Consider the following 57,671-nt stretch of genomic DNA (forward strand, 5'->3'; position numbering starts at 1 on the left):
CCCCGCCCCTCTCCCACCTCATGGGAGAGGGGAGAAAATCAGTTATCTCAGCAGGTACGCCACCGCGGTTCCCGCAAACACGCAGGCACCGAGCCAGTTGTTATGCCGGAACGCCGCGAAGCACTTCATGCGGTCCCGCTCGCGGATCAGCGTGTAGTGATAGCCAGCCAGCACCGCTGCCGCGGCCAGACCCGCGAAGTACGGCCAGCCCAGGCCAATCAGCGTGCCCACCCAGGCCATCAGGCCCAGGAACGCGGCATAGCAGATCATGATCGCGGCCACGTCGAACCTGCCGAACGTGATCGCCGATGTCTTCATGCCGAGCAGCAGGTCGTCGTCGCGATCGACCATGGCGTAGGCGGTGTCATAGGCAATCGCCCAGAACACGTTGGCCAGCAGCATCAGCCACGCCACAAACGGCACCTGGTCCTGGATTGCCGCGAAGGCCATCGGGATGCCGAAGCCGAACGCAATGCCCAGGTAGGCCTGGGGAATCGCGAAGAACCGCTTGAAGAACGGGTACGTACCGGCCAGGATCACCGCCACCACGGCGAGCCACTTGGTCAGCCCGTTCAGCGGAAGAATCAGCGCAAAGGCAACCAGCGACAGCCCGCCGGCCAGCGCCAGGGCTTCCCAGCCGGCAATCAGCCCGGCGGTCAGCGGCCGCTCCTTCGTGCGCTTCACATGTTTGTCGAAGTCGCGGTCTGCCCAGTCGTTGATCGCGCAGCCTGCCGAGCGCATCAGGAACGTGCCGATGGAGAAGATCCAGAAGAGGCTCCATCCCGGCGCCCCCCCGGCGGCCATCCACATGGCCCAGAGCGTGGGCCACAGCAGCAGAAGCGTGCCGATAGGCTTGTCCATGCGAAGCAGACGCGCGTACAGCGCAAGACGGCTCGGTTGTGCGGGGGCGGTGGATGGATGGGACATGGCGGCGTACTTCTGGCAAGACTCAAGAAAAAACGCGCCGCGGCTGCATTGGCCGTGACGCGTTGTGCCGGTTGCCGCGAGGGCCGTGACAACCGGTGGCTGGCATGACGTGGCTCAGGCCAGCAGCGAGCGCAGCATCCACGCAGTCTTCTCGTGCGTCTGCATGCGCTGGGTCAGCAGGTCCGCCGACGGCTCGTCGCCAGCGGCATCGATCACCGGGAACAGCGAGCGCGCGGTGCGCACCACGGCTTCCTGGCCTTCCACGAGCTTGCGGATCATATCGTTGGCTTCGGGCACGCCCTCTTCCTCGGCGATCGAGGACAGCTTGGCGTATTCCTTGTACGTACCCGGGGCCGGATAGCCCAGGGCGCGGATACGCTCGGCAATTGCGTCCACGGCCAGCGCCAGTTCGTTGTACTGCGTCTCAAACATCAGATGCAGCGTATTGAACATCGGACCCGTCACGTTCCAGTGGAAATTATGGGTCTTGAGGTAAAGCGTGTACGTATCGGCCAGCAGCTTGCACAGGCCTTCCGCGATCTTCTTGCGGTCCTTGTCCGAGATACCGATGTTCACGCTCATCTCATTCTTTTTTGCCATGGTCTTTCAGCTCCATTTGTTCAAGCCACAAGGATCGCGCCCGAATGTGACGTGGGCGGACAGCGGCCATTATCGCACCACGAATAGCGCCAGGACTACGCCGCAAGGAAAGCAACGCCTCGCGCGGCGTCAAGGAACATCGCCATCGCGCCAAGCGCGACGATTGCCATGCCGATCTCCTTGCGTACCACCTTGCGGCGCAGGCGATTGGTGTCGCCACGCCCGGCGCTGCGGGCCTGCGTACGAAGGTGCCGAAACCCGGATACAAAAAGATTGACCATAGCCATGATGACGCTCCACTTGTCCTGCCCGGGCTCCCCCTGGAACCCGACCATGAAAGTGTATCAACAGACTATTGACATAGCCATTTGATAAATCTTACCTATCGAATAGCGAATGCCTATGCAGCGCGAAGGGGTATGCAGCGTCAGGCTGCCACGGCTTCCGGTGCCTTGGCGTCACTGATCTTGCGCACGCCGGGGAGTTCGCATGCCGCCACGGCATTGGCCAGCGCCTCCATGGCGGGCAGGCGCGTGAAGCTCTTGCGCCAGGCCAGCACCACGCGGCGATCCGGCACCGGGTCTGCAAACGGCACATAGGCCAGCATGTCGTTGCGGGGCTTGAGATCTGGCACGGAGGTACGCGGCAGCACGGTGATACCGACGCCGCTGGCCACCATGTGGCGGATCGTCTCGAGCGACGAGCCTTCGAACGTCTTCTGGATGCCATCCGCGGCCTGCGAGAAACGCGACAGCTCCGGGCATACGCCCAGCACGTGGTCACGGAAGCAGTGGCCGCTGCCAAGCAGCAGCATGGTCTGCTGCTTCAGTTCGTCCGGATCGACCTTGGTCTGCTGGGCAAGCTGATGCCCACGCGGCACGGCCACCACGAACGGCTCGTCGTAGAGCGGGCGCACGGTCAGGCCGGAATCGGCGAACGGCTCGGCCATGATGGCGCAGTCGATCTCGCCCTGCTTGAGCAGCTCGATCAGCTTGTTCGTGTAGTTCTCCTGCAGCATCAGCGGCATCTGCGGCACGGTCTCGATCATCTGCTTGACCAGCGCGGGCAGCAGGTACGGTCCGATCGTGTAAATCACGCCCACGCGCAGCGATCCGGCCAGAGGGTCCTTGCCCTGCTTGGCAATCTCGCGGATCGCCATGGTCTGTTCGAGCACGCGCTGGGCCTGCGCCACGATCTGCTCGCCGATGGCCGTCACCGACACCTCGGAGGTGCCGCGCTCGAAAATCTGCACGGTCAGCTCGTCCTCCAGCTTCTTGATGGCGACCGACAGGGTCGGCTGCGATACGAAGCACGCCTCGGCCGCCCGGCCGAAATGCCGCTCGCGCGCAACCGCGACGATGTACTTGAGTTCGGTGAGCGTCATGATTAATCAGGTTCGGTTAGGCGATAGATTTTAGCTTCGATTCCCGCGATTGTCAGATTGGACTCCGCAAAGTAATCCCTTCGCTACTTACGGACCATTCTGATCGGCCGAGATTGTCATCAAGCCTTCAAGAAGTGCTCCCGGCCACCCAGCCAGCGCAACAAATGTGCCTCTACCGCCTCCGGAAACTGCTCCAGCATCATCACGGCGGCCTCCTGTGCATAGTCGACGAGCCAGGCATCCGTGTTGAGATCGGCGAATCGCAGCATCGCCTCGCCCGACTGGCGTGCGCCCAGGAATTCTCCGGGGCCGCGGATCTGCAGGTCGCGCCGCGCGATCTCGAAGCCGTCGGTGGTTTCGCGCATCGTCGCCAGCCGCTCACGCGCCGTGGGCGACAGCGGCGCCTGGTACATCAGCAGGCAGACCGATTCGGCACTGCCCCGCCCCACACGGCCCCGCAACTGGTGAAGCTGCGCCAGTCCAAAGCGCTCGGCATGCTCGATGACCATCAGCGACGCATTGGGAACGTCCACGCCCACTTCGATGACTGTCGTGGCCACCAGTACCTGCAGGCGATTGGCGCTGAAATCGCCCATCACCGCGGCTTTTTCGGCCGGCGGCAGGCGACCGTGGACCAGGCCGACGCGCAGGTCGGGCAGCGCGGCAACCAGCGTCTCGTAGGTCTCCACCGCCGTCTGGAGCTGCAGCGCCTCGCTTTCCTCGATCAGCGGGCACACCCAGTAGACCTGCCGGCCCTCTGCGGCCGCATGGTGCACGCGTTCGATTACCTCGTCGCGGCGCGCGTCGTTGACCAGGCGCGTGACGATCGGCGTGCGGCCCGGCGGCAGTTCGTCGATCACGGACACGTCGAGATCGGCGTAGTAGGTCATCGCCAGCGTGCGCGGAATTGGCGTGGCCGACATCATGAGCTGGTGCGCCACTTTTTCGTCGATGGGGCGCGGCTGCCCGCCTTGCTGCCCGCCTGACTGCACCGTATCGCTGGCCTTGCCGCGCAGCGCCAGCCGCTGGGCCACGCCGAAGCGATGCTGCTCGTCGACCACGGCCAGCCCGAGCTTCGCGAAATGCACGGTGTCCTGGATCAGCGCATGGGTGCCGATCACCAGCTTCGCCTCGCCCGATTCGGCACGCGCCACGGCTTCGCGCTTTTCCTTCGCCTTCAGGCTGCCGGCCAGCCAGACCACGGGCACGCCAAGCGGCTCCAGCCACGCCGACAGTTTGCGGTAGTGCTGCTCCGCCAGGATTTCAGTCGGCGCCATCAATGCGGCCTGGTAGCCGGCGTCGATTGCCTGGCAAGCGGCCAGCGCGGCCACGATTGTCTTGCCGCTGCCCACATCGCCCTGCAGCAGACGGTGCATCGGGTGCGCGTGGGTCATGTCGGCGGCAATTTCTTCGACCACTCGCTGCTGCGCGTTTGTCAGGCGAAACGGCAGCGCGGCCAGGAATTTGGTGAGCAGCCCGCCCGCGCGGCGCGGCATTGACGGCGCGTTCTTCTCGCGTCGCGCCGCCTGCGAGCGGCGCAACGAAATCTGCTGGGCGAGCAGTTCGTCGAACTTGATGCGCACCCACGCCGGGTGCGATCGGTCGGCCAGCGCGGCCTCGCTCTCCTGCGGCGGCGGGTTATGCAGCAAACGCAGGCAGTCCGCCAGCGGCGCCAGCTTCAACTGCGCCAGCGGTCCGCGCAGCACGGCCTGCGGCAAGGTTTCAGGCATCGGCGTGCGCTGCATCGCCCCGCCAATCGCCTTGCGCAAGTACGCCTGCGAGATCCCTGCCGTGGCCGGGTACACGGGAGTAAGCCGATCGGGGAGCGGCTCTCCGGGCGTCACCGCGCGAACGGTCGGGTGGACCATCTCGGCGCCAAAGAACCCGCCGCGAATCTCGCCGCGCACGCGCAGGCGCACCCCTTCGGCCATCTGCTTGGTCTGGCTGCCGTAGAAATTGAGGAAGCGCAGCGTGAGTTCGCCGGTGTCGTCGGCCACCTTGACCACAAGTTGTCGGCGCGGCCGGAACGTCACCTCGTTCGAGATCACCTCGCCCTCGACCTGCGCCGGCAAGCCCATGCCCGCACGGCGGATAGCTTCGCCGATTGGCTCGAGCGTGGTTTCGTCCTCGTAGCGCAGCGGCAGGTGCAGCACCAGGTCAACGCTGCGTCGCAGGCCGAGCTTGGCCAGCCGGGCCGCGGCCGTGGACGGCTTGGCGTCGGCAGCCCTGGCAGGCTTCTTCGCGGCAGCGGCGGGTTCGTCGATCGGATCGGTGGCGGTGCCTGGCATCAGCGCTGGAATATGGGCGGTAACAGGGGCGCTCGGGCGAAGCCTGGCGCCCAAGCCTTACAATGTCGGATTCGCCGATTTTACCCATGCCGTACCGATCACTGCGGTGGCACGCCTTCTGGCATGCCGCCGCGCACGGTTTTGGCCGTTGCATCCAGCCATGTTGACCCTGTCAGATTTCGATTTTCCGCTGCCGCCAGAGCTGATCGCGCAGTCCGCCCTGCCCGACCGCAGCGCCAGCCGCCTGCTGGTGGTGGAGCGGGTCGCCCCGGAAGACACCACCGACGCGGTGCGGCTGGTCGACCGCGCTTTCAGCGACATCCTTGAATATCTGAAGCCGGACGACCTGCTCATATTCAATGACACGCGCGTGATCAAGGCCCGTTTCTTCGGCCACAAGCCCAGCGGCGGCCGCGTCGAGGTGCTGGTGGAACGGGTCGTCGATAGCCATACCGTGCTGGCGCAGGTACGCGCCTCCAAGACGCCGGCCGAAGGCAGCCTGCTTCATCTGGCCGACGATGCGTTCGCGGTAACCGTGGGCCCCCGCGTCGACCAGTTCTTCACGCTGCGTTTCCCGGAGCCCGCGCTCGACCTGATCGAGCGCTACGGCCGCCTGCCGCTGCCGCCCTATATCACGCACGACCCCGACGCCTACGACGAAACGCGCTACCAGACCGTCTATGCGCGGAATCCAGGCGCCGTGGCCGCACCGACCGCCGGCCTGCACTTTGACGATGCACTGTTCGCCCGGCTCGACGCCGCCGGCATCCGCCGCGCGTTCCTGACGCTCCACGTCGGCGCGGGTACGTTCCAGCCCGTGCGCACCGAGAACCTGTCCGAACACAAGATGCATTCGGAGTGGTATGCGGTTTCCCCCGAACTGGCCGCTGCCGTGCGCGAAACTCGCGCACGAGGTGGCCGCGTGATCGCGGTCGGCACCACGTCGCTGCGCGCGCTGGAATCGGCCGCGGCCGAAGACGGCACGCTGACGGCCGGCAGCGGCGACACCGACATCTTCATCACGCCCGGCTATGCGTTCCGCATCGTCGATGCGCTGATCACGAACTTTCACCTGCCCAAGTCCACGCTGCTGATGCTGGTTTCCGCTCTGGCCGGCGTGGAGGCGATCCGCACCGCCTACAGCCATGCCGTGGAAGCGCGCTACCGCTTCTTCAGCTATGGCGATGCCATGCTGCTGACCCGCCGCGACAACCGCGCAGCCCGCGACTGACCGCCTCCGAGAACACACCATGCTCAACTTCGAACTGCTGACCACCGATGGCAATGCCCGCCGCGGCCGCGTCACGCTGAACCATGGCGTCGTCGAGACGCCAATCTTCATGCCCGTGGGCACCTACGGGTCAGTCAAAGCCATGTCGCCGCTCGAACTCAACGAGATCGGCGCGCAGATCATCCTTGGCAACACGTTCCACCTGTGGCTGCGCCCGGGCCTCGACGTGGTCGACACCCATGCGGGCCTGCACAAGTTCATCGGCTGGGACAAGCCGATCCTGACCGATTCGGGCGGATTCCAGGTATTTTCGCTGGGTGAACTGCGCAAGATCACAGAGGAAGGCGTCACGTTCGCGTCACCGGTCAATGGCGACAAGCTGTTCCTGTCGCCCGAGATCTCGATGCAGATCCAGCGCACGCTGAATTCGGACATCGTCATGCAGTTCGACGAATGCACGCCCTATGAGATCGACGGCCGCCCCGCCACGCACGACGAGGCGGCGCGCTCGATGCGCATGAGCCTGCGCTGGGCAAAGCGCTCGCGCGACGAGTTCGACCATCTGGCCAACCCGAACGCGCTGTTCGGCATCGTGCAGGGCGGCATGTTCGAGGACCTGCGCGACGAATCGCTGGCGGGCCTGTCGGAACTGGACTTCCACGGCTACGCGATTGGCGGCCTGTCGGTCGGCGAGCCAAAGGAAGACATGATGCGCGTGCTCGAGCACGTCGGCCCGCGCCTGCCGGCCCACAAGCCGCACTACCTGATGGGCGTGGGCACGCCCGAGGACCTGGTGGCCGGCGTGGCGCACGGCGTGGACATGTTCGACTGCGTGATGCCGACCCGCAACGCGCGCAACGGCTGGCTGTTCACGCGCTTTGGCGACGTCAAGATCCGCAATGCCGCGCACCGCAACGACCCGCGCCCGCTGGACGAGCAATGTGGCTGCTACACCTGCCGCAACTTCTCGCGGGCCTATCTGCACCACCTGCACCGCGTGGGCGAGATCCTCGGCGCGCGCCTGAACACGATCCACAATCTCTATTACTACCTGGAACTGATGCGCGAAATGCGCACGGCCATCGAAGAACACCGCTTCGAGGCGTTCCGCCGCCAGTTCGCCGAAAACCGCGCACGCGGCACCCGGTAGTACTGGCAATGTTCTGAAAAGCAGACAGGCAGCCGAACTTTCCGCCGGCTGGCTGTCGAATACGTGCCCGCAACGGAGCTTGTGCGGGGCGTGTCTGCAACGTCCGTAAAGTACTTGCAAAGCACCCCGAACAAACCCGTAATTCGCCCTAGAATGCCAAGGCGGGACAACAACCGGGTGATAGAATGCCCGATTCCCTGAATGACCTTTGTGACGGAGAAGTAACGTGTTGATTTCGAACGCTTTTGCCCAGACTGCCGGCGCCGGCGGCGCAGCCGGTGGCCTGATGAGCTTCCTGCCGATCATCCTGATGTTCGCGGTGCTGTGGTTCATCATGATCCGCCCGCAGATGAAGCGGCAAAAGGAATCCAAGGCAATGCTGGAAGCGCTGTCCAAGAACGACGAAGTCGTGACGGCCGGCGGTATCCTGGGTCGCATCACCAAGGTCAACGAGAACTACGTGACCCTGGAAGTTGCTGAAGGCACCGAAATCACTGTGCAGAAGAGCGCCGTGACCAACGTGCTGCCGAAGGGCTCGCTGAAGTCGCTCTGATCCGGCTCCCTTCCCGCCTGAACCAGGCATGTACGCGGCGCCCGGCGCCTCCGAGCATGCCCTGCGCAGCCGCCTGAACCCGTATGAGGTCCCGACCGGGCCCCTGACCGGGTTGCCGGGCGGCTGTTTGCCAACCGGTCCGGCCGATCCGGCGTGCATTTCGCACGACTATCGGCCACGCCAACCGCAATGACTGGCCAAAGATGAATCGTTATCCGCTTTGGAAATACATCGTGATCCTGGTGGCCCTGGCCATCGGCATCATCTACACCCTGCCGAACTTCTTCGGTGAGGCACCCGCCGTCCAGGTATCGTCGGCCAAGGCCACGGTCAAGGTCGACCTGTCCATGCAGAAGCATGTCGAGGAGATCCTGGCACAGAACCAACTGCAGCCGGACGGCTTGTTCTATGACGTCTCCGGCCAGTCCGGCTCGGTCAAGGCGCGCTTCCGCACCACCGACGAGCAGCTCAAGGCCAAGGACGCGCTGTCTCGTGCGCTGAATCCCGACGCAAACGATCCGACGTACGTCGTGGCGCTGAACCTGTTGTCAGGTTCGCCGCGCTGGCTGACCGCGATGCATGCGCTGCCGATGTACCTGGGCCTGGACCTGCGCGGCGGCGTGCACTTCCTGCTCCAGGTGGACATGAAGGGCGCCGTCGACAAGAAGCTCGACAGCCTGGCCGGCGATGCACGCACGCTGCTGCGTGACAAGAACATCCGCCACGGCGGCATCGACCGCGACGGCGAGCGCCTGACCGTCCGCTTCACCAACGCCGACGACGCCGAACGCGCGCGCGCCATCCTGGCCGACAACCAGCGCGAACTGGCGTTCTCGATGGACGGCACGAACGTCGTGGGCACGTTCACGGATGCTGCCCGCAAGGCCGTGCAGGACGCGGCCGTCAAGCAGAACATCACCACGCTGCACAACCGTGTGAACGAACTCGGCGTGGCCGAGCCGGTGATCCAGCAGCAAGGTGCCGACCGTATCGTGGTGCAGCTGCCCGGCGTGCAGGACACCGCCAAGGCCAAGGACATCATCGGCCGCACGGCCACGCTCGAAGCGCGCCTGGCCGACCCCGACGCGCCGCGCAACCCGCGCCCGGGCGACCCCGTGCCGTTTGGCGACGAACTGTTCACACAAGGCAACGGCGCCCCGGTGATCCTGCGCAAGCAAGTGATCTTCACCGGCGACCGCATTGAAAGCGCGGCGGCCGGCTTCGACCACAACCAGCGCCCGTCGGTGAACATCAAGCTCGACGCACAGGGTGGCCGCGTGCTGCGCGATGTCTCGCGCGAGAACATCGGCAAGCCGATGGGCATCGTCCTGTTTGAAAAGGGCAAGGGCGAAGTGCTGACCGTGGCCACGATCCAGTCCGAGCTTGGTTCGAGCTTCCAGATCACCGGCTCGTACTCGACCGAAGCCGCCAACGACCTGGCCCTGCTGCTGCGCGCCGGCTCGCTGGCCGCGCCGATGGAGATCATCGAGGAACGCACGATTGGCCCGTCGCTCGGTGCGGACAACATCAAGAAGGGCTTTGACTCGGTGATGTACGGCTTCTGCGCGATCGCCGTCTTCATGATGCTGTATTACATGCTGTTCGGCATGTTCTCGGTGGGGGCGCTGGCTGTGAACCTGCTGCTGCTGGTGGCGGTGCTGTCGATGCTGCAGGCCACGCTGACGCTGCCTGGCATTGCCGCTATCGCACTGGTGCTGGGTATGGCCATCGACTCTAACGTGCTGATCAACGAGCGGATCCGCGAGGAACTGCGTGGGGGCGCATCGCCGCAGATGGCCATTGCCGTCGGCTTCGAACGCGCCTGGGCCACGATCCTTGACTCGAACGTGACCACGCTCATCGCCGGTCTGGCGCTGCTGGCCTTCGGCTCGGGCCCGGTGCGCGGCTTTGCCGTGGTGCACTGCCTGGGCATTCTGACCTCGATGTTCTCGGCGGTGTTCTTCAACCGCGGCCTGGTCAACCTCTGGTATGGCCGCAAGAAGAAGCTCCAGAGCGTGGCCATCGGCCAGATCTGGAAGCCGGACACTGACACCCCGGTCGCCAAGTAAGCCAGGACACATCAGGAATACATCATGGAATTTTTCCGCATCAAGCGCGACATTCCGTTCATGAAGCACGCGTTGGTCTTCAACGTGATCTCCTTCCTGACGTTTGCCGCTGCTGTTTTCTTCCTCTGGCACAAGGGCCTGCACCTGTCGATCGAATTCACCGGCGGTACGGTGATGGAGGTCAACTACCAGCAGGCTGCCGATCTCGAGAAGATCCGTGGCCAGGTCAGCAAGCTCGGCTATTCCGACGTACAGGTGCAGAACTTCGGCACCTCGCGCGACGTGATGATCCGCCTGCCGCTGCAGAAAGGCCCAGATGGCAAGCAGGTGACCTCGGCGCAGCAGAGCGAACAGGTCATGGGCGCGCTGACGGCGGCCACGCCTGACGTCAAGCTGCAGCGTGTGGAGTTCGTCGGCCCGCAGGTCGGCAAGGAACTGGCCACGGACGGCCTGCTGGCACTGCTGTGCGTGGTGATCGGCATCATGATCTACCTGTCTTTCCGCTTCGAGTGGAAATTCGCCGTCGCCGGTATCATCGCGAACCTGCACGACGTGGTGATCATCCTGGGCTTCTTCGCGTTCTTCCAGTGGGAGTTTTCGCTCTCCGTGCTGGCGGCAATCCTGGCAGTGCTGGGCTACTCCGTGAACGAGTCGGTGGTGATTTTCGACCGGATTCGCGAGGCGTTCCGCAAGTACCGCAAGATGACCACGCATGAGGTCATCGACCACGCGATTACCAGCACGATGTCACGGACCATCATCACCCACGGCTCGACCGAAATGATGGTGCTGTCGATGTTCTTCTTCGGCGGCCCGACGCTGCACTACTTCGCCCTGGCACTGACCGTGGGTATTCTGTTCGGCATCTACTCGTCGGTGTTCGTGGCTGCAGCGCTGGCGATGTGGCTGGGCGTGAAGCGCGAGGACCTGGTAAAGGGCGAGAAGAAAGGCGGCGACACGTCCGACCGCGACGACCCGAACTACGGCGCACAGGCTTGAAGCGCCACAGGCGGTTGAAATAAAGAAAGGCACCCTCGGGTGCCTTTCTTTTTTGCTCCCCCTCTCCCGCCGTGCGGGAGAGGGGAGAAATCCACCGCTATGCTTCGATCAGTTGCTCGATCCACACGGCCAGTCGGTCTGACGCAAACGAATCCGTACGCGCGCAGCCACGCGCCGTGATCGCGTCGCCTTCACGCTGAAGCTGCAGCGCACCGCCAGCTTCCTCAAGCCACAGCAGCGCCGCCAGCCACGCAGCGTGCTCGGCGGATACGGCTTCAGCCACGGGCCTGGACACAAATTCGCTGAGCGCGTCCGGCGCCGCCCATGTAATTACGTCGCCGTCACGCCGTACTGCGGCGCCGAGAACCTCCGCCAGCACCGCCGTCGCGTCTGCCGCACCGCGGCCGGTCATCCGCGACCGCAGGTCTGCCAGCTTCGTGCCAACCGCATGGCCGAACGCGCCGCTGCGCAGGCTCTCCGCACCGACCAGATCCGCATAATCCAGCCGCTGCCAGTCGGGTTCCGTGTTGTGCGCGCCCGCCAGCGATGTACCCGAGAGATAGGTATCCACCGGCTGGAAGCGCCCCGGCCCGATCAGGCTCGCGCACAGTGCGTGCACCATGCCGACGCGCGTGGCCACCGTCTGCTTCTGCAGCACCATGAGCTTCTCGCGCACAAGCTGGTCACGTTCCTTGCGCAGGCCGGACAGCTCCAGTGCCTGCTTCATCTCCATGCGCAGCGCGGTGATATCCCACGGCTTCTTGATATAGCGATGGATCTGCCCCTGGTTGACGGCTTCGACGGTCTGGTCGAGTTCCGAGTAGGCGGTCGTCAGGATGCGCACGATATGCGGAAAGCGTTCGCGCGCATAGCGCAGCAGTTCGTTGCCATACTCGCCCGGCATGCGCTGGTCGGACACCAGTACGGCCAGGCTGTCGCCGTGGGCATCGAGCAGTGCCTTGCCTTCTTCGACAGATCCGCCGGTCACCACCGGGGCCAGCTGGCCAATGGCCCGCTGGAAATACTTGACGGCCGTGGCCTCATCATCGACGAACAGAATTGCCGGGGGTGCCTGCGTAGTATTCGGTTCGCTCATCGATCACTCCTGTGCATACGATTCTTGAAATTGGGGAAATCGAGGGTAACGGTCGTGCCGGCGCCGGACGCGGACGCGATCCGGATGCCGCCACCAAAAGACTGCATGACGCGATTGCAGAAGATCATGCCCATCCCGCTGCCGCCTGCCGCGGCGTGCGTGGTGACGGGGTCGACGAGCAGCCGGTCCATGACTTCTGGCGGAATCCCGGGACCGTTGTCCACGATCCGGATCTCGGGCCGCTCGCCAGCCACCACGACGAAGCGCAGCGACGGGCTGGCAGTTTCTGCCAGCGCGCGCAGCGCATTGCTCATCACCGACGAAAGCACCAGCGCCACGCAGTTCGGCAGCGTCGGCACCGGAAAGTCGCCATGCAACTCGACTTGCACCCAGTTACGTTGGTTATCGGCAAATGGATAGCTATCCAGCAGGGATGCCACCAATGCCCCCGCACTGACTTCATTGCCAGGGCCCGGCTTGGGCGTGGCACCGCCCGCGCTGCTGCGCACGGACTGCAGGAACGACGACAGCACTGCCAGGCAATACTGCGCGTTGTCATGCATGGCGCCGGCCGCATGGCCGATCTCGGCGTTCCGCTGCGGGCTGTACTCGCCAGCCACGCGCGATTCAATGCCGTGCGCGAAATTGGCGATCGCTGCCAGCGGCGTGTTCAGTTCATGGGCCAGGAAGGCCAGTGTTTCGTCGATCGCCATCAGCCGCTGCTGCCGCACCGCGCGCTCGCGGTAGCGTTCGCCGGCCAGACGCAGCGCTTCGCGTACGTCCGCCACGGTGATCGGTTTTTCCAGAATCCGGAAGACCTCGCCGCTGTTGACGGTCTCCAGCAGCATGTCCTTGTCGGCGTAGGCGGTGACAAGGATCCGCACGATCTGCGGATGATCCTGAGCCACCTGGCGCAGCAGGTCTCCGCCGTCCCGTCCGGGCATGCGGAAATCCGTCACCAGCACCGATATCCTGGCGTGTTGCGCACGCAGGATCGCGACGGCTTCGTCGGCACTGCTGGCCGACAACACTTCATATTCGCTGCCGACAGCACGCGCGAAATACTTGCACGCCATCTCCTCGTCATCGACGTAGAGAATGGTCGAGCGCGTCTGGCTTGTATCAATCATGACTGCGTTACTCCGCGCGTGGCAGGTCAAAGCTGAAGGCGGCCCACTGGCCCACTTCGCTTTCGGCGTACAGCACGCCGCCATGACGCTCGATCACTGCATAGCTGATGGACAGGCCAAGACCCAGGCCCTGCCCCACTTCGCGCGTGGTGAAGAACGGTTCAAATACGCGGGCAAGGTGTTCCGCCGCGATACCCGGGCCGTTGTCTTTCACAGTGACATGCAGACGCTTGTTATCCCAGCGCACCGTGGTGTGAATCGCGGGATTCTGCGTGCCTGCCTTGCGCATCGCCAGCGCCGCGTTCGAGAAGAGGTTGATCAGCACGCCGATGATCGCCGCCTCGTCGCCAAGCACGAGAGTATCGTCGGGCATCTCGCGCGTTACCTTGACCCCGCGCAGTTCGTGCGCAGTCAGCCGCTGCGACGAGTCCAGCGCCTTCTCGAACAGGAACGGCGTGCCTTCCACTTCGGCGCCCGGCTTGCGATAGGCAAATGTCTTCAGGTCCGAGACGATATGCTGGATCCGCTGCATGCCCTGCTTGGCATCGACCAGGCACTCCTGGATGCCCGGCTCGGACTTTGCCGCAGGCTCCTCCATGGCTACTTCGATCGCCATCAGGCAGAAGTTGACCGGGTTGTTCACCTCGTGCAGCAGGCCGGCGGCCAGCGTACCGATGGCGGCCATCTTCTCCTGCTGCAACATCTGCCCCTTGATGTCGACGAGCTTTCGGTTGATGACCTCAAGCTCGACATTCTTGTCCGCCACCTCGGCCTTCAATCGGAACAGCATGAAGCGTGCGCGCTCGTTGAAGAACGTGTACACGCCGCTGGCCGCCGCCGCGAACAACAGGAACAGCGAGTTGACGATGAACGTACCGGCAGGCTCGATGCCGCCCGAATGCAGCAGGCAGGCCACGGCATAGAGCAGGTACGACAGGATGCCGAACACCAGGTTCTGCCAGAGCCCGAACGGCAGCGCGATGCCCGAGGCGAAGATCGCCAGGTTCAGCCCGACGTAGTATGGAGACTCCACGCCGTCAGTCCGCGAGATCATCCACGCGATCATGATCTGCGGCAGCAGCAGCCACGTCAGCGTCAGCCACGGCGCAAAGCGGCGCCCGGCCTGGCTATAGAGCGCAACCACCACGCCGGCAATCATCAGCGATACAACGATACGCGCCACGGCGAACGGAAGCTGCCACTGCGGATACTGGCCGTAGTCGAGCCCCACGCCCAGCAGCACCAGCACGATGGCCGTGTAGGCGCCACCCCGGCTGAATGCCAGGCGGAAGTCTGCCAACTCGGACTGGTATCCGGCATAGAGCTGGTTCGAACTCATGACCCGCGCAGGTTGCGTCGCCTGCTCGTCAACGGATACAGGCTTCGGCGAAGACATTGACGCCGGTTTCATCGACATAGAGTCGGTGGGCATGCGAGTTCTCCGGCAGCAGCGAAGCCATTCCGGCCTCGTCGCGATAGATCAGATACCACTCCAGAAGGTGCTCCATCCCGAACTTCTCGGGGTTGTCGGAGTGGACATTGGTAACAAGCAACTGGCCGCCCGGCTTCGTGCGCGACGCGAAATACGACAGCAGCCGCGAGCAGACCTTGTCAGACAGGTAATCGAACAGGCCCGCGCAGTAGACGGCATCGAATTCGCGCACGCTCGGATCGTCGGCGGTGATACGGCGCTTGAGCAGGTCATGCACGGACTGGTGCACCATCTCGACCGACGCCTTGTGCCCGGCCGCGGCCGCGGAACGCTCAATCGAGCCACGCGTGTAGTCGAGCGTTTCCGCGCTGAAGTCCACAAGCTGGAACGACAACAGTTCCGGATTGGCATACTCGCGCACGAAGCGCTGGATCTCGAACGCGGGACCGCACCCGACGTTGAGCACGCGGAACGGCCGGCCTTCCGCACGTGCGCGCTCGGCCTGGCGTGTCAGGAAATCGACCAGCAGGTCGATCCGGTTGCGGTGCGCCGTGGCCACGGCCGCCTTCAGGAACGCCGTGTTGACGATCTGAAAGTACGTGGTCGGGCCCTGCTGCGGATCACTGAGGATCTGGTTCACCATCTCGTAGTCGCCCGCATAGCCGAGTGGCTTCGTGAAGGTGCGATAGACGAACGGTGCGCGCAGCAGCAGCGGGTGCAGCGCAGCCTGCGCATAGGTGCGGTGCACCGGCGCCAGTTCCGGATCGACGCGCTGCGCCTCGTCTTCGAGCCAGACGAGGTAATTCTTCACCTTGCCCATCAACGGCGTGGCAAGCTCGTAGAAGACGTCCTCGCGCAGGCGCCCTTCGCGTTTCGGCAGCGATTCGGTCAGGTCCACCTGCTCGACCCAGCGCGAGACTTCCGACAGGAACGCGCGCATCTCGTTGACCACGATCTGGTAGTCACGGCGGATATTGAAACGCGTGTCCCAATCCTGCACGAACAACTCTGCCTCGCGCGCCACGGACTTCGGTGCGTCGTTGACGTCAGTCAGCTCGCGCCATTCGTCGATCAGCGTCAGGGACACTACTGCGGTCAGGCCGGTATTCACCAGGCTCATGACCACGGCCTTGCCCAGGTACGCGTTCTTCGCGCCCATGCGCACGCTCAGTTCGCTCAATACCTCGCTGACCTGAACGATGGAATAGGGATTGTAGATTTCCATCACCAGCGACTTGCGCTGGAGATTGATGATCGTGCCCCGCACCTGCTCGCCCTGCGAGTTGCGGAAGCTAACAACCGGATCGATTTGCGTTTTGGAGTACACGGTATCGCGCCAGGGGAATCCGAGAAACGCTGCGGACCGTGGCGCCCATGGGCACCGGCCGGGTACAGCTCAGGCAAGAGGTCTTGCGGCGGACAACCGAATCAGGGAATGCAGCCAATGCTCATATCGATGCGCGTGACCTTGTTGCGGAGGGCGGGCGCGTGCGCGTTCGGCGTATGCCGGCGCGGGCTCCGCCCCGGGGGTGGGACTGCGGCGGACCATTGTACTGTGGCATTCGGAGACCGTACAACAGTGCACTCGCTCTACGAAGTGGGGTATGCAAATCACAAAAAAAATGAGCCAGCGTATCTGCTGGCTCATTTTTGGCGGAATTGGCAATATCCCGCAGCTGGTGTTGCGAACTACGGTCGGTGCTCAGTCCGCCTTGACCGCTTCCACCTGGATCGCAAGCTTCACGTCCTGCTTGAAGCCGTACTTGGCACCGTAGTCGATGCCGAAGTCAGCCCGGTTGATCTGCGCCACGGCGTCCGCGCCGCAGGCTTCACGCTTGAGCATCGGATGCTGGATGCACTTGAACTCGCGGATCTCCAGCTTCACGGGCTTCGACACGCCATGCAGCGTCAGCACGCCATCGACTTCGGTCGGGGTATCGCCGTTGAACTTCGAGAACTTGCCCTTGTAGGTGGCATCCGGGAAGGCCTGCACGTCAAACATCTCGGGGCTCTTGGCATGCTCGTTGAGCTTGCTGTTGCCGAAGTCGATCGACGAAGCGTCGATCTTGATGTCCACGCTGCCCGACTTGGCGGCACGGTCCAGGGTCACCACGCCGCTCGACTTCTCGAACTTGCCGCGCCACTTCGACAGGCCGCCCATGTGGTCGGCCTCGAAGCTCGGGTACGTGTGGGTCGGGTCGATGTTGTACGTCGTCGCGTTGGCCATGGCCGCGCCAGCGGCAAACGTTGCGGAAACTGCCGCGGCGGCGGCGATCAGGGTGCGCATCTTCATATAAGGTCTCCCGTCAAAAGGTTGGAGAGGAAGGTCGGATAAAAACCGGCCAAGGAGGCTGTTTGGGTTGTTCAACCCTTCCTGGCCGGGGTTACGATATGGAACTTGATCTGCACGTCGTCGGCCACCACGGAAGTGTCCTTCCATTCGCCGTCGCCGATATTGAACGCGGTGCGCTTGATCGGCAGCACACCTTCGAACACCTGGCCGCCGGCATCCTGCTTGTAGGTGGCCGGCACCACCACGTCCACGGTCTTGCCCTTGATGGTCAACTTGCCTGTCACGTCAAACTTGCCCGCGGCGCCGGCCTTGATGCTGGTGGACTGGAACACGGCCTTCGGGAATTTGGAGGCATCGAACCAGTCGCGTCCCTTGACCTCCTTGGTCGTCTCGGCGTCACCAATCTCGAAGCTCGACACGTCGATTTCCACCTTGGCGGTCGATGTTGCCAGCTTGGATGGGTCGAAGTCGACCGTAGCATCGAACTTCTTGAACTTGCCTTCCATCGGCACGCCGATCTGACGTGCGGTAGCCGTGACCGAGCTCTTCGCGGCATCGATCTGGGCCCAGCCGATATTGGCTGCCAGGCCGGCCGCGGCCAGTGCGGCCGATACGAGCATCACGCCGGGGCGGGACATGCGTTTCATCTGTGACTCCAGTGCGAGTGGATGAATCAAGGGGTTAGCGGAGGAACGGGATCATGCGTCCGAGCGTGCCGTCGCGGTCGATGATCTGATGCTTGATCGCGGCGGCGGCATGGACGACGACGACCGTCGCCATCAGGTAATTCAGCCAGATATGGGCAAACTTCAGGATTGGCTTGAGCGTGTCGCTGGCCTCGATCAGCGGCGGCATCTTCCACAGGCCCAGGTACACCACGGGCACGCCCGCGGCCGAACTGTAGAGATAGCCGGTAATCGGCACGATCAGGATCAGCACGTACAGCAGATGGTGCGCGGCGGCGGCGGCCTTTGCCTGCCAGGCCGGCGTGCCGGGCGCCACGGTCGGCGCGGCATGCGTGGCGCGCCAGATCACGCGCAGCACGGCCACCACGAAGATCGTCACGCCGAGCCACTTGTGCCACGAAAACAGCTTGAGCTTGGTCGGCGTCAGGCCCGGGATGCCGGTCATGTAGAGGCCAAGGCCGAACGCGGCAAAGATGCCGAAGGCAATCAGCCAGTGCAGACCGATGGCGGTGGCCGTGTATCCGGCGGGCTGGCCGGCCGGAATAGACCCTTTGGAACCCATGTCAATCAATCCCTTCGTTGAACGCTTTCGTTATGTTGTAACGCTTTTGGTGCAGAACCGCTCTGCCCCGTCGCCAGGAATTCTCGCATTATTGGGGGAGCCGTGTTTGGTGAGAAAGGCCGAACTTCATTAAGTTGTTCAAATCATTTGAAGCGACCGGATGTCGCACCCGCCGCACCGCGGGTGATCCTGACGCTTCACTTGGCGCCATCACAACGGCAATCGGCGATGGCCGAGGGATTCTCCGGGCACTTTCTTCGGCGCTCGTGACGACAGACAAAACAAAAAGGGCCGGCACGATGGCCAGCCCTTTGCTTTGCTCGACGCGCAGAAAGCGTCAGATGCGTCAGATGCGATTCGCCAGTTCCACGGCACGGCCGATGTAGCTGGCCGGCGTCATCTGCAGCAGCAGTGCCTTGGCGTCGTCCGGAATCGCCAGACCCTGCACGAACGTCTGCAATGCCTCACGCGAGATGCCCTTGCCGCGAGTCAGTTCCTTCAGCTGCTCGTACGGGTTGGGCACGCCAAAGCGGCGCATCACGGTCTGCACCGGCTCGGCCAGCACTTCCCAGCAGTTGTCGAGGTCTTCGTTGAGGCGCTCGGGGTTGGTTTCCAGCTTGCCCAGGCCGCGCAGGCAGGCCTCGTAGGCCAGCAGGCTGTAGCCGAAGGCCACGCCCATGTTGCGCAGCACGGTCGAATCGGTCAGGTCACGCTGCCAGCGCGACACCGGCAGCTTCTCGGACAGGTGACGCAGCACGGCGTTGGCCAGGCCGAGGTTGCCTTCCGAGTTCTCGAAGTCGATCGGGTTGACCTTGTGCGGCATCGTCGACGAGCCAATTTCGCCGGCCTTGGTCTTCTGCTTGAAGTAGCCCAGCGAGATATAGCCCCAGACGTCACGGTTCAGGTCCAGCAGGATCGTGTTGGCGCGGGCGACGGCGTCGAACAGTTCGGCCATGTAGTCGTGGGGCTCGATCTGGATCGTGTACGGGTTGAACGTCAGGCCCAGACGCGATTCGATGACCTGCTTCGAGAACGACTCCCAGTCGAACGACGGGTACGCCGACAGGTGCGCGTTGTAGTTGCCAACGGCGCCGTTCATCTTGCCGAGCAGTTCCACGCGCTCGATACGCTCGATGGCACGGGCCAGGCGCGCGGCCACGTTGGCCATTTCCTTGCCGAGCGTGGTCGGGCTGGCCGGCTGGCCGTGCGTGCGCGACAGCATCGGCTGCGTGGCGTTCAGCTTCGCCAGTTCGACCAGGCGTGCCTGCACGCGCTTGAGCGTCGGCACGACCACGCCGTCACGGGCGCCCTTGAGCATCATGCCGTGCGACGTGTTGTTGATGTCTTCCGAGGTGCAGGCGAAGTGGATGAATTCGCTGGCAGCCTCGAGTTCGGCATTGCCCTTGACCTGCTCCTTGAGCCAGTACTCCACGGCCTTCACGTCGTGGTTGGTGACGGCTTCGATTTCCTTGATGCGGGCCGCATCGGCTTCGGTGAAGTTCTCCACCAGCGACTGCAGCTTCGCTTCCGACGCCGCCGAGAACTTCGGCACGTCGGGCAGGCCGGCCTGTGCCAGCGCGATCAGCCAGTTGACTTCGACCTTGACGCGGTTGCGCATGAAAGCCGCTTCGGACAGCCACTCGCGCAATGCATCGGCCTTGGCGGCGTAGCGGCCATCGATGGGAGACAGGGCGGTGAGCGGCGAAAGGGAAGACGTGGACATGCTGGCAACCGGAAGTAAGGAAGGTATGGGAGCGTTCCGCACAGGGCGAATGCGGGGGCGATGCACGGCGGGATGCGACCGATCCGCCGCACGGCGCGATCAATGCGGCAGCCGTGCAGCGTACGTGCTGAGCGGGGCCGCAAAACGCGTAACGCGCGATTTTACCATCGGCCCATGGCGCTGTGCAGCGCACCACTGCCGAAGCCTCGACATCCGTGCGGCAGGCCGCATTGGTGCCGCATTCGACGCCTGGCGCGGGTATACTCGCGCTCGCTCATCCATTAGCCTGTTATGAAGTGCATCGGGCATGCGGGATACGCCTGCCAGCGTGAAATCCGCCTGCCAAGGAGCGCCGATGCACTTCATAACAAGCTCAAGGGGAGAACATGAAGCTGTATGCGTCCCAAACCAGCCCGTACGCGCGAAAAGTGCGCGTGGTGCTGGCGGAGAAAAAGATCGACTACCAGATGATCGAGGAAGACGTCTGGTCGCCGGACACCTCGATCGGTCAGTTCAATCCGCTCGGCAAGGTGCCGTGCCTGGTCATGGAAGACGGTGGCGCGGTCTTCGACTCACGCGTGATCGCCGAGTACGCGGATACGCTTTCGCCGGTCAGCCGTCTGATTCCGCAGGGCAGCCGCGAGCGTCTGGAAGTTCGCTGCTGGGAAGCACTGGCCGATGGCCTGCTGGATGCGGCCCTGCTGGTGCGCCTGGAGGGCACGCAGCGTAAGGAAAGCGAACGTAGCGAAAGCTGGGTGCAGCGCCAGCGCGGCAAGATCGATGCCGCCCTGACCGCGATGTCGACGGGCCTTGGCGACAAGCCGTGGTGCACCGGCATCCACTACACGCTGGCCGACGTGGCCGTTGGCTGCGCGCTGGCCTACCTGGATTTCCGCTTCCCGGACATCGCTTGGCGCGAACGCCATCCGAACCTGGTGGCGTTCCAGGACAAGATCGAAAAGCGCCAGTCGTTCATTGATACAGAGCCGCCAAAGGCCTGACCTGCTGACCACGCTTCGGAAACGTATCGTCAATGCGATGTGACGGAGCGTGGATATTTGCCAATAGCTGGCACATTTAAAGATCCTCCGATTTTCAGGCATCACTGCCATCTTTAACGTCTCGCACCTGACCCGGCGCGCAGACTCCCGCTGGACGCAATGTCCGCAACCTGTCTGATGCACACGCTTCGCGCCGATCCAACATCGGAGCGAGGCGGTGCGAGGCAACCGGAACAAAACCCTATTTCGCGCCACTTGGTGGCGATGGTGGCAAGCACGCGACAAATGGCTGCTTCGGCTGGCCGTGCCAGGATGGCTGATCGCCCTGCCCCTTTGCGCCGCGGCGCAGCCTGCGCGGGCACCGCTTCCACCTGATACCAACACCCAGGAACTGCTGCGCCAGCAGGAGCGAGAACGCGCGCTGCGCGAGCGCCAGGAGCCGTCTCCGGAGGTAAGGCTGGACCGCCCGGCCGCCACCGAGTCCGAACGGCTGCCTGCCGATGAATCCCCCTGCTTTCTGATCGACCGCATCGAACTGGCTGGCGACGCCGCAGACCGTTTTCGCTGGGCACTTGGCGCGGCCAACCCTCCCGGCGATGCCGCCATCGGGCGTTGCCTGGGCACGCACGGCATCAACATCGTGATGAAGCGCGTACAGGACGCGCTCGTGCAGAAGGGCTATGTCACCACGCGCGTGCTGGCCGCGCCGCAGGACCTGAAGGACGGCACCCTGACGCTGACGGTCATTCCGGGCCGTATCCGCACCATCCGCTTCAGCGAAGACTCCAGTCCGCGCGCCACGCAGTGGAACGCCGTACCGGCGCGTCCCGGCGACATCCTGAACGTGCGCGATATCGAGCAGGCGCTTGAGAACTTCAAGCGTGTGCCCACGGCCGAGGCGGATATCCAGATCACACCAGCCGAAGGCGCCGACGCACAACCCGGCGATAGCGATCTCGTGATCCGCTGGCACCAGGGCATTCCGTTCCGCATCAGCGCAACCGTGGACGATTCCGGCAGCAGGCAGACGGGCAAGTACCAGGGCAGCGTGACCGTCTCCTTTGACGACTGGTGGACCCTCAACGACCTGTTCTACGTCAGCCTGAACCACGATCTGGGGGGCGGCGACCCCGGCAGCCGAGGCACACGCGGCTACACCGTGCACTACTCGGTGCCATACCGCTACTGGCTGCTTGGCTTCACCGTGAGCGGCAACGACTACTACCAGTCCGTGGCGGGCGCCAACCAGACCTACCGCTACAGCGGCGAGAGCCGGAACGCCGAAGTGCGCCTGTCACGCGTCCTATATCGCGACGCCGTGCGCAAAACCTCCGCCTACCTGCGCGGCTGGTCTCGCGGCTCGAACAACTATATCGACGACACCGAGATCGAGGTCCAGCGGCGCCGCATGGCCGGATGGGAAATCGGCATCGCGCATCGCCAGTTCCTCGGCCCCGCCTCGCTCGATGCAAGCCTGGGGTATCGGCGCGGCACCGGCGCAATTGAATCGATGCGCGCTCCGGAGGAACGGTTCAACGAAGGCACCTCCCGCCCGGAACTGCTGACCGCCGATGCGCAGTTGCACGTGCCGTTTGCACTGGCAGCGCAGCGCATGCGCTACACGGCTGCGCTCCGCGCGCAATGGAACTTCACGCCGCTCGTGCCGCAGGACCGGTTCTCGATCGGCAACCGCTACTCCGTGCGCGGCTTCGACGGCGAGACAACGCTGATCGGCGACCGCGGCTGGTTCCTCCGCAACGAGTTCGGCTGGGCGCTCGGCCCGATCGGCATCGAGTTCTATGCCGGCGCCGACTACGGCCAGGTCGGCGGGCCGTCCGCACGCTTCCTGTCCGGCACCCGGCTGGCCGGAGCCGTGCTCGGCCTGCGCGGCGGGTACCGGGGCCTGTACGCGGACGCATTCATCGGCAAGCCGCTGTACAAGCCCGCTGGCTTTCGCACCGCCAGCACGACAGCCGGATTCAACGTGAGTTGGTCGTACTGACGACCATGGATCATCGGGAAGAAGAAGGGTCATGAACAATAAATTTTTCCGCATCGTCTTCAACCGCCATCGCGGCCAGTTGATGGCCGTTGGCGAGCACGTGTCGGGCGCCGCCAAGGCGCCGGGTGGCACTGACAGAACTGATGCCGCCGGCCGCCGGCCGCTGCTGGCAACATTGCGGCCCGTGGCCTTTGCGCTGTGGCTGACGTTCGGACTGGTTGGGCAATCTGCGGCGCAAATCGTTGCCGACCCGGGTGCACCGCGCAACCAGCAGCCCACCATCCTGAACGCGCCCAACGGCACGCCGCTGGTCAATATCCAGACGCCCAGCGCGGCGGGCGTGTCGCGCAACACGTACGGCCAGTTCGACGTCAACGCGAACGGCGCGATTCTCAACAACTCCCGTACCAACTCACAGACCCAGCTTGGCGGCTGGGTGCAGGGCAATCCGTGGCTGGCCGGTGGCACGGCGCGCGTGATTCTGAACGAGGTCAACGGCAGCCACGCGAGCCAGTTGCGCGGCTACGTGGAAGTGGCCGGCGACCGCGCGCAGGTGGTGATCGCCAACCCGGCCGGCATTACCTGCGACGGCTGCGGCTTCCTGAACGCGAACCGCGCGACGATGACCACCGGCACGCCGATCATGCGCGGCGGCAGCCTCGAGGGCTACCGCGTCCAGCGCGGCGTCGTCGGGATTGGCGGCGCCGGCATGGATGCCAGCCGCGCCGATTACACCGACATCATCGCGCGCGCCGTACAGGTCAATGCGGGCATCTGGGCGCGGCAGATCCAGATCACCACCGGTGCCAACGAAGTCTCCGCCACCTCCGCCGCCACCTCCGCCGCCATCACGCGGGCCATACCCACGGCCGGCACCGGGCCTGCACCGGCCTACGCGCTGGATGTCAGCGCGCTGGGCGGCATGTACGCCGGCAAGATCGCGCTGATCGGCACGGAGCACGGGCTCGGCATGCGCAATGCGGGCCATATCGGCGCGCAGGCGGGCGAGCTGGTGGTGACGGCGGACGGCCGACTGGAGAACGTCGGCACGATGCAATCGCGCGACGCTGTGCGCATCGCGGCACGCGCTGGCGTGACCAACGCCGGCACGATCAGTGCGGCGCGCGAACTGCTGATCCACACGCCTGCGGAGATCGACAACCGCGAGGGCACGCTGAATGCGCAACGCATCGACGTCAATGCCGCGTCGCTCGACAACCGCGGCGGCGCGATCGAACAAAGCGGTCTGCAGGCACTGGCACTTCAGGCGGGAACGCTGTCGAACCGCGATGGCGGGCGGATCGGCGTGGCGGAGGCGGATGATCACACAGGCACGGACTCCGCCGGCGAGAGCAACGAAAGCGACACCACCAATGGCACGGCCGGAGCGGAACGCGGCACCGGAAACAGCAGCGGCGATGACACCTCCAGCGGCGACACCGCGCCGCCCGCCCCCACGCCGATGCTGGCCGACGGCGTCCTGCGCATCGCCGGCCACCTCGACAACGATGGCGGCCGCATCCGTGCTGGCGGCGCAATTGACCTGCAAACGGCTGCCGGCCTCACCAACGACGGCGGGCAGATTGCGCTGCGCGACCTGACGACGCACGGCGGCGACCTGCACAACCGTGGCGGCGACTTGACGATCAGCGGCACCGCCGCGCTGCAGGCGCGCGACCTCCTCAACGACGGCGGCCAGATCGCCGTAGGCGGCGCGCTCGCCGTATCGGCGGACTCCCTGTCCAATCGCGGCGGCAAGCTGCTGCATAGCGGCACCGGCGCGGCCTCGGTACAGATCGGCGGCCACCTCGACAACGCCAGCGGCACAATCGCCAGCAATGCTTCGCAACTGTCGTTGGGCGCGGGCTCGCTAGACAATCGCGGTGGCCAAGTTGCCGCTGGCGCCGTGCTGTCAGCATCGATCGGGCAGACGCTCGACAACACAGGCGGCGCGATCGTTGCGGAAGGCAACCTTTCGCTGCAGGCGGGCGCACTGTCCAATCGCGATCAGGGCGTGATCGCTTCGGCATCGGGCGACCTCACACTCGCAGCCGAGGGCGCAATCGATAACGATGGCGGCACGCTCCAGGCCGGCGCCAATCTCGCGCTGACCAGCGCGGGGCTGACGAACGCGCGCGGCGCGATCATCGGCGCAAGCACGTCAATCGACACGCAAGGCCAGGCGCTCGACAACACGCACGGCACCGTTGCCGCCACGGATGGCACGCTCGATGTACGCAGCGGCGCGCTGAACAACGACGGCGGCCTGATGCAGGCATCGGGCGCGCTGTCCGTCGATACGTCCGGGCAATCGCTCGCCAATGCGAACGGCGGTCATATCGGCAGCGCAGCCAGTCTCGCGCTTACGGCGGGCAAGATCGACAACAGCGGCACCATTCAAGCCCGCGAACTGGCGCTGCGCGCCAACGGGATCGACAACAACGCCACGGGCCAGATCGTTGGCGGACGCACCCATCTCACGGCCGAAGCCACCGTGACCAATCGCGGCCTGATCGATGGCGCCGCCACGCGCATCGACGCCCACACGCTGGACAACGTGGGCACCGGCCGGATCTATGGCGACCATCTGGCCATCCAGGCCGATTCCGTGCGCAACCGCGAGGAATCGGTCAATGGAACAACCAGCGCGGCGTCCATCGCCGCGCGCGAACGGCTCGATATCGGCACGCGCACGCTGCGTAACCAGGAGCAGGCGCTGCTCTTCAGCGCCGGTACCGATGCCGATGCGCTGAACATCGGCGGCGCGCTCGATGCCGACGGACACGCCACGGGCCGCGCGGAGCACGTGCACAACGCCAGCGCGACGATCGAGTCGCTGGGCGGGCTGACGCTGAAAGCGAGCGTCCTGCGCAACACCAACGAGCACTTTGCGATCGAGCGGGTGCAGGTCAAGGGCCCCAACCGCAGCCTGACGATCCAGCCCAAGGGCGACCCCAGCCAGTACGACGCGAGCGACTTCACGTGGGAGGACTGGAGCCACGCGGGACGCTACCGAAGCAAGGACGGCGCCGAGATCACGAACTGGACCCAATACGACATCACCACCACTGAATACGAGGACCGCGTCAGCCAGAGCGCACCCGCGATGATCCGCGCCGGCGGCGCGATGCATCTCGAGGGTGACGATCTGGTCAACGACAAGAGTCAGATCATCGTCGGCGGCACGCTGTCTGGGTCACTCGACGCGCTACAAACCATCGACGCCGATGGCGAGCACGTGATTCACCGCGAAGGCACCAGCCAGTACACATTTGCGGAATGGCGCGGCGGTTTCAGGCGGTACCATCAGCGCAACTGGGATCCGAAGGTCGCCTACACGCCCGCCGATGTGGTGACTTCCACCAAACTTGGTGTGGCGGGCACGCGCGAGAACGCCAGCAGCCCCGGCAGCAACTACGCCATCGACGGCCGCAACGTGGGTGGCTCGCGCTCCATCACGGAAACCCCGGTCGATGCCGGCGGCGGACGCGGCGTAGTGCGTACGGTCGACGCGAACACCGACATCCCTGCCAACAGCCTGTTCCGCGCCGCGCCGTCATCGAGCGGCTACCTGATCGAAACCGATCCGCGTTTCGCCGACTATCGGCAATGGCTGTCGTCGGACTACATGCTCGGGCAGCTCGGCCTAGATCCGTCGACGCTGCAGAAGCGCCTGGGCGACGGCTTCCATGAACAGCGGCTCGTGCGCGAGCAGATCGGCCAGCTGACCGGTAGGCGCTTCCTTGATGGCTACGCCAGCGACGAGGCGCAGTACCGGGCCTTGCTCACCGATGGTGCGACGTTCGCCAAACAGTGGAACCTGCGCCCGGGCGTGGCGCTATCCGCCGAGCAGATGGCGCAGCTGACCAGCGACATCGTCTGGCTGGTGGAGCGCCCGGTCACGCTGCCCGATGGCACCCGCACCACGGCGCTCGTGCCGCAGGTCTATGTGCGCGCCAAACCGGGCGACCTCAACGGCAACGGCACGCTGATCTCGGCCGACGTCGTCGATCTGCAACTTAAATCGGACCTGCGCAATTCCGGCACGATCGCTGGCCGATCTGCGGTGCGGATCAGCGGCGAGAACCTGCGCAACCTCGGCGGGCGTATCACGGGCGAATCCGTCGCGCTGCAGGCCAGCCAGGACATCGACAACATCGGCGGCACCATCGACGCCGCTTCGGCACTGGCCGTGATGGCCGGGCGCGATCTCAACCTCGCATCCACAACGCGCAGCGATACCAAGGCATCGGGCCAGAGCAGCTTCAGCCGCACCAACCTCGACCGCGTGGCCGGCCTCTACGTGACCAACCCCGGCGGCACGCTGGTGGCAATGGCCGGGCGCGACGCCAACCTGCAGGGCGCGCAGATTGCCAATGGTGGCGAGGACGGCAAGACAGTCATCGCAGCCGGCCGCGACCTGAACCTTGGCACCGTACAGGTTGGCGTGCAGGAGAACAACGTCCGCAATGCCAGCAACTATCTGCGGCAAGGCAGCACGCAGGAGATCGGCACATCGATCCAGGCCAGCGGCGACGTGACGCTGTCGGCCGGGCGCGACCTCAACGCGCGCGCGGCGCAGGTCACCAGCGACCAGGGTGCGGTGGCGGCCGTGGCCGGGCGCGACGCCAGCCTGACAGCGGGCGAGAACACCAGCACCTGGAGCGAAGGCCGCCAGCACAAGCGCAGCGGCCTGCTCGGCGGATCAAGCTCCACCACGCGCAACAGCGTGTCGGAGACCACGGCCCAGGCAGCGACCTTCAGCGGCCGCACCGTCGACGTCCACGCCGGGCGCGACATCAACGTGATCGGCAGCAACGTGGTGTCGGATGCGGGCACGACGCTGCTTGCCAAGAACGACATCCACATCGGCGCCGCGCAAAACACAACTACCGAAAGCTACTTCAAGGAAACGAAGAAGAGCGGCTTCCTGCACAGCGGCGGCGCAGCATTCACGCTTGGCACGCAGCAGCAGAGGACCGATGCGCGCAGCACGCGCACGTCGGCGGCGGCATCCACGGTGGGCTCGACCGGGGGCGACGTGACCCTCGTCGCCGGCAATCACTACCGCCAGACCGGCAGCCACGTGGTGGCGCCGCAGGGCGATATCGACATCCTGGCGAAACGCGTCGATATCGTCGAGGCGCGCGAGACCGGCCACAGCGTGGAGGAGAGCCGCTTCCGGCAGACAGGCCTGACGGTGGCGGTGACCTCGCCCGTGATCTCCGTGGCGCAAACCGCGCAGCAGATGAAGCGCGCGGCGGGCAAGACTTCGGACTCGCGCATGCAGGCGCTGGCCGGCGTCACCACGGCGCTGGCCGCGAAGAACGCTGCCGACGCTATCCAGGCAGACCCGGCCGCGGCTGGCGGGATCGGCGTCTCGGTGTCGCTTGGCACCAGCCGCAGCGATAGCCGAACCACCACGCGCAGCGATACGGCGGCCGGATCGACGGTGGCCGCAGGCGGTGACGTGCGCATCCGTGCAACCGGCGCGGGAGACGACTCCAACCTGACGATTCGCGGCAGCAACGTCAGCGCCGGTGGCGACCTTGGCCTGAAGGCGGACGGCAAGGTGGCGCTGCTTGCGGCGGACAACGTGTCGCAGATGGATCGCAAGAGCAGCGGATCGAGCGCTGGCGTGGGGGTCTCGGCGCAGATTGGCGCGAAGGGCCCGGCGCAGGTTGGCGTAACGGTCAGCGCGAGCGGATCGCGCGGCACTGGCTCCAGCACCGACATCACACGGACGAATACGCGCGTAACCGCCGGCAAGACGCTTTCGATCGAATCGGGCAGCGACACCACGCTGGCCGGCGCGGTGGTCAGCGGCAAACGCGTGATCGGCGACATCGGCGGCAATCTCAATATCGAAAGCCTGCAGGACATCCACGACTACCGCAGCAAGGACCGGAGCCTGGGCGGCAGCCTGACTTTCGGCGGCGGCGCCGTCAGCGGCAGCATCAACGTCGGACAGCAGAAGATCGACAGCGACTACGCCAGCGTCACCGGGCAATCGGGCATCAAGGCGGGTGACGACGGCTTCCAGATCCGCGTGAAGGGCAACACGAGCCTCAAGGGCGGCGTCATCGCGTCAACCGGCAAGGCGGTGGAAGACGGCCTGAACCGCCTGGATACCGGCACGCTGACCCACGACGACATCGAGAACCGCGCAAGCTTCAAGGCCAGTGGCATCAGCCTTGGCGCGGGCTTCACGTCCCGCGGATCGAGCGAGGCCAAGGGCCGCGACGGCAGCGATGGCAGCAGCGGTGGCAATACCAGCGGCAACCCTGGCGGCGTCGGCACCAACCAGCAGGGCCAGGCCGCCACCGGCGGCGACAAGGTGCCGGGCAGCGACCTGCCCTCGCTCGGCGGGCTCAGCGCCGCCCCGCCGATCGTGCTGGGCGCCAGCGGCAAGGCGCGCAGCACCACGCGCAGCGGCATCAGCGGCGCGGCCGTGACGATCCGTGACGCCGACGGCCAACAGGCCCTGACGGGCCAATCGATCGACGAAGCCCTGGCAGGCCTGAACCGCGACGTCTCCAGCGAGGTGGACGGCACCAACGCGCTCAAGCCGATCTTTGACGAGAAGGAAATCAAGGCCGGCTTCGAGATCGTGGGGGCGCTGCAACGGGAGACTGGGGCCTTCTTGAATAATCGGGCGAAGGAGGCCGACGCGCTAAAGCTTGCGCGCGACAAGGAGACCGACCCGGCCCGCCGCGCCGAACTGGACCAGCAGTATCAGGACGCCGCCAAGTGGGGACCCGGCGGGTCGTACCGACGCGTTGCAACGGCGCTGACGGCGGCAGCCGGCGGAAACGTGACAGGGTCGACGGCGCAGTTTGTCCAGAACGCAGCGGTCGGCTACCTGCAGGGCCTAGGAGCCAATCAGGTCAAGGGCTTGGCGGATTCGCTCGGCAAGGGCACGCCGCAAGCAGAAGCTGCCCGTGCGGCACTGCATGCGATCGTGGGTTGCGCAGGCGCTGCGGGTGCCAGCCAGGCTTGCGGGGCAGGTGCGATGGGTGCGGCGGCCAGCTCGGTGATCGGCAGTCTGCTTTCGCCGCCGGAAGGATTGACGTCGGGGCAGAAGCAGGCGCGTGAGAATGCGATCCAGAGTCTGGTGGCGGGGGTGGCTGGTGTTGCAGGGGGGGATGCGGCAACGGCGACGAATGCGGCGACGTTTGAAGCCGAAAACAACCTCTTGTTTGTGCCGCCGCTATTAGTCGCTGCTGGCAAAGCCGTTGCAGGTGGGGCGGCGTTCTGTGCAACGCGCCAGACACTGTGCCAGCGCGGGCTTGATGCGACAAGGCTGGCGGGCGTGTCGTTCGCTGCATGGCTAGGTGCGCAGATGACATCGTCGAAGCCGGAGGATGGCGGCGGTGTGATTGGTACACCTAACAATGGGCCAAAAGGTGGGACAAATACCACGACGCCGAATGACGGGCCGCAGAGAGGTACAGTCGTAGGCACGCCAGATCAAGGACCGCAAGGTGGTGCGGTTATCGGTACACCGAACAACGGTCCTCAGGATGGGAACGTCATTGGCACCCCTAATGACGGGCCGCTGACGAATGATCCGCTGCTGGCCGGAGGCGATGGCTATCGCCCCAATGCGGGTTCGGTGGGCAATATGAATGAGTTCCTGAATAGCGATGGATTTGGGACGCAGTTGAATGATTCGCTTCGCAAGACGCCGCAGCAATTCCAGGGGCAAAGCATTTACAAGGCCACAGACGATATTGGCAGCTACATCAAAGAAGGTGACCAGATCTATCTGGATGGCCTGCACAAAAATCACCTCGAAGTGTTCGACAAGCGAGGGCATGTGCGGGCAGTGCTGAATTTGGATGGAACATTGAACCGAGACAAGACTGATGCGGCCAAAATGGCCGGACGCAAACTAAGGAAATGACCACCATGATCGATCTGAATGCACTGAGGGAACTGGTGGTGACGCTGGCTGCCGCGCACGGCGTCCGCCGCCAGGAAATGGAGAATAGCTGGAACGAAGAGAAAGGGGATCTTGATTGGCAGATGAATTACAAGAAAGATCTCAACAGTCGTCTGCAACGATATCTCACCCAGTTGTCGGGATTTTCAGAGGTGTGCGAGATGGCGAGAAAGGACGGCGATGGGCTAGCCATGCGGGCTGCTCTCATGGATATGCGTCTTTATGCGATGAACGTGGCCTCAGAGTTTGATGCGCTGGCTGAGGACGTGGGGCACATCATGGCCATGGAGTACTGCGCGCCGGGAAGTCAAAGATTTCCAGATCCTTACCGGTATCCGGAGTGTTATCGGGAAGCGTTTCCAGATCTGAACTTTGATGCTTAGCAACACCGCAAGATCGACCGGACGAAAACTAAGGAAATTCTGGGAAGCCCACGGTTTCCAGACCCATATCGTTTCCCTGCTCGGTATCGGGAAGCATTTCCCGAGCTGAACTTCGAAAGCGGCGTTGTTTTCCGCCTCAATCTTGGCGGCCAGACCGGCTGCGGCGGCGTGGATCACGCTCGGCTTCGGGCTTCCTGAGAGCGAGTTGCCCGTGTTCGTCGTATCCCGATTCAGGCTGGCAACCGTGTCGGCAGCATTCTTGCTGGTGAGTGCCTCTTGCTTTCCCTCGCCACGAATCGCGATCGATGAATAGCAGAGGTTCTGATTTGTCTGCCGACGATTTGGAGATACCTCATCACACCAATTGGGCAGCGCCAGCAGCACGACACAGAGCGGCATTAGCACCGGCACGGATCTGCGGGGTCTACTGCAAAGCAAATCTGTTGTGCAATCGCAGGTTGTGGCCATGCCAGATGGACAATTTTCCAGGACGGTTGATGTCTGCCGCGTGATCGGGACAACTGCCCTGAAAGACGGCGGTATACCCACCACTACCATGATGATTTTCACCGACAAGGCCGGTAATTTGATAACAGCGTACCCCGTCAAGGCAAGTAAATAGTATGAAGAAAACCCAAACACATCGCATCCCCACAGCTCTGTGGACTGAATTCCAAGCATCTGTCATAGCTTTGGATGACAACCCTGGTCGCAGAGAGCTTCTCGCACTGATCCTCGAATGGATCAGAAAAAGCCCAAAAATCTTCGATGCCGAACCTTTTGCGAGCTACGGACTTGGCAATTTTGCCAAACTCCATGAAGACGAAATGCCAGTGGAGCATTCGGCTTTTGTCATGGATGATGTCAAGCATTTCAAGGAAACGGTCTCGAGATACGATGCAAGGAAATCGGATAGCATCGCTCGATTTATACGAGATACTCTGGAAGATTTGATAACGATAGAGGTTGATCGACAATGTCCTAACTGCCGATCAGATTTTATGCTTGCCTTTACTGGCAGGCAGAAAATGTCACTCGCCTTCGTCTGCAAGATTTGTGGGCACTCTCATTACTCTGACGGAAGCCCGATTGTGGCAGACACATTGGATTATGCCAGTACCGAATACCTGCGGCAGGCTGGCTTGATTCAATGACTTGAGTGATCCGTGCCATGACAAACCTGGATGGCCATTTCCTAGCCATCATAAACCTGCAAACAGTATCAAACTCACAGCGATAAACAAGGGCACGTTGAACTATCGTCATTATTGGAAGTTCATTAATGTCAGCCTCTTCGAAGCACCGATCGGTCGAGATGAAATTCAGGTGAAACCATGCTGACTGAAGAACAGGTTCAAGCTATCTATGAAGATCTGGAGCACCCCTCCATTTCTTGTGGTTCGCAGTTGGAGATGCGCACAACGTGGCGCCCGGTCAAGATGATCCATTAACATTTCCTCTTCGGCGCGAAGATTTTCTGAGTCTTGTCCGCGCACTGACATCGGATGATAGGCTGAGATTGGCGAAGAATGGCGTTATATTGGGTTCCTCAAACGAGGAGATTATGGATAAATTCGATCTTGCATTGCCTAACAGTGACGCAGAAATCGATATGAGCGGCGCGGGCATCTGGTTTTTTACCGAAGCGTGCCCGGGTGAAGCTGTTTGGGTATCGACTGGGCCGGCGGGAGAAAAAAGACTGGAATGGTCCTAGCTGGTGAAAACATGATTTCGAAAGAAAGATACGATTTTATTGTTTACCAAACAACTGGCATGGGACTCGACGCCATTTGGCTATACCTATGCCAAGACGCGGAAACTTATGCGGAAAGGAAGCGCCTGTTTATCTGGATGCTTAAGAAGCTTCTGCAGGAAGAGACTATCCTTCTCGCAAAGAACGGAAAACCTATTGACTGGACTATAGAGGAAGTCACTCTCAGATTTGAAATATCATTTCCATCAGACGATGAGAATCTTAATAATGGAGTATGGTTCTTTACTGATGAGTGCCCCGCCAGCATTGGATGGAGAATGTCAAACGGTTATATCGACTGGGTTTAAGGTGTGAGTGTCGACCAAGGATTTCCACTTAGGCACCCTTTACAAGGCCTCGCATCGAGGAAAACGTACGAAAGCAGCTGAAATTCTACTCCGGGAGCGTCTGTGCGATGAGGATATCAATCGAAGAAGCCTCGGCGCTCCAGGATTATCTTTATCGCCCTCAAGCCGATCTTCGACGAGAAGGAAATCAAGGCCGGCTTCGAGATCGTGGGCGCGCTGCAGCGGGAGACCAGTTCCTCAAACTCAAATTTCCAAGAACTGGAGACTAGTTATGATCATTCCTCATACGAAGGCAAGAGCAATACAAGAGTGGCTACAGTATTTTGCCACAACGTCCACTTATGCAAATGCTCTGCTGAGCTGCTCAGAGTCTGGTAACGCGGACAAGGATAGATGGCAGTATGCCGTTGATCTAATATATAGATTGCTGATTTCTGGATTAATCTGTGGCACGCAGAACATTGATATTTCCAGCGAAATAGCGAGCTTGCGAAATAATAAATATGTCCATTCGCTTGCGCGAGTAGACCCATTTTCACCAGACATTCAGATCGAATGGATGGAGTGGGATCTCTACAGCACGGAACGATGCAGAGAACTGTTGAATAAATATGGCATCTCTCCATCTTATGATGGAGATGTTGTAGTGCCGTTCATGGACGAAATCGAAGCACTATTTGCACAACATGGCGTTTCCTGGCAAGCATCCCCGATTATTCCTGTGATGGGTTGAACTGGCACTGCGCTCTGGACAATGGAAAAACTTCATTACCTTCCGACCCGCTGGGCAAGCAGGCCGTTATTGACTTGCCAGAAACGGCCCCTTTGCGCACCCACTTCACATTGAGTGGAATTTAGCTAGAGGGCGCCTATCAAATGAAAATGTCAACAAATGAAGCCTCGGCACTCCAGGATTATCTTTACTTAACAACCCTGGACGGCTATTGTCCCGATGCATTCATTGGGGGGCGCCAGGCAATCCCACCCGATGCTCACGATCTTTGGCAATTTGCAGTCGACATGATATATCGCTGCCTACAATGTGATTTTCTAGTAATCAACGAAAACTGGACTGCCGCTCACAATATAGAAGGCGCACTTGAATTTGCACGACTTCTTGCGAAGCACGACCCATTTGACTCCGATGACTTCAATGAGTCTGGTGCGCTATATTGGATTGAACCTGAATTGACCGCATCAAAGAAGACAAAGGATCTGATCGCACGCTTTCAAATCGACTTAGCGTCAGCTGCGTGTCAACCACTTATAGAGCACATCGAAGACTCGTTCGAAGCTAATGGGCTGGCTTATGGAGAGATCCTGGTCCCTGTTGGCGAAGGAATTTAAATCTCCTAACGCCAACGTTTTCAAAGCACCTTATACGGCGGTTTGGAGCCGGCCTCAGATATAACGACAAGGTTCTTTACCAACAATGAACCCGGACCGCTTTGGCCATCACCATCATCTCACGATTGATATTGGCTAGGACTGCTCGACACCTGAAACTGAGATTCTGAGAACTCAAGAAACAGACTATGCACCTTCCATATTCATTTGCAATGGCATTGCAGCGCAAGCTGCAGATTCTCGCAATAACATCAGATTATGCACACGGATTTATCAGTGGCTTTGGTTTGCGTGACGCAGAACATGATAGATGGCAGTTGGCAGTGGATACTATCCATAGACTTCTGGCATCCGGATTGATCTATGAAACACACAACAAGGATGAGCTAAGCGTGATAACACAAAGGGAGCGTCTAGCTTACGTGAACGCCCTTGCTCAAAAAGATCCTTTTGCGTATCCACTTAACATGGAATGGATGGAGTGGGATCTCTATGCAACAGATCGCTGCAGAGAACTGTTGCATAAATATGGCATCTCCACATTTTATGAAGAGGACGTGGTGGAGCCATTCATTGAAGAAGTCGAAGCATTATTTGCCCAACACGACGTTGCCTGGCAAGACTCACCCATTATTCCAATTAGAGGTCGAATCGCCTTTGGCGCCATGCTGGGTAGGCGGCTCCCCTTCGTGGGAAATGCACAAAATCGAAGGGACCAGCGCCCCCTCAATTTCCCCTACCGAATAATCCCCCCACCCAAACAAACCTCCCCGTCATACAGCACAGCCGACTGTCCCGGCGTCACCGCCCACTGTGCTTCCGGGAACGACAGCCTCAGCGCATCGCCCTCAGCCGCGACGACGGTACAAGCCGCATCGCTTTGCCGATACCGCGTCTTCGCAGCCATCTCGGCACCAGCGGCAGGTGGTTCGCCAGCTACCCATGACAGGTCGGCGGCGTCCAGTTCGGACGTCAGCAGCCATGGATGGTCGTGGCCTTGCACCACGTAGAGGGTATTGCTGGCCATGTCCTTGCGCGCCACGTACCACGCGTCACCGTTGCCGTCGCGGCTGCCGCCCAGGCCGATGCCTTTGCGCTGGCCCAGCGTGTAGAACGCCAGGCCGATATGCTCGCCCACCACCTTGCCTTCGGGTGTTTTCATCGGGCCCGGCTTGGTCGGCAGGTAGCGGTTCAGGAAATCGCGGAACGGGCGTTCGCCGATAAAGCAGATGCCGGTGGAGTCCTTCTTCTTCGCGTTGGGCAGGCCGATCTCGGCGGCGATTTCGCGCACGCGCGTCTTCGGGATTTCGCCGAGCGGGAACAGCGTGCGCGAGAGCTGCGCCTGGTTCAGTCGGTGCAGGAAGTAGCTCTGGTCCTTGGTGTGGTCGAACGCCTTCAGCAGTTCGAACCGGCCGTTGGCCGCCTGGCGCACGCGCGCATAGTGGCCCGTGGCGATCGTTTCCGCGCCGAGCGACATCGCGTGATCGAGAAACGCCTTGAACTTGATTTCGGCGTTGCAGAGCACGTCGGGGTTCGGCGTGCGGCCGGCCGAGTACTCGCGCAGGAAATCGGCGAACACGCGGTCCTTGTATTCGGCGGCGAAGTTGACGGCTTCAACATCCACGCCGATTACATCGGCCACCGATGCCACATCGAGCCAGTCCTGGCGCGTCGAGCAATACTCGCTGTCGTCATCGTCCTCCCAGTTCTTCATGAACAAGCCGATGACTTCGTAACCCTGCTGCTTGAGCAGCCATGCGGTGACCGACGAATCGACGCCGCCGGACATGCCTACCACCACTCGCTTGCCGCTCATGATGCTGCTCCTGCCTGCGCTGCGGGTGCGGCGGGTGCGGCAGCGGGCGCGGTCGTATCGGCGGGCACGATCGATGCGGCCACAGTGCTCGGGTGCGTATGGATCATGTCGAGCGCAAAGCGCTTGCCGGCCAGATAGTCATCGACGCAGGCCATCAGCAACGGCGAGCGATGGCGCTCGGGGCAGCCGCGCAGTTCCTCGGCGGTCATCCACACGGTGCGGACGATGCCGGTGTCGAGCTGGCGCCCGACATCGAGCGAGCCGAGATCACCAGTAAAAGCGAATCGAATGTAGGTCGTATCGCCCTGGTCGCGCGACGAGCGGCCGCGGCTCGTGTAGACGCCCAGCAGCGCGCGCGGCTCGAACGTATGCGCGGTTTCCTCGAGCGTTTCGCGGACGACGGCGCGGATCAGGCTCTCGCCTGCTTCCAGATGGCCGGCCGGCTGGTTCAGGCGCAGGCCCTCCGGCGTTTCCTCTTCCACCAGCAGGAACCGGCCGCCCCGTTCGATAACGGCGGCAACCGTGACGCTGGCATTCCAGTCACGTGGCATGATGCACATTTTTTAAGCAATCCGGCATTTTACCGGTTGCCGTGCGAACGTGCATCGCGCGACGGGTGTTTTGGCGCGGTATCAGGCCCGAAATCTGGCCCGGGATCTGGCCAGTTCAGGCAGCTTGCGCCGCGATGGCGGAAGGCAGCAGTGCGATTGCCGCGTCGAGTTTGGCCACGAGTGACTTCGACGCCGGTGCCAGCGGCCTGCGCACCTCCTGGCGCGCCAGTCCGCACAGTGCCAGCGCGGCCTTGACCGGCGCGGGATTGGGCTCTGAAAACAGCAGACCGATCAGCGGCGAAAGTTGCCGGAACAGCGCACGCGCTGCTTCCTCCCGGCCAGTGCGCGCAAGCTGGAGCAGCCGCACGAACAGATCGGGGCGGATATGGGCCGCGGCCGGCACGATTCCCGCGCCGCCGCGCAGCAGATGATCGAGCATGGCGGCATCGTCACCACAGAACACGTCGATCCGATCCTGACACGCGAGCGCGCGCATGCCTGCCGGATCGCATTCCTTGATCGCCACGATCTGCGGATGCGCGGCCAGCCGCCACGTCAGGTCGGGCGAAATCGTGCAGCCGGTGCGCTTCGGCACGTTGTAGAGCATCAGCGGCCTGGCGGTGTGGCTGGCAACGCTGCGCATATGCCAGGCGATGCCTTCATCGGACACGCGCAGGTAGTACGGCGGCGGCACGAGGTAGCCTGCCAGATCAAGCCGGTCCAGCCGGCGCACCTGCTCGCAGACAGCGTGTGTGGCCACACCGCCCACACCTGCCATCACGGGCACGGCGCCTTGCACGGCCTCGAGCGTGGCCGCGGTAATCATGAACCGCTCCGCGTCGGCAAGCAGGCCGCCCTCCCCTGTCGTGCCGAGCACGATCAGGCCATCCACGCCCGCTGCCGCATAGTGCGATGCAAGTCGCTGCACGCCATCGATATCGATCTGGTCATTGCGAAGCGGCGTCACCATCGGCAGCCACAGGCCGTCGGCAATGGTCTGGCGTGCAAGTTCAATGCGTGGCATGGTCGCCTCCAAGCACGGTCGTCACGCCGAACTCGGCGGCCGGCAGCGCTTCCATGATGGCGTGCATGGCTGCGTCGCGATCAGCGCGGTCCACCTCGACATGCAACGTGGTCTCGCTGTTGCGGTGATCGACCTCTACGACGTAGATGCGCGCCAGATTGCCAATCGCGCGATGCATTGTCTGGCGCAGCATGAATACCTGTGCCGATGACACGGCGAGCCGCAGGCGAATCCATTTATCCTCGGCAGCGATACGGCGTCGGGGCACCGATGCATAGGCCACGGCGAGACTCGAAGACTGTCGCATGGAGCGAAGACCCGCGCGCTTGGCGGGTCGGCTGTTGAACATGGCTTCCATGCTAGGGACACGCACCTCAATTTGATGCAGCAATCGGCGAGTGCCCCATCAACATCGCGTAAAGACGCAAAGACGCTCGCGCTTCAGAACGTCTTGGTGATCGACGCCCAGGCGGCAGCCTTGCCGAGATACCGGCCACGATTCGCGCTGGTGTAGAACGATTCCTTGGCGTTGGTATCCACATAGGCCACGGCCAGCGCGAAGCCCTTGCCAAGGTCCTTGGTCAGGCCAATTTTCCAGTCGGTGTAGGACGCCTCGCTGTGATGGGTCACGCCCTGGTAGCCCACGTGCGCGTTCAGCGTCAGGTCCCAGATGTTCAGCGGCACATTGGCGGACAGGTCGATGTAGTAGCTGTTCTTGCTGTCATCGATGCCGAACAGGTTGGTCACCGCCTGCGAGTACTTCAGGAACACGGGGCCGTAGCCGATGCCGGCGTACAGCTCGGTGGTGTATGGGCGCGTGGTGGTGTATCCGCCCGGGTAGTAGTACTGCAGCACGCCAACGTCGTAGTTGAACTCAAGGCCCGACACCTTGAACGTGTTCTTGAAGCCGCCGTAGAAATCCATCTCCACGGGGGCCGAGACTGCCGGATCGGCATCCTCCAGCCAACTGATGCTCGAGTTCCAGTTGCCGACGTAGAAGCCACTGGCGTGCGAATAGTCGAAACCGCCCTGGATGGCGGGCCGCAGGTTGGTCTGGCTGATGCCGCGATAGCGGTAGTCGGACACCAGCGACACGTTGGCCGTGAAGGTATGGGGCGATGCCGGATCTGTCGCGGCGGCGGCAGCAGCAGCGGTGTCTGCCTCCTGTGCGAAGGCTGACGAGAAAGGCATGGCAAGAAGCACGGCGGCGGCAAGGCCTGCCGGCGCCGAGATGAGCAGACGTGTTGCGATCATGACAATAAGATGTGCTTTCGGAGTTATCGCCTCGAAAGAGACGCAACCGCACGATACGCAGGCCCATATCAAATCGGCATCAAGAATCGGGGTGCCGTTGAAACCACATCATAAAAACTAATTGCGGAGTAATCGTCTCTTTTTGCAGGAAGTCGTTTCATGTGCCGCAAGAATGAGTCTCGGCGGCGCCACAAATCACCGAACGCCCGGTCACCACCGAAAGTAAGTTTCGGGTAAGCTGCGCAAAAAATGGTGCGCTGCACGCGGTGCGCTATCGGGCGAGGACGTCTGCCCGACCTATCAGATACGACGCCAGCTAAAGGAGAAATGGACGATGCATATCGGCATCCCGCTCGAGACTCGGGCAGGTGAGACGCGAGTCGCCGCCACCCCGGAGACCGTGAAGAAGTACGTTGCGCAGGGCCATCAGGTAACGGTGCAAACCGGTGCCGGTGTGCGCGCCAGTATTCCCGATGCAGCGTTCGAAGCAGCAGGCGCGCGCATCGGTTCCGCAGCGGAAGCGCTGGGTGCCGAGCTTGTGCTGAAGGTCCGCGCACCGGACGACGCCGAGCGTGCCCAGTTCAAGCCCGGCTCGGTGCTGGTCGGTATGCTCAATCCGTTCGATATCGAGAACAACGCGCGCATGGCCAGCGCCGGCATCTCTGCGTTCGCGCTGGAAGCCGCACCGCGCACCACGCGTGCACAGAGCATGGACGTGCTGTCGTCGCAGGCCAATATCGCCGGCTACAAGGCCGTGCTGGTGGCCGCGCACCACTACCAGCGCTTCATGCCGATGCTGATGACCGCCGCCGGTACCGTGAAGGCCGCCCGCGTGCTGATTCTCGGCGCGGGCGTGGCGGGCCTGCAGGCCATCGCCACGGCCAAGCGCCTGGGCGCCGTGATCGAAGCATCCGACGTGCGGCCCGCCGTGAAGGAACAGATCGAATCGCTCGGCGGCAAATTTCTCGACGTGCCGTTCATCACCGATGAAGAGCGCGAGATCGCGCAAGGCGTGGGCGGCTATGCGCGCCCGATGCCGGCCGACTGGATGCGCCGCCAGGCCGAACTGGTGCACCAGCGCGCCACGCAGGCCGACATCGTCATCACCACCGCACTGATCCCGGGCCGCAAGGCGCCCGTGCTGCTGCAGGAAGACACGGTCAAGCAGATGAAGCCGGGCTCGGTCATCGTCGACCTGGCCGCCGCGCAGGGCGGCAACTGCCCGCTGACCGTGGCCGACGAAGTGGTCGAACGCCACGGCGTCACGCTGGTTGGCCACACGAACCTGGCCTCGATGGTGGCCGCAGATGCTTCGGCGCTGTACGCCCGCAACGTGCTCGACTTCCTCAAGCTGATCATCGACAAGGAAGCCCGCTACACGCTGAATCTCGAAGACGACATCGTCGCCGCCTGCCTGATGTGCAAGGACGGCCAGGTCGTTCGCGAGGCCGCCTGATCCACCACCGGCGCCCAACTGTGGCAACTGCGGCGCCGGTCTGCCGATAACTTTGCAGTGACGCGGGGAGCCATCCGCGCACAGCATGCTGCCCATCGGCGGGCCCAAATCTCGCAATTCAGATTCGACGCGACGCGCATCAGCAAGTATTCGAAAGCAACGGAGGAGAAGTCGATGGAGATGGTGAACCACACGGTGATCAACCTGATCATCTTTGTGCTGGCGATCTACGTGGGATACCACGTGGTCTGGACGGTAACGCCCGCGCTGCACACCCCGCTTATGGCCGTGACCAATGCGATCTCGGCCATCATCATCGTCGGTGCCATGCTGGCGGCCGGCCTGACTGAAGGCGGCGTGGGCCGCGTGATGGGCACGGTGGCCGTGGCACTGGCCGCGGTGAACGTGTTCGGTGGCTTCCTGGTGACCCAGCGCATGCTGGAAATGTTCAAGAAGAAAGAACCGAAGGCCAAGGCCAACAAGGAGGGTGCGTGATGGAAGCCATCAGCATGAACCTTGTCACGCTGCTGTACCTGGTGGCGTCGGTCTGCTTCATCCAGGCCCTGAAGGGTCTCTCCCACCCTGCCTCGGCCCGCAAGGGCAACACGTTCGGCATGATCGGCATGGCCATCGCCGGGGTGACCACGCTGGCGCTGATCGTAAAGATCAAGAACGAGTTCCTGGCCGTGGGCGCGGCGCAGTCGTCGGTTGGCACCGGCATGGTGCTGATCTTCGGCGCGCTGGTGGTTGGCGGCGGCATCGGCGCTTATGTGGCGAAGAAGGTCGAGATGACCAAGATGCCCGAGCTGGTGGCGGCGATGCACTCGCTGATCGGTCTGGCCGCGGTGTTCATCGCCGTGGCCGCCGTGGCGGAGCCTGCCGCGTTCGGCATCACGCCGGCCGGTTCGCACCTGATCCCGCTTGGCAACCGTATCGAACTGTTTATCGGCTGCTTCGTCGGCGCGATTACGTTCTCCGGTTCGGTGATCGCGTTCGGCAAGCTCTCGGGCCGCTACAAGTTCCGCCTGTTCCAGGGCGCGCCGGTGGTGTTTGCGGGCCAGCACTGGCTGAACCTGCTGCTGGCCATCGCGATGATCGGCTTCGGCGTGATCTTCTTCCTGTCGCAGGCGTGGCTGCCGTTCCTGATCATGCTGGCCATCGCATTCGTGCTCGGCGTGCTGATCATCATCCCGATCGGCGGCGCTGACATGCCGGTGGTTGTGTCGATGCTGAACTCGTATTCGGGCTGGGCGGCGGCCGGTATCGGCTTCTCGCTGAACAACCCGATGCTGATCATCGCCGGTTCGCTGGTCGGTTCCTCCGGTGCGATCCTCTCGTACATCATGTGCAAGGCGATGAACCGGTCGTTCTTCAACGTGATCCTGGGCGGCTTCGGCGCCGATGCCTCTGCCGGCGCCACCGCAGGCGCTCAGGCCCAGCGCAACGTGAAGTCGGGCTCTGCCGACGACGCCGCGTTTGTGATGAGCAATGCCGAAACCGTGATCATCGTGCCCGGCTACGGCCTTGCCGTGGCACGCGCCCAGCACGCGCTCAAGGAACTGACCGAGAAGCTGACCGAGCACGGCGTGACGGTGAAGTACGCGATCCACCCCGTGGCGGGCCGCATGCCGGGTCACATGAACGTGCTGCTGGCCGAAGCCGAGGTGCCGTACGACCAGGTCTTCGAAATGGAAGACATCAACAGCGAGTTCGGCCAGGCCGACGTGGTGCTGGTGCTCGGCGCCAACGACGTGGTGAATCCCGCTGCCAAGACCGATCCGCAGTCGCCTATCGCCGGCATGCCGATCCTGGAAGCGTACAAGGCCAAGACGATCATCGTGAACAAGCGTTCGATGGCCGCCGGCTATGCCGGTCTGGACAACGAACTGTTCTACATGGACAAGACGATGATGGTGTTCGGCGATGCCAAGAAGGTGGTCGAGGACATGTTCAAGGCAGTGGCTTAATCTGCTGTTAATCTTCTGGACGGCTTTTTCAGGTCTGCCGTGTGAATAAAACTTCGCGCAGACCTGAAATCAACGAAATCGAACCACTGCGGCCGGCATCCAACGCCGGCCGTTTCGTTTTCTGCAATTCGATTGCCGTGCACTAGTTCGGCGCTATACTGGCCTGCCTCGGCCTCTCGCGCTAACCGTTCACCGCCGGCGGCAGATTTGATCGCACCATGACATTCAGTTCGCATGACAGGAATCTGTCGGTCTTTCATCACCCCGTGCTGACGGTGCTGGTGGACGATAGCAAATCGTTCATCGACAGCCTGGCGTTCCAGATGGACGCATCGCGCGCCGTGGTCAGTTTCACCGACCCGCGCGAAGCACTGGCATGGATTCGCGAAGCCTATGCCACGCGGCATCCGGCGTTCCTGCCGGTACACGTCACGCATGACGACCTGACCTTCCTGTCCGAGCGCCGCACGGTGCAGCTCGATGTAGACCGTATCCATCGCCAGATTCACGACATCAAGCGCTTCCTGCAGCCGGGCGTGATCGTGGTCGATTACTCGATGCCGCAGATGGATGGCCTGGAGTTCTGCCAGGCGCTGGAAGACCTGCCTTGCAAGACCATCCTGCTGACCGGCACGGCCGACGAGAGCATCGCCGTGCAGGGCTTCAACCATGGGTTGATCGACCGCTACGTCAAGAAGCACGACCCGAACATGGTGGCGCGCCTCAACGAGGAAATCGACGCGCTACAACAGCAGTACTTCACGTCGGTCTCGCGCACGCTGCGCGACCTGCTGACGCGCCATTCGTACGCGTTTTTGTCCGATCCGGCGATGGCGGACCGCGTGCGCCAGACCGCCGCGCGCTATGGCTTTATCGAGTACTACCTGTATCCGAATCCGGTGGGCGTGCTGCTGCTGACCGCGCAGGGCCACGCCACGCTGATGGTGATCGAGACGCGCGCCGGGTTGATGAGCCAGGTGGAATCGGCCGAAGCCTACGAAGCTCCGGCGGCACTGATAGAAGGCCTGCGCGAAGGCCGCATCGTGCCGTTCTTCTGGCCCGGCAACGGCATGTACACGCCGGCCTGCATCGACTGGGAACAATACTGTCTGCCCGCCGAGCGCTGCGAGGGCCGCGAAGAGTACTTCTACGCGCTGTTCGATCTGCCGCGCCACATGCTGCAGGAACCCGTGGTCAGCCTGCAGAGCTTCCTTGCGGATTTTGCGCGGAATCCGGATGCAATGACCGGGCGCAACAAGCACGCCTGAATACTCCCCTCTCCCGCCTTGCGGGAGAGGGGCTGGGGGAGAGGGCGCGGCAGTTCAAATAGCGACGGACGGCAAGCAGAACCTCAATGCCCTCTCCCCCGACCCCTCTCCCATTGCATGGGAGAGGGGAGCAAACCACGGGGCTCCGTGGTCAGCGCATCAACCCCGACTCACACCTCATCCTTCTTCTGCTCGCGATTCCCGCCGCGCACCATGTCGAACCGGAACAGCCGGCATTCGATATTGCCGTTGTAAAGCGGCGTGCGGCGCGACTCCTTGAGCCGCAGACGCTTTGGTATCGTCAGATCGCCCGTGAACACCCATGCCTGCCAGCCCGAGAAGTTCTGCTTCAGCGTTGTGGCAAACGCGCTGGCGAACTGGTTGGCGGCGGCCTCTTCCACTTCGTCACGCGGGGCATCCTGCTGCGCGACACGACGGTCGCCACGTACGGCAATCCGCTCGCCGTACGGCGGATTCATCATCATCAGTCCCGGCTCACCAAATGGCGGCTGCACGAAGCGTGCATCCACCTGCTTCAACTGCACGTTGCCCGGCAGACCCGCGCGCTGCCAGTTGGCCTCTGCCATCGACAGCATGTCCGTGGAGATGTCCGAGCCAGCGATCTGCAGGTTCGCCGCGCGGCTGGCCGCGTGCTCGCGCGCGTGCTGGGCATCGGAACGCAGCGCCTGCCAGGCCTTGGTATCGACGCCCTTGAGCCACTCGAACGCAAAGGTACGGCCTGCACCCGGTGCAAGGCCTAGCGCGACCTGCGCGGCTTCCACGAGGAACGTGCCGCTGCCGCACATCGGATCGAAAAACGGACGATGGGTCTGCCCCGGCGTCCAGCCGGCCAGGCGCAGGATGCCGGCGGCCAGGTTCTCCTTGAGCGGCGCCTCGCCCTTCTCCATGCGCCAGCCGCGCTTGAACAGCGGCTCGCCAGTGGTGTCGAGGTAGATCGTGCAGTCGGTTTCGCTCAGGTGCGCGTAAATGCGGACGTCGGGGCTGACCGTGTCGATGCTGGGGCGCGCGCCCAGCCGCTCGCGCATTGCATCGCAGACGCCGTCCTTGACACGCAGCGCTGTGAAGTTGAGGCTGCGCAGCGGCGACTTGTGCGCGGTCACATCCACGCGCAGCGTCTCGTCCGGCGAGAACCATTGCTCCCAGCGCTGCTGGCGCACCAGCGAATAGATGTCGTCCTCATGCCGGTAGCCGCGCTGCGCGACGCGCAGCAGCACGCGGCTGGCAATCCGGGAATGGAGATTGACCGCGTAGGCGGCCGACATCTCGCCGGAGAACGTCACGCCGCCCGGCACCTCGCGATGCACTTCGAACGGCGCGGCGGACGCCACGGCCGGATACAGCGCGATCTCGCGCAGTTCTTCGGCAAGGGCGGATTCCAGGCCGCGCGGGCAAGGAGCAAAGAAGGCTTGGGTCATGGCGTGAAAATCCTGCAAACAAAAACGTCCGCCGTGGCGGACGGAAAGTATCGGTGGCGGCTTCCCGATCAGCCCGCCGCAAGCGCGCGGTCGAGGAAATCGAGCCGGTCCTGGCCCCAGTACGGCTGGCCATCGTAGACATACCACGGGGCGCCAAACACATTGGCGGAAATGGCATCCTGCGTGTTCTGCGCATACGCCGCCTGCACCGCCTGCCCTTCGCTGGCCTTGAGCAGGCTGGCGCCATCAAGGCCGGTTTCCTCGGCGATCAACGCGAGCGTGGCCATATCGGCGATATTGCGCTGCTCGGCCCACACCGCACGCGTGATCGCGCCGGTCAGTTCCAGCGCGCGCGCCGTGCCGTTGGCCAGTTGCGCGGCGATGATGAGCCTCGCCGCTGCATCGCCCGAAACCGGGAAGTACGTCGGATGCAGGTTCAGCGGGATATCGAGAAACTTGCTCCAACGCTCCAGCTCGACCAGACGATATGCCTGGCGCTGGGGAGGACGCTGAGCCAGCGGCAGACCGCCCGATACGGCAAACACCTTGCCGATATCGCAAGGCTTCAGCAGTACCTGCGCATTGTGGCGATTGGCGATCTCGACAAATCGCGCATGCCCCATGTAGACAAACGGGGATGGCGGCGCCAGAAAGTACTCGACCTGCTTGCTCATCACGACCTCATCGGTAGAACGGGGAAATACGTCAGCTTAAAACGGCTTTACGACCACAAGGATGACAATCGCCAGCAACACCAGCACCGGCAACTCGTTGAACCAGCGATAGAACGTGTGCGAGCGCTTGTTCGCGCCGGCCTCGAACTTGCGCAGCAGCACGCCACAGCCGTGGTGATAGCCGATCAGCACCAGCACCAGCGCCAGCTTGGCATGCATCCAGCCCTGCCCCGTGCCCCGGCCGATGCCGTAGCCGAGGTACAGCCACAGGCCGAGCACGACCGCCGGCACGGCCAGCATCGTCATGAAACGGAACAGCTTGCGCGCCATCAGCAGCAGGCGCTGCACGCTGGCCGCATCGGTCTCCATCGCAAGGTTGACGAAGATGCGCGGCAGGTAGAACAGCCCCGCGAACCACGAGATCACGAACAGGATATGGAAGGCCTTGACCCAAAGCATATGTCGGTCCGCTCCCGGTCAGGTACGAATCTCGCCGTGACCGAACACGACGTACTTGAGCGAGGTCAGCCCTTCCAGGCCCACCGGGCCGCGCGCGTGGAGCTTGTCGTTCGAGATGCCGATTTCCGCGCCGAGGCCATACTCGAAGCCATCGGCGAAGCGCGTCGACGCGTTGATCATCACGCTGGCCGAATCAACCTCGCGCAGGAAGCGCATGCCCGTGCTGTAGTTCTCGGTGATGATCGAATCGGTATGCGCCGACCCGTAGGTGTTGATATGCGCGATGGCCGCATCGAGGCCGTCCACGGTGCGGATGGCCAGCACCGGCGCCAGGTACTCCAGGCGCCAGTCTTCCTCGGTGGCATCGACCAGGCCCTTGAAGCCGGCCGCTTCCAGCGTGGCGCGCGTATCCGCGCAGACACGCAACTCGACGCCCTTCTCCTGATAGATGCGGCACAGCGGCGGCAGCGCCGTGGCGGCGATCTTGCTCGACACAAGCAGCGTTTCCATCGTGTTGCACGGCGCGTAGCGCTGCGTCTTCGCGTTGTCGCAGACGCGGATGGCCTTCTCCACATCGGCATCCTCGTCGATGTAGACGTGGCAGATGCCGTCGAGGTGCTTGATCATCGGCACGCGCGCTTCTTCCATCAGCCGCGCGATCAGGCTCTTGCCACCGCGCGGGACGATCACGTCGACATACTCGGTCATCGTGATCAGGCGGCCAACGGCGGCGCGGTCGGTGGTTTCGATCACCTGCACGGCTTCGGACGGCAGCCCTGCGGCGGCCAGGCCTTCGGCCACGAGCGCGGCCAGCGCCGTGTTCGATTCGATCGCTTCCGAGCCACCACGCAGGATCGTCGCATTGCCGGACTTCAGGCACAGCGCCGCGGCGTCGATGGTCACGTTCGGGCGCGATTCATAGATGATGCCGATCACACCCAGCGGCACGCGCATCTGGCCCACCTGAATGCCGGTCGGGAGGAACTTCATGTTCGAGATCTCGCCGATCGGGTCAGCCAGCGCGGCGATCTGCTCAAGGCCGGCGGACATCGTGGCGATGGCCTTGTCCGACAGCGTCAGGCGATCGATGAACGCGGCATCCTGGCCATTGGCGCGAGCGCGCTCGACATCGCGGGCGTTGACGGCCTTGAGCTTGTCGGCGTCGCGGCGGATGGCCGCGGCGATCGTCAGCAGCGCGCGGTTCTTGTCGGCCGTGGAGGCACGCGCCATGGCGCGTGATGCCGCGCGGGCCTGCTGGCCGACGCGGGTCATGTAAGCGTGGAGATCGAACTCGGTCATGATGGTGTCCAGGCTGTGCCCGGTCTGCTGTGGGTGCCGCGATTTGCATGCACCGGCGCGGCTGCCGGCGAAATTTCTGGTTCGGTAGTGGTGCTGGCCCGGGAGCTCAGGCTGGCCTGGCGATCAGCAGTGCGAGCTGCAACAGGCCGTCCCATGGCTCTGCTGGCAACGCGCCGGCCGTGCCGCCCGCGCCTGGAAGATCGGACAGGCCCTTGACCTGCCGGTCCAGCCGCGCGGCCATGGCAAGCGCGGCTTCCAGTTGCGGCATCGACAGCCGTTGCGCGGCCTGCGGAACAAGCCGCTCGCGCGGGCCCCAGACGCGCAGTTCGCGCATCAGCACGCCAGCCGGCTTGCCAGCCGCCAGGCCTTGCCGGACCTTGGATAATACGCGAATTTCCTCGGTCAGCGCCCACAGCACCAGCACCGTGGCCTCGCCCTCGCCACGCAGCCCTTCGAGCATCCGGACAAGGCGCGGCACGTCGCCGCCGAGCATCGCCTCGGACAGCTTGAACACGTCGTAGCGGGCCACATTGAGCACCGCGTCATGGACTTGGTCGAAGGTCAGCACGCCGGGCGGATAGAGCAGCCCGAGTTTCTGGATTTCCTGGTGCGCGGCCAGCAGGTTGCCTTCAACCTTGTCGGCGATGAATTGCAGCGCGCGCCGCCCCGGTTCGCCCGGTTCCACGCGCTGCTGCTGCAGGCCGAGCCGCTCGCCAACCCATGCGGGCAGCCGCGTACGATCGACGGCATCGACCTTGACCGACACGCCGGCCGACTCCAGTGCCTGGAACCATGCCGACTTCGAGGTGGCGAAATCCAGACGCGGCAGCGTGACCAGCATCACCACATCGGGCGATGGCTGGGCGACCACGGCACGCAGTGCCTCGCCGCCATCCTTGCCCGGCTTGCCCGACGGGATACGCAACTCGACGATCTTGCGGTCACCGAACAGCGACATCGATTGCTGCGCCTCGGTGAGCTGGCTCCACTGGAAGCCGCGCTCGGCCACAAGCACGTCGCGTTCAGAAAAGCCTGCCTCGCGCGCCGAGCGGCGCAGCCGGTCGACCGCTTCCAGCACCAGCAGGTGTTCATCCCCATGGACGACATAAAGCGGCGCCAGGCCTTTGGCCTGGGCCTGCTTCAGGTGAGCCTCGAGTCCGTCGAGCTTAAGCTGCATCGTCGCCCTGTATCGCGCGGGAATCCGGCGCGCTTCAGATAGTCTTGACCGCTGCCAGGCGGCGCATGAGCTGATTCACCAGATCGCGCTGCATGTCGCGATAGAGCTGCTGCTCTTCGTAGTCCTTGGCCAGTGTGTTGGCTTCGTTGTACGTCAGGTCACGCGTCAGCACCAGCGTCGACGGCGGGATCAGCTCCTTGCCGCTGGCATCGCGCAGGCGGAAGGTGAAGCGATACGTCAGACGGTATTCGCGCACCACACCCTCGGTGGTGATCGAGAGAATCGTCTTCGCGCGCGTATCGGCCAGTACGTCCAGCAGCGCGTCGGCTTCCTTCTGATCGTTGACGATCTGCGTGTCCGATCCATTGCGGATATTGCGGCGCAGATCCGCCCCCATCAGCGAATTCGGCGGGATGCCGATGTAGAGCCGCTTGAACGCGAAGTCGGCATTACCGCGCATGTGGAAGCCGCAGCCGCTCAGCAGCGCTGCTGTTGCCACTACCGCACCGATGGCGATAAACCCGCGGCGTCCCATGTTCGGTCGATCCATACCTCTTTTCCTGTCTGCGTGCGTCAGAGCACGACGTTGACGAGACGGCCAGGCACCACGACGATCTTCTTCGGCGCGGCGCCGGCGGCAAACTTCGCCACGATTTCGCTGGCGGCGGCGGTTGCCTCGATGGCGGCGCGGTCGGCATCGGCCGGTACCGTCAGGCTGCCACGGACCTTGCCGTTGACCTGCAGCACCAGTTCGATCTCGCTGCGCACCAGCGCGGCTTCGTCGACGTGCGGCCATGCGGCGTCGAGAATGTCGCCAGCCTCGGCGGTGTAGCCGAGTTCATGCCATAGCGCGTGGGCGATGTGCGGCACCACCGGGTACAGCACGCGCAGCAGGATGCTGAAGCCCTCGCGGCGCGCGGCCGGCGATGCAGTCTTCGCATCTTCCAGCGCGTTCAGCATCTTCATCGTGGCTGAAACCACGGTGTTGTACTGGATACGCTCGTAGTCGTAGTTGGCCTGCTTGAGCACCGTGTGGATCTCGCGGCGCACCGCGGCGTCATCGGCGGTCGGCGCGGTGCCCGCGCCATCGCGAATTGCCTGGGCGTTGGCGAAGCCGTAGTTCCACACACGGCGCAGGAAGCGCGACGCGCCTTCCACACCCGAACCGCTCCATTCGAGCTGCTGCTCGGGCGGTGCGGCGAACATCACGAACAGGCGCGCGGTATCGGCGCCGTACTGGTCGATCAGCGCCTGCGGGTCGATGCCGTTGTTCTTCGACTTCGACATTTTCTCCACACCGCCGATCACCACCGGCTGGCCGTCGGCCTTCAGCGTGGCGCCAAGCGGGCGGCCGCGCTCGTCGGTCTCCACGTCCACATCTGCCGGGTTGTACCAGGTCTTCTTGCCCGACACGTCCTCGCGGTAGAACGTTTCGTTGAGCACCATGCCCTGCGTGAGCAGGTTCGCAAACGGCTCGTCGAACTTGACCAGGCCCAGGTCGCGCATGACCTTGGTCCAGAAACGCGCGTACAGCAGGTGCAGGATCGCGTGCTCGATGCCGCCGATGTACTGGTCCATCGGCATCCAGTAGTCGTTACGCGCATCGACCATCGTGGCCGCGTCGGGGCACGTATAGCGCATGTAATACCAGCACGAGTCGATGAACGTATCCATCGTGTCGGTCTCGCGGCGCGCCGGCTTGCCGCACGACGGGCAGGAGCACTCCAGGAAGCGCGGGTCCTTGGCCAGCGGGTTGCCCGTGCCGTCCGGCACGAGATCCTCGGGCAGCACCACCGGCAGGTCCTTCTCCGGCACCGGCACCACGCCGCAGCTGTCGCAGTGGATCAGCGGGATCGGCGTGCCCCAGTAGCGCTGGCGCGAGATACCCCAGTCGCGCAGGCGCCAGGTCACCTTCTTCTCGCCGAGGCCCTTCGCAGCCAGGTCGGTGGCGATGGCATCGACGGCGGCCTGGTAGCCAAGGCCATCGTACTTGCCGCTATGGATGCAGGTGCCGTGTTCCTTGTCGCCATACCACTCGACCCATGCTTCGGTCGAATAGGCCTGGCCCTTGACGTCGATGACCTGCTTGATCGGCAGGTTGTACTTCAGCGCGAACGCGAAGTCGCGCTCGTCGTGCGCGGGCACGCCCATCACGGCGCCGTCGCCGTAGGTCATCAGCACATAGTTGCCGACCCAGACATCCACCTGCTCGCCGGTCAGCGGATGCGTGACCTTGAGGCCGGTGGGCATGCCCTTCTTCTCCATGGTCGCCATGTCGGCTTCCATGACCGAGCCATGCTTGCATTCGTCGATGAACGCGGCCAGCGCGGGATTGCCCTCGGCGGCGTGCGTGGCCAGCGGGTGTTCGGCGGCCACGGCACAGAACGTCACGCCCATGATCGTGTCGGCGCGCGTGGTGAAGACGTAGAGCTTGCCGTCATTGATCAGCTTGCCGTCCGCGCCCTTGATGTCATGCGGGAATGCAAAGCGCACGCCTTCGCTGCGGCCGATCCAGTTCTGCTGCATGATCTTGACGCGCTCGGGCCAGCCCAGGCCATCGAGGTCGCCAAGCAGTTCCTGCGCGTAATCGGTGATGCGCAGGTAGTACATCGGAATCTCGCGCTTTTCGACCACCGCGCCCGAACGCCAGCCGCGGCCGTCGATCACCTGCTCGTTGGCCAGCACGGTCTGGTCCACCGGGTCCCAGTTCACGGTGCCGGTCTTGCGGTAGGCAACGCCCTTTTCCAGCATCTTCAGGAACAGCCACTGGTTCCAGCGATAGTAGTCGGGGCTGCAGGTGGCCACTTCGCGCGACCAGTCGATCGCCAGGCCCATCGACTGCATCTGCTTCTTCATGTAAGCGATGTTGTCGTAGGTCCAGGCGGCCGGCGCCACGCCGTTGTTCAGCGCGGCGTTCTCCGCCGGCATGCCGAACGCGTCCCAGCCCATCGGCATCAGCACGTTACGGCCGTTCATGCGCAGGTAGCGCGCCATCACGTCGTTGATCGTGTAGTTGCGCACGTGGCCCATGTGGAGCTTGCCCGAGGGGTACGGCAGCATCGAACAGGCGTAGAACTTGGACTTTTCCTGGCCGTCTGGCCCGACCGCGTGCTCCGAAACCTTGTAGGCATCGATCGCTTGCCAGTGCTGCTGGGCGGCTTGTTCAACGGCGGACGGAAGATATTTGTCTTGCATGGTCGGGACGACGGTCTGGACATCGGTCCGCTGGCGACTGGCGCGCCGGACGGCCGGGGGGATCGGAAAAGCGAAAGAGACGATTATAACCGTGGCGCATGGTCGCCACGGCCCGCTCGGAAAGGCTGAAGCGGCCCGCCCAGGCGGGCCGCGTGGGCTTACTTCAGGCCCAGCACGTCCTGCATGTCGAACATGCCGTTCGGCTTGTCGGCCAGGAAGCGCGCCGCGCGCACCGCGCCATCGGCATACGACTGGCGGCTCGACGACTTGTGGCTGATCTCGATGCGTTCGCCGATGCCGGCAAACATCACCGTGTGATCGCCAACGATATCGCCGCCGCGGACCGTGGCAAAGCCGATCGACTTGGCGTCACGCGGGCCGGTGTGGCCTTCACGTGCGTAGACCGCGCACTCGTCGAGATCGCGGCCGATGGCCTTGGCAATCACCTCGCCCATCGTCAGCGCGGTGCCCGACGGGGCGTCCACCTTGTGGCGGTGATGGGCTTCGATGATTTCGATGTCATAGCCAGTGGACAGCAGCTTGGCCGCCACTTCAAGCAGCTTGAACGTGGCGTTGACGCCTACGCTGAAGTTCGATGCGAAGACCACGCCGATCGACTTCGCGGCATCGGCCAGGGCCTGCTTGCCCGCGGCATCGAAGCCGGTCGTGCCGATCACGATCTTCTTGCCAAGGCGCCGGGCGACGTCCAGGTGCAGCAGCGTGCCCTCCGGGCGCGTGAAATCGATCAGGCAATCGGCGGCGCCCAGCACGGCTTCGATATCCGACGAAATCCTGATGCCCGTCTCGCGGCCCAGGAACAGTCCGGCATCCTGGCCCAACGCAGCCGCGGCGGGCACTTCCAGCGCGCCGGCCAGCGTCACGCCGTCGGTATTGAGCACGGTTTCGATCAGCATGCGGCCCATGCGGCCTGAAGCCCCTGCAATGGCGATTTTCATGATTTGGTGTCTCGGAATGAAAACCGTCCGGCAAGTGACCGGACGGTTTGGAATGTCTGGAGTGGACCCGCCGCCGCGTTTCAGCTTGCAGGTTTGGCCGGCGCTTCCGATGCGGCGCTTGCTGCCGGGTCGGCGGGCTGCTGGGGAGCCGCCTCGGCCGACGGCGGCGGCTGTGTGGCCGCCGGTGCTGCCGGCGCTGCCGGTGCACTCGCGGCGGCTACGGTGGCGTCAGCCGCCGGAGCCGAAGCCGGGGCGGCTGCCGGAGCGGATGCCGCAGCTTCACCGCCCATCACCACCTTGCCTGGCGTTTGATTCTTTTGCGCGGCCTTCATGCCGTCAATTTCAGCGATCAGCTCGTATTCCGACGGCAATTCGTTGCCAATCCACTTCACGAGCTTGTCACCTTCAAAGAACACCGTGAACTGGCGCGACTGCACGACAGGCGTGCTGCCACGGCGGAAAGAGAAGTAGTAGTCCCAACGATTGGCGTGAAACACGTCGGTCAGCAGCGGGGTGCCGAGCAGGAAGCGCACCTGGTCGCGCGTCATGCCTTCGCGCAGTTGCGAAACCGCCTCACGCGAGACGAAATTGCCCTGGACGATGTTGATGCGGTACGGCGTGATGGCGTTTGCCACCGTGCGCGAGGTGCTGTCGTAGGCAGAGCAGGCGCCGGCCAGCAGCGCTGCTGCCAGCAGGGAGGAAACCAGCGCCGGGCGCATGGCGGACGAACGGAATGAACGCATGTATCTCGCTTCCAGACGGGAGTGGGTCAGTACCGGTATCGGCACACCTCCGAGACTGCAGAGGCATCCGACACGGCCAGGCGCATTCTGGACACGCCGCGGGAAGCGACGCCCGGGCGCCATGGCACCGGGGCGACATTTGCCGCCAAAACCCTTATGATTCAACTATTCAGACATTGTACTCTAGGGAGTCACGCCCATGCCGAGTCCGGCGGACCTCAAAAATATCGGCCTCAAGGCGACCGTCCCCCGCCTGAAAATCCTCGAAATCTTCCAGACCAGCGAGCAGCGCCACCTTAGCGCGGAAGATGTCTATCGCATTCTGCTCAACGAGCATATGGACATCGGGCTTGCCACGGTCTATCGCGTTCTCACCCAGTTCGAACAGGCGGGCCTGTTGTCCCGCAACAACTTCGAATCGGGCAAGGCCATCTTCGAACTGAACGAAGGCAAGCACCACGATCATCTGGTGTGCCTGGACTGTGGGCGCGTCGAGGAATTCTACGATGCCAATATCGAGCAGCGGCAGCAAAGCATTGCGCGTGAGCGCGGTTTTGCGCTGCAGGAGCATGCGTTGTCGCTCTATGGCAATTGCACTAAGAACGATTGCCCGCACCGCCCCAAACGATAAGCCGCACCGGAAGCAAGAGCGATCACGCTTCCGGCCGCAGGCAAATAAAAACCGGCGCACTGGCGCCGGTTTTTATTTGTTCGAGGCCGATTTATTCCTGCGGCATGCCCTGGTCGGCCACAACCCGCAGGTTGCGCGCCCAGACCAGCATCGGATGCGTGTTGCGGCTGCGGTGCCAGAACATGTTCAGGCCCAGCATCGTGTTCAGCTCCGCTGGCAACGGGAACGCCTTCAGGCCATAGGTTTCGCAGGCCATGTCCTTGGTCAGCGCATTGACCGTGAAAATCATGTCGGTCTGCGAGGCCAGTTCGGCCTGGGCCCGCCACGAATGAACCGTCAGTGTGGCATTGCGCTTGAGGCCGCGCTGCTGCAGCGCATAGTCCAGCGGAATCAATGCCGGCGCGGGGCGGCCCGTACCACCCGAATGCGCCATGAAGATATGGCTGCAGTCGAGGTACTGCTCCAGCGTGCAGTCGTTCACCAGTACCGGGTGGTTCTTTCGTGCGCAAACCCAAAGATTCAGCGAGGTCACCATCTCCTCGACGATTTCGGGATGGCGGGTCGGGAACGGCGAAAAGGCCAGGTCGAGCTCATTGGCGCGCATCGACGCCACGTCGGATTCCCACGAATGCGACTCGACCAGGCGGATATGCAGGTCCGGGGCCAGTTGCTTGATGCGCAGAACGAAGCGGTTGAACACCGTATCCCCGAGTTCCGCTGCAAAGCCAATACTTAGCGTACCGGTGGCGATGGCCGGATCGAAGTTGTCGGCATCGCCCTCGTTGATGGACGACCAGAGGTCGAGCATGTCCCGGATCTTGGGACCCAGCTCCAGCGCGCGCGGCGTTGGCGTGAGACCATGAGGCACCCGGATGAAGAGTGGATCGTCGAAGATTTCGCGCAGCCGGCCAAGTGAGTGCGAAACCGCCGGCGCAGTCATGTGCATCTTTTCCGCCACATAAGTGGCGTTTCGCTTGCTAAGCAGCTCGGTGAAAATCACGAGCAGCTTGGTATCCACGTTCACCATGATCAGGCCCGGTTTGTTTTGTCCTACGCTTCGATGGCCCCACCATTTTCACGGGCTGCACATCAGACATTAATAGATTCTTCCGAGTGTAAGAGAAAAAAACGGCAGCGGAAAGCAAATTCAACATTTCTCGCACTACTGAAAGCAAGCTTACGCGAATTCTTGACAACTTCGAGACAGATAATGTCAATATCTGCAGCGTAGCGACGTTCTGGTGTCGCCATAGTGACCAATGACGGGCCAGATCTGCCGTGCAGCCAGGCCATCGCCCCAACCATTTCCCTCACGAACCATGTCCTCCCACCGTCTCGCCGTCGATCTGCCCAAGGCCTACCGCCTCTTGAACCATGGTCCGACCGTGCTGGTCAGCGCGGCCCATCAGGGCCAGCGCAATATCATGGCGGCTGCGTGGGCAATGCCGCTCGATTTCGCCCCACCGAAGGTTGCCGTAGTCCTGGACAAGGCCGCATGGACGCGCCAGCTGCTCGAAGCAAGCGGCGAGTTTGCGATACAGGTCCCTACGGTCAGCCAGGTCGATATTACGCAGGCGCTGGGATCGAGTTCCGGCCTGGCCCTGACTGAACAGCAGGGCATCGACAAGTTCACCGCCTACGGCCTGCAGACGTTCGCAGCGAGCGTCATTGGCGCGCCGTTGCTGGAAGGCTGCGCGGCATGGCTCGAATGCAGGCTGCTGCCCGAACCGGCCATCCAGCACGGCTACGATCTATTCCTGGGCGAAGTGGTGGCCGCCCATGCCGACAGCCGCGTATTCAGCAATGGCCGTTGGCATTTCACGGGCCATGACGATCTGCGCACGATCCACCACGTGGCCGGCGGCCATTTCATCGTCGATGGCGATGGCGTCGATGCGCATCCGCTGAAGCCATCCCGGGGCTGAGAAACAAAAAACGCGCCCGAAGGCGCGTTTTTTGTCGAGTTACGTACTGAGTTACATACCCGAGCGACGGCTTACTTGGCCACCACGCGTGCCATTTCCAGGCACTTGTTCGAGTAACCCCACTCGTTGTCGTACCAGCTCACGACCTTGATGAACGTGCCGTCCAGCGCAATGCCGGCTTCGGCGTCGAAAATCGAGGTACGGGCATCGCCGCGGAAGTCCGTGGCCACAACCTTGTCTTCGGTGTAGCCCAGCACGCCCTTCAGCGCGCCCTGGCTCTGTGCCTTCATTTCGGCGCAGATCTCTTCGTACTTGGCCGGGTTTTCCAGTTCAACGGTCAGGTCGACCACGGAAACGTCCGAAGTCGGCACGCGGAACGACATGCCGGTCAGCTTCTTGTTGAGCTGCGGAATCACCACGCCAACGGCCTTGGCAGCGCCGGTCGACGACGGGATGATGTTTTCCAGGATGCCACGGCCACCGCGCCAGTCCTTGTTCGACGGACCGTCCACGGTCTTCTGCGTGGCGGTGGCAGCGTGCACGGTCGTCATCAGGCCGCGCTTGATGCCCCACTTGTCGTTCAGAACCTTGGCCACCGGTGCCAGGCAGTTCGTCGTGCAGCTTGCGTTCGAGATGATCGCTTCGCCCTTGTACGATTCGTGGTTCACGCCGAACACGAACATCGGGGTGTCGTCCTTCGACGGGGCCGACATGATCACCTTCTTGGCGCCCGCATCGATGTGCTTCTGAGCGCCTTCCTTGGTCAGGAAGATGCCGGTCGACTCGATCACGACGTCGGCGCCGACCTCGCCCCACTTCAGTTCTGCCGGGTCCTTGACGGCGGTCAGGCGGATCTTCTTGCCATTCACGACGAGCGTGTTGCCTTCCACCGCCACTTCACCGTCGAAGCGGCCATGGACCGAGTCGTACTTCAGCATGTAGGCCAGGTAGTCCGGCTCCAGCAGGTCGTTGATGGCG

Annotated in this window: 48 protein-coding genes (1 of these 48 running past the window's edge); 19 read left to right on the forward strand and 29 right to left on the reverse strand. The window is 63.2% G+C overall.

Annotated elements, in window-relative coordinates; genetic code table 11:
• Positions 1 to 42: 42 nt before the first annotated feature.
• The 5 genes from ubiA to recG all read right to left on the reverse strand — a co-directional run bounded on the left by ubiA (position 43) and on the right by recG (position 5,199).
• Positions 43 to 927, reverse strand: a complete 885-nt coding sequence (gene ubiA / locus B552_RS0119955) for a 4-hydroxybenzoate octaprenyltransferase (RefSeq protein ID WP_026035852.1) — start codon at positions 925 to 927, stop codon at positions 43 to 45.
• Positions 928 to 1,041: 114 nt separating this feature from the next.
• Positions 1,042 to 1,527 carry a Dps family protein gene (locus B552_RS0119960; protein ID WP_019450825.1) on the reverse strand — a complete coding sequence of 162 codons (486 nt, stop codon included), beginning with the start codon at positions 1,525 to 1,527 and terminating at the stop codon, positions 1,042 to 1,044.
• 95 nt (positions 1,528 to 1,622) lie between these two features.
• Complete coding sequence (locus B552_RS0119965; protein ID WP_026035853.1) at positions 1,623 to 1,814, reverse strand: hypothetical protein; 192 nt, start codon at positions 1,812 to 1,814, stop codon at positions 1,623 to 1,625.
• Between the two features lie 140 nt (positions 1,815 to 1,954).
• Positions 1,955 to 2,911 carry a LysR substrate-binding domain-containing protein gene (locus B552_RS0119970; protein ID WP_019450827.1) on the reverse strand — a complete coding sequence of 319 codons (957 nt, stop codon included), beginning with the start codon at positions 2,909 to 2,911 and terminating at the stop codon, positions 1,955 to 1,957.
• A gap of 119 nt (positions 2,912 to 3,030) precedes the next feature.
• Positions 3,031 to 5,199 carry an ATP-dependent DNA helicase RecG gene (gene recG, locus B552_RS0119975; protein ID WP_019450828.1) on the reverse strand — a complete coding sequence of 723 codons (2,169 nt, stop codon included), beginning with the start codon at positions 5,197 to 5,199 and terminating at the stop codon, positions 3,031 to 3,033.
• Positions 5,200 to 5,359: 160 nt separating this feature from the next.
• Between recG and queA the strand changes: the two genes are divergently transcribed.
• The 5 genes from queA (at position 5,360) to secF (ending at position 11,201) form a co-directional block, all read left to right on the forward strand.
• Positions 5,360 to 6,430, forward strand: coding sequence for a tRNA preQ1(34) S-adenosylmethionine ribosyltransferase-isomerase QueA (gene queA, locus B552_RS0119980; RefSeq protein ID WP_019450829.1), 1,071 nt, complete (start codon positions 5,360 to 5,362; stop codon positions 6,428 to 6,430).
• Between the two features lie 19 nt (positions 6,431 to 6,449).
• Positions 6,450 to 7,580 carry a tRNA guanosine(34) transglycosylase Tgt gene (gene tgt / locus B552_RS0119985; protein ID WP_008641921.1) on the forward strand — a complete coding sequence of 377 codons (1,131 nt, stop codon included), beginning with the start codon at positions 6,450 to 6,452 and terminating at the stop codon, positions 7,578 to 7,580.
• Between the two features lie 226 nt (positions 7,581 to 7,806).
• On the forward strand, positions 7,807 to 8,133 hold the full coding sequence (gene yajC, locus B552_RS0119990) for a preprotein translocase subunit YajC (RefSeq protein WP_026035854.1): 327 nt from the start codon (positions 7,807 to 7,809) through the stop codon (positions 8,131 to 8,133).
• Between the two features lie 203 nt (positions 8,134 to 8,336).
• A complete protein-coding gene (gene secD, locus B552_RS0119995; RefSeq protein WP_019450831.1) occupies positions 8,337 to 10,202 on the forward strand; it encodes a protein translocase subunit SecD in 1,866 nt (621 codons plus the stop codon).
• Positions 10,203 to 10,226: 24 nt separating this feature from the next.
• Positions 10,227 to 11,201 (forward strand): protein translocase subunit SecF, encoded by a 975-nt coding sequence (gene secF / locus B552_RS0120000; protein ID WP_019450832.1) that lies wholly within the window; start codon positions 10,227 to 10,229, stop codon positions 11,199 to 11,201.
• 97 nt (positions 11,202 to 11,298) lie between these two features.
• On the opposite strand, the gene B552_RS0120005 is transcribed toward secF, so the two are convergent.
• The 8 genes from B552_RS0120005 to purB all read right to left on the reverse strand — a co-directional run bounded on the left by B552_RS0120005 (position 11,299) and on the right by purB (position 20,123).
• Positions 11,299 to 12,297 (reverse strand): response regulator, encoded by a 999-nt coding sequence (locus tag B552_RS0120005; protein WP_019450833.1) that lies wholly within the window; start codon positions 12,295 to 12,297, stop codon positions 11,299 to 11,301.
• Positions 12,294 to 13,427: a hybrid sensor histidine kinase/response regulator gene (locus B552_RS0120010; protein ID WP_019450834.1), complete on the reverse strand. Its 1,134-nt coding sequence runs from the start codon at positions 13,425 to 13,427 to the stop codon at positions 12,294 to 12,296. Before B552_RS0120010 ends, B552_RS0120005 begins: the two co-directional genes overlap by 4 nt.
• A 7-nt stretch (positions 13,428 to 13,434) precedes the next feature.
• Positions 13,435 to 14,766: a HAMP domain-containing sensor histidine kinase gene (locus B552_RS0120015; RefSeq protein ID WP_019450835.1), complete on the reverse strand. Its 1,332-nt coding sequence runs from the start codon at positions 14,764 to 14,766 to the stop codon at positions 13,435 to 13,437.
• A gap of 28 nt (positions 14,767 to 14,794) precedes the next feature.
• Positions 14,795 to 16,186 carry a class I SAM-dependent methyltransferase gene (locus B552_RS0120020; RefSeq protein ID WP_019450836.1) on the reverse strand — a complete coding sequence of 464 codons (1,392 nt, stop codon included), beginning with the start codon at positions 16,184 to 16,186 and terminating at the stop codon, positions 14,795 to 14,797.
• Positions 16,187 to 16,561: 375 nt separating this feature from the next.
• Positions 16,562 to 17,152: a YceI family protein gene (locus B552_RS0120025; RefSeq protein WP_019450837.1), complete on the reverse strand. Its 591-nt coding sequence runs from the start codon at positions 17,150 to 17,152 to the stop codon at positions 16,562 to 16,564.
• Between the two features lie 71 nt (positions 17,153 to 17,223).
• Positions 17,224 to 17,799, reverse strand: a complete 576-nt coding sequence (locus tag B552_RS0120030; RefSeq protein ID WP_019450838.1) for a YceI family protein — start codon at positions 17,797 to 17,799, stop codon at positions 17,224 to 17,226.
• Positions 17,800 to 17,833: 34 nt separating this feature from the next.
• Positions 17,834 to 18,400: a cytochrome b gene (locus B552_RS0120035; RefSeq protein WP_019450839.1), complete on the reverse strand. Its 567-nt coding sequence runs from the start codon at positions 18,398 to 18,400 to the stop codon at positions 17,834 to 17,836.
• Between the two features lie 346 nt (positions 18,401 to 18,746).
• Positions 18,747 to 20,123 (reverse strand): adenylosuccinate lyase, encoded by a 1,377-nt coding sequence (gene purB / locus B552_RS0120040; RefSeq protein ID WP_019450840.1) that lies wholly within the window; start codon positions 20,121 to 20,123, stop codon positions 18,747 to 18,749.
• Between the two features lie 386 nt (positions 20,124 to 20,509).
• Between purB and B552_RS0120045 the strand changes: the two genes are divergently transcribed.
• From B552_RS0120045 to B552_RS28955, 8 genes are all read left to right on the forward strand, one after another.
• The gene (locus B552_RS0120045; RefSeq protein ID WP_019450841.1) at positions 20,510 to 21,124 is read left to right on the forward strand and encodes a glutathione S-transferase C-terminal domain-containing protein; all 615 of its coding nucleotides are present in this window, start codon (positions 20,510 to 20,512) and stop codon (positions 21,122 to 21,124) included.
• 325 nt (positions 21,125 to 21,449) lie between these two features.
• Positions 21,450 to 23,126, forward strand: a complete 1,677-nt coding sequence (locus tag B552_RS0120050) for a ShlB/FhaC/HecB family hemolysin secretion/activation protein (RefSeq protein WP_051003595.1) — start codon at positions 21,450 to 21,452, stop codon at positions 23,124 to 23,126.
• 31 nt (positions 23,127 to 23,157) lie between these two features.
• Complete coding sequence (locus B552_RS27760; RefSeq protein WP_019450843.1) at positions 23,158 to 31,032, forward strand: hemagglutinin repeat-containing protein; 7,875 nt, start codon at positions 23,158 to 23,160, stop codon at positions 31,030 to 31,032.
• A gap of 5 nt (positions 31,033 to 31,037) precedes the next feature.
• Positions 31,038 to 31,454, forward strand: coding sequence for a hypothetical protein (locus tag B552_RS0120060; RefSeq protein ID WP_026035856.1), 417 nt, complete (start codon positions 31,038 to 31,040; stop codon positions 31,452 to 31,454).
• Between the two features lie 623 nt (positions 31,455 to 32,077).
• Entirely contained in the window at positions 32,078 to 32,608 is a 531-nt protein-coding gene (locus B552_RS28945; protein WP_157160308.1) for a hypothetical protein, read from the forward strand.
• Between the two features lie 511 nt (positions 32,609 to 33,119).
• Positions 33,120 to 33,515, forward strand: a complete 396-nt coding sequence (locus B552_RS0120075; protein WP_237718287.1) for a DUF596 domain-containing protein — start codon at positions 33,120 to 33,122, stop codon at positions 33,513 to 33,515.
• Between the two features lie 271 nt (positions 33,516 to 33,786).
• The gene (locus B552_RS28950) at positions 33,787 to 34,248 is read left to right on the forward strand and encodes a hypothetical protein (RefSeq protein WP_157160310.1); all 462 of its coding nucleotides are present in this window, start codon (positions 33,787 to 33,789) and stop codon (positions 34,246 to 34,248) included.
• 143 nt (positions 34,249 to 34,391) lie between these two features.
• A complete protein-coding gene (locus tag B552_RS28955) occupies positions 34,392 to 34,862 on the forward strand; it encodes a hypothetical protein (protein WP_157160311.1) in 471 nt (156 codons plus the stop codon).
• A 736-nt stretch (positions 34,863 to 35,598) separates the two neighbouring features.
• Here the strand turns inward: B552_RS28955 and mnmA are convergent.
• The 5 genes from mnmA to B552_RS0120100 all read right to left on the reverse strand — a co-directional run bounded on the left by mnmA (position 35,599) and on the right by B552_RS0120100 (position 39,507).
• Positions 35,599 to 36,678, reverse strand: a complete 1,080-nt coding sequence (mnmA, locus tag B552_RS0120080; protein WP_019450847.1) for a tRNA 2-thiouridine(34) synthase MnmA — start codon at positions 36,676 to 36,678, stop codon at positions 35,599 to 35,601.
• On the reverse strand, positions 36,675 to 37,238 hold the full coding sequence (locus B552_RS0120085; protein ID WP_019450848.1) for an NUDIX hydrolase: 564 nt from the start codon (positions 37,236 to 37,238) through the stop codon (positions 36,675 to 36,677). Before B552_RS0120085 ends, mnmA begins: the two co-directional genes overlap by 4 nt.
• Before the next feature lie 106 nt (positions 37,239 to 37,344).
• Positions 37,345 to 38,253, reverse strand: a complete 909-nt coding sequence (dapA, locus tag B552_RS0120090) for a 4-hydroxy-tetrahydrodipicolinate synthase (protein ID WP_019450849.1) — start codon at positions 38,251 to 38,253, stop codon at positions 37,345 to 37,347.
• On the reverse strand, positions 38,240 to 38,560 hold the full coding sequence (locus B552_RS0120095; RefSeq protein WP_026035859.1) for a hypothetical protein: 321 nt from the start codon (positions 38,558 to 38,560) through the stop codon (positions 38,240 to 38,242). Before B552_RS0120095 ends, dapA begins: the two co-directional genes overlap by 14 nt.
• Positions 38,561 to 38,694: 134 nt before the next feature.
• Positions 38,695 to 39,507: a TorF family putative porin gene (locus B552_RS0120100; protein WP_019450851.1), complete on the reverse strand. Its 813-nt coding sequence runs from the start codon at positions 39,505 to 39,507 to the stop codon at positions 38,695 to 38,697.
• 334 nt (positions 39,508 to 39,841) lie between these two features.
• Between B552_RS0120100 and B552_RS0120105 the strand changes: the two genes are divergently transcribed.
• The 4 genes from B552_RS0120105 to B552_RS0120120 all read left to right on the forward strand — a co-directional run bounded on the left by B552_RS0120105 (position 39,842) and on the right by B552_RS0120120 (position 44,198).
• Entirely contained in the window at positions 39,842 to 40,963 is a 1,122-nt protein-coding gene (locus B552_RS0120105; RefSeq protein ID WP_019450852.1) for a Re/Si-specific NAD(P)(+) transhydrogenase subunit alpha, read from the forward strand.
• 174 nt (positions 40,964 to 41,137) lie between these two features.
• Positions 41,138 to 41,458, forward strand: a complete 321-nt coding sequence (locus B552_RS0120110) for an NAD(P) transhydrogenase subunit alpha (protein ID WP_019450853.1) — start codon at positions 41,138 to 41,140, stop codon at positions 41,456 to 41,458.
• Positions 41,455 to 42,930 (forward strand): NAD(P)(+) transhydrogenase (Re/Si-specific) subunit beta, encoded by a 1,476-nt coding sequence (locus tag B552_RS0120115; RefSeq protein ID WP_085958790.1) that lies wholly within the window; start codon positions 41,455 to 41,457, stop codon positions 42,928 to 42,930. Before B552_RS0120110 ends, B552_RS0120115 begins: the two co-directional genes overlap by 4 nt.
• A 218-nt stretch (positions 42,931 to 43,148) precedes the next feature.
• On the forward strand, positions 43,149 to 44,198 hold the full coding sequence (locus B552_RS0120120; RefSeq protein WP_019450855.1) for a response regulator: 1,050 nt from the start codon (positions 43,149 to 43,151) through the stop codon (positions 44,196 to 44,198).
• Between the two features lie 170 nt (positions 44,199 to 44,368).
• On the opposite strand, the gene B552_RS0120125 is transcribed toward B552_RS0120120, so the two are convergent.
• From B552_RS0120125 to bamE, 9 genes are all read right to left on the reverse strand, one after another.
• Positions 44,369 to 45,634, reverse strand: coding sequence for a class I SAM-dependent RNA methyltransferase (locus B552_RS0120125; RefSeq protein ID WP_019450856.1), 1,266 nt, complete (start codon positions 45,632 to 45,634; stop codon positions 44,369 to 44,371).
• 68 nt (positions 45,635 to 45,702) lie between these two features.
• Positions 45,703 to 46,308, reverse strand: coding sequence for a 2-hydroxychromene-2-carboxylate isomerase (locus B552_RS0120130; protein WP_019450857.1), 606 nt, complete (start codon positions 46,306 to 46,308; stop codon positions 45,703 to 45,705).
• A 36-nt stretch (positions 46,309 to 46,344) separates the two neighbouring features.
• Positions 46,345 to 46,767 carry a CopD family protein gene (locus B552_RS0120135; RefSeq protein WP_019450858.1) on the reverse strand — a complete coding sequence of 141 codons (423 nt, stop codon included), beginning with the start codon at positions 46,765 to 46,767 and terminating at the stop codon, positions 46,345 to 46,347.
• 18 nt (positions 46,768 to 46,785) lie between these two features.
• Positions 46,786 to 48,066: a glutamate-5-semialdehyde dehydrogenase gene (locus B552_RS0120140; RefSeq protein WP_019450859.1), complete on the reverse strand. Its 1,281-nt coding sequence runs from the start codon at positions 48,064 to 48,066 to the stop codon at positions 46,786 to 46,788.
• Positions 48,067 to 48,172: 106 nt separating this feature from the next.
• Positions 48,173 to 49,243, reverse strand: a complete 1,071-nt coding sequence (holA, locus tag B552_RS0120145; protein WP_019450860.1) for a DNA polymerase III subunit delta — start codon at positions 49,241 to 49,243, stop codon at positions 48,173 to 48,175.
• A 34-nt stretch (positions 49,244 to 49,277) separates the two neighbouring features.
• Positions 49,278 to 49,793, reverse strand: a complete 516-nt coding sequence (gene lptE / locus B552_RS0120150; RefSeq protein ID WP_019450861.1) for an LPS assembly lipoprotein LptE — start codon at positions 49,791 to 49,793, stop codon at positions 49,278 to 49,280.
• A gap of 23 nt (positions 49,794 to 49,816) precedes the next feature.
• Positions 49,817 to 52,438 carry a leucine--tRNA ligase gene (gene leuS, locus B552_RS0120155; protein WP_019450862.1) on the reverse strand — a complete coding sequence of 874 codons (2,622 nt, stop codon included), beginning with the start codon at positions 52,436 to 52,438 and terminating at the stop codon, positions 49,817 to 49,819.
• Between the two features lie 158 nt (positions 52,439 to 52,596).
• Positions 52,597 to 53,394, reverse strand: coding sequence for a 4-hydroxy-tetrahydrodipicolinate reductase (gene dapB / locus B552_RS0120160; protein ID WP_026035861.1), 798 nt, complete (start codon positions 53,392 to 53,394; stop codon positions 52,597 to 52,599).
• An 80-nt stretch (positions 53,395 to 53,474) separates the two neighbouring features.
• Positions 53,475 to 54,137 carry an outer membrane protein assembly factor BamE gene (gene bamE / locus B552_RS0120165; RefSeq protein ID WP_019450864.1) on the reverse strand — a complete coding sequence of 221 codons (663 nt, stop codon included), beginning with the start codon at positions 54,135 to 54,137 and terminating at the stop codon, positions 53,475 to 53,477.
• 199 nt (positions 54,138 to 54,336) lie between these two features.
• On the opposite strand from bamE, the gene fur reads away from it, so the two are divergent.
• A complete protein-coding gene (gene fur / locus B552_RS0120170) occupies positions 54,337 to 54,768 on the forward strand; it encodes a ferric iron uptake transcriptional regulator (protein WP_019450865.1) in 432 nt (143 codons plus the stop codon).
• A 91-nt stretch (positions 54,769 to 54,859) separates the two neighbouring features.
• Here the strand turns inward: fur and B552_RS27765 are convergent, their stop codons facing one another.
• Positions 54,860 to 55,795 carry a LysR family transcriptional regulator gene (locus B552_RS27765; protein WP_019450866.1) on the reverse strand — a complete coding sequence of 312 codons (936 nt, stop codon included), beginning with the start codon at positions 55,793 to 55,795 and terminating at the stop codon, positions 54,860 to 54,862.
• A gap of 292 nt (positions 55,796 to 56,087) precedes the next feature.
• Between B552_RS27765 and B552_RS0120180 the strand changes: the two genes are divergently transcribed.
• Positions 56,088 to 56,693 carry a flavin reductase family protein gene (locus B552_RS0120180; protein WP_019450867.1) on the forward strand — a complete coding sequence of 202 codons (606 nt, stop codon included), beginning with the start codon at positions 56,088 to 56,090 and terminating at the stop codon, positions 56,691 to 56,693.
• Between the two features lie 71 nt (positions 56,694 to 56,764).
• Here B552_RS0120180 and gap read toward each other — a convergent pair whose 3' ends face one another.
• A protein-coding gene (gap, locus tag B552_RS0120185; RefSeq protein WP_019450868.1) for a type I glyceraldehyde-3-phosphate dehydrogenase crosses the window boundary here: on the reverse strand, positions 56,765 to 57,671 show its 3' portion. Its footprint extends 92 nt past the window's final position; only the last 907 of its 999 coding nucleotides appear in the window; its start codon lies off the right edge, out of view — the gene reads right to left on this strand; the stop codon is at positions 56,765 to 56,767.

Source organism: Cupriavidus sp. BIS7, assembly GCF_000292345.1.
Lineage (GTDB): Bacteria > Pseudomonadota > Gammaproteobacteria > Burkholderiales > Burkholderiaceae > Cupriavidus.

What these genes read in the sequence shown, in the direction of transcription:
- ubiA (WP_026035852.1), bottom strand. Translation starts at nt 927, where the DNA reads ATGTCCCATCCATCCACCGCCCCCGCACAACCGAGCCGTCTTGCGCTG.
- B552_RS0119960 (WP_019450825.1), bottom strand. Translation starts at nt 1,527, where the DNA reads ATGGCAAAAAAGAATGAGATGAGCGTGAACATCGGTATCTCGGACAAG.
- B552_RS0119965 (WP_026035853.1), bottom strand. Translation starts at nt 1,814, where the DNA reads ATGGCTATGGTCAATCTTTTTGTATCCGGGTTTCGGCACCTTCGTACG.
- B552_RS0119970 (WP_019450827.1), bottom strand. Translation starts at nt 2,911, where the DNA reads ATGACGCTCACCGAACTCAAGTACATCGTCGCGGTTGCGCGCGAGCGG.
- recG (WP_019450828.1), bottom strand. Translation starts at nt 5,199, where the DNA reads ATGCCAGGCACCGCCACCGATCCGATCGACGAACCCGCCGCTGCCGCG.
- queA (WP_019450829.1), top strand. Translation starts at nt 5,360, where the DNA reads ATGTTGACCCTGTCAGATTTCGATTTTCCGCTGCCGCCAGAGCTGATC.
- tgt (WP_008641921.1), top strand. Translation starts at nt 6,450, where the DNA reads ATGCTCAACTTCGAACTGCTGACCACCGATGGCAATGCCCGCCGCGGC.
- secD (WP_019450831.1), top strand. Translation starts at nt 8,337, where the DNA reads ATGAATCGTTATCCGCTTTGGAAATACATCGTGATCCTGGTGGCCCTG.
- secF (WP_019450832.1), top strand. Translation starts at nt 10,227, where the DNA reads ATGGAATTTTTCCGCATCAAGCGCGACATTCCGTTCATGAAGCACGCG.
- B552_RS0120005 (WP_019450833.1), bottom strand. Translation starts at nt 12,297, where the DNA reads ATGAGCGAACCGAATACTACGCAGGCACCCCCGGCAATTCTGTTCGTC.
- B552_RS0120010 (WP_019450834.1), bottom strand. Translation starts at nt 13,427, where the DNA reads ATGATTGATACAAGCCAGACGCGCTCGACCATTCTCTACGTCGATGAC.
- B552_RS0120015 (WP_019450835.1), bottom strand. Translation starts at nt 14,766, where the DNA reads ATGAGTTCGAACCAGCTCTATGCCGGATACCAGTCCGAGTTGGCAGAC.
- B552_RS0120025 (WP_019450837.1), bottom strand. Translation starts at nt 17,152, where the DNA reads ATGAAGATGCGCACCCTGATCGCCGCCGCCGCGGCAGTTTCCGCAACG.
- B552_RS0120030 (WP_019450838.1), bottom strand. Translation starts at nt 17,799, where the DNA reads ATGAAACGCATGTCCCGCCCCGGCGTGATGCTCGTATCGGCCGCACTG.
- B552_RS0120035 (WP_019450839.1), bottom strand. Translation starts at nt 18,400, where the DNA reads ATGGGTTCCAAAGGGTCTATTCCGGCCGGCCAGCCCGCCGGATACACG.
- purB (WP_019450840.1), bottom strand. Translation starts at nt 20,123, where the DNA reads ATGTCCACGTCTTCCCTTTCGCCGCTCACCGCCCTGTCTCCCATCGAT.
- B552_RS0120045 (WP_019450841.1), top strand. Translation starts at nt 20,510, where the DNA reads ATGAAGCTGTATGCGTCCCAAACCAGCCCGTACGCGCGAAAAGTGCGC.
- B552_RS27760 (WP_019450843.1), top strand. Translation starts at nt 23,158, where the DNA reads ATGAACAATAAATTTTTCCGCATCGTCTTCAACCGCCATCGCGGCCAG.
- B552_RS0120060 (WP_026035856.1), top strand. Translation starts at nt 31,038, where the DNA reads ATGATCGATCTGAATGCACTGAGGGAACTGGTGGTGACGCTGGCTGCC.
- B552_RS28945 (WP_157160308.1), top strand. Translation starts at nt 32,078, where the DNA reads ATGAAGAAAACCCAAACACATCGCATCCCCACAGCTCTGTGGACTGAA.
- B552_RS28950 (WP_157160310.1), top strand. Translation starts at nt 33,787, where the DNA reads ATGATCATTCCTCATACGAAGGCAAGAGCAATACAAGAGTGGCTACAG.
- B552_RS28955 (WP_157160311.1), top strand. Translation starts at nt 34,392, where the DNA reads ATGAAAATGTCAACAAATGAAGCCTCGGCACTCCAGGATTATCTTTAC.
- mnmA (WP_019450847.1), bottom strand. Translation starts at nt 36,678, where the DNA reads ATGAGCGGCAAGCGAGTGGTGGTAGGCATGTCCGGCGGCGTCGATTCG.
- B552_RS0120085 (WP_019450848.1), bottom strand. Translation starts at nt 37,238, where the DNA reads ATGTGCATCATGCCACGTGACTGGAATGCCAGCGTCACGGTTGCCGCC.
- dapA (WP_019450849.1), bottom strand. Translation starts at nt 38,253, where the DNA reads ATGCCACGCATTGAACTTGCACGCCAGACCATTGCCGACGGCCTGTGG.
- B552_RS0120095 (WP_026035859.1), bottom strand. Translation starts at nt 38,560, where the DNA reads ATGCGACAGTCTTCGAGTCTCGCCGTGGCCTATGCATCGGTGCCCCGA.
- B552_RS0120100 (WP_019450851.1), bottom strand. Translation starts at nt 39,507, where the DNA reads ATGATCGCAACACGTCTGCTCATCTCGGCGCCGGCAGGCCTTGCCGCC.
- B552_RS0120105 (WP_019450852.1), top strand. Translation starts at nt 39,842, where the DNA reads ATGCATATCGGCATCCCGCTCGAGACTCGGGCAGGTGAGACGCGAGTC.
- B552_RS0120110 (WP_019450853.1), top strand. Translation starts at nt 41,138, where the DNA reads ATGGAGATGGTGAACCACACGGTGATCAACCTGATCATCTTTGTGCTG.
- B552_RS0120120 (WP_019450855.1), top strand. Translation starts at nt 43,149, where the DNA reads ATGACATTCAGTTCGCATGACAGGAATCTGTCGGTCTTTCATCACCCC.
- B552_RS0120125 (WP_019450856.1), bottom strand. Translation starts at nt 45,634, where the DNA reads ATGACCCAAGCCTTCTTTGCTCCTTGCCCGCGCGGCCTGGAATCCGCC.
- B552_RS0120130 (WP_019450857.1), bottom strand. Translation starts at nt 46,308, where the DNA reads ATGAGCAAGCAGGTCGAGTACTTTCTGGCGCCGCCATCCCCGTTTGTC.
- B552_RS0120135 (WP_019450858.1), bottom strand. Translation starts at nt 46,767, where the DNA reads ATGCTTTGGGTCAAGGCCTTCCATATCCTGTTCGTGATCTCGTGGTTC.
- B552_RS0120140 (WP_019450859.1), bottom strand. Translation starts at nt 48,066, where the DNA reads ATGACCGAGTTCGATCTCCACGCTTACATGACCCGCGTCGGCCAGCAG.
- holA (WP_019450860.1), bottom strand. Translation starts at nt 49,243, where the DNA reads ATGCAGCTTAAGCTCGACGGACTCGAGGCTCACCTGAAGCAGGCCCAG.
- lptE (WP_019450861.1), bottom strand. Translation starts at nt 49,793, where the DNA reads ATGGATCGACCGAACATGGGACGCCGCGGGTTTATCGCCATCGGTGCG.
- leuS (WP_019450862.1), bottom strand. Translation starts at nt 52,438, where the DNA reads ATGCAAGACAAATATCTTCCGTCCGCCGTTGAACAAGCCGCCCAGCAG.
- dapB (WP_026035861.1), bottom strand. Translation starts at nt 53,394, where the DNA reads ATGAAAATCGCCATTGCAGGGGCTTCAGGCCGCATGGGCCGCATGCTG.
- bamE (WP_019450864.1), bottom strand. Translation starts at nt 54,137, where the DNA reads ATGCGTTCATTCCGTTCGTCCGCCATGCGCCCGGCGCTGGTTTCCTCC.
- fur (WP_019450865.1), top strand. Translation starts at nt 54,337, where the DNA reads ATGCCGAGTCCGGCGGACCTCAAAAATATCGGCCTCAAGGCGACCGTC.
- B552_RS27765 (WP_019450866.1), bottom strand. Translation starts at nt 55,795, where the DNA reads ATGGTGAACGTGGATACCAAGCTGCTCGTGATTTTCACCGAGCTGCTT.
- B552_RS0120180 (WP_019450867.1), top strand. Translation starts at nt 56,088, where the DNA reads ATGTCCTCCCACCGTCTCGCCGTCGATCTGCCCAAGGCCTACCGCCTC.